The organism is Komarekiella delphini-convector SJRDD-AB1 (assembly GCF_014831675.1).
GTDB lineage: Bacteria > Cyanobacteriota > Cyanobacteriia > Cyanobacteriales > Nostocaceae > Komarekiella.
Genome location: NZ_VJXY01000031.1, coordinates 1 through 53,564 on the forward strand (window position 1 = coordinate 1; position 53,564 = coordinate 53,564).

45 protein-coding genes and 2 pseudogenes are annotated in these 53,564 nt (G+C 45.3%); 32 read left to right on the forward strand and 15 right to left on the reverse strand.

The window, feature by feature from the left end; translation table 11 throughout:
* From FNW02_RS38905 to FNW02_RS23795, 4 genes are all read left to right on the forward strand, one after another.
* Positions 1–193 (forward strand): hypothetical protein (locus FNW02_RS38905; RefSeq protein WP_225225863.1); only part of this gene is annotated, 193 nt, incomplete at its 5' end.
* 51 nt (positions 194–244) lie between these two features.
* Positions 245–529: a hypothetical protein gene (locus tag FNW02_RS23785; protein WP_191759960.1), complete on the forward strand. Its 285-nt coding sequence runs from the start codon at positions 245–247 to the stop codon at positions 527–529.
* 180 nt (positions 530–709) lie between these two features.
* Entirely contained in the window at positions 710–1,114 is a 405-nt protein-coding gene (psb27, locus tag FNW02_RS23790) for a photosystem II protein Psb27 (protein ID WP_191759961.1), read from the forward strand.
* 131 nt (positions 1,115–1,245) lie between these two features.
* Positions 1,246–2,814, forward strand: coding sequence for a GMC oxidoreductase (locus FNW02_RS23795; RefSeq protein WP_191759962.1), 1,569 nt, complete (start codon positions 1,246–1,248; stop codon positions 2,812–2,814).
* A 164-nt stretch (positions 2,815–2,978) separates the two neighbouring features.
* Here FNW02_RS23795 and pstB read toward each other — a convergent pair whose 3' ends face one another.
* From pstB to pstS, 4 genes are all read right to left on the reverse strand, one after another.
* Positions 2,979–3,758, reverse strand: coding sequence for a phosphate ABC transporter ATP-binding protein PstB (gene pstB / locus FNW02_RS23800; RefSeq protein WP_191759963.1), 780 nt, complete (start codon positions 3,756–3,758; stop codon positions 2,979–2,981).
* Between the two features lie 33 nt (positions 3,759–3,791).
* Positions 3,792–4,670 (reverse strand): phosphate ABC transporter permease PstA, encoded by an 879-nt coding sequence (pstA, locus tag FNW02_RS23805; RefSeq protein WP_191759964.1) that lies wholly within the window; start codon positions 4,668–4,670, stop codon positions 3,792–3,794.
* Positions 4,671–4,729: 59 nt separating this feature from the next.
* Positions 4,730–5,728 (reverse strand): phosphate ABC transporter permease subunit PstC, encoded by a 999-nt coding sequence (pstC, locus tag FNW02_RS23810; protein ID WP_191759965.1) that lies wholly within the window; start codon positions 5,726–5,728, stop codon positions 4,730–4,732.
* Between the two features lie 622 nt (positions 5,729–6,350).
* Positions 6,351–7,394: a phosphate ABC transporter substrate-binding protein PstS gene (gene pstS / locus FNW02_RS23815; protein WP_191759966.1), complete on the reverse strand. Its 1,044-nt coding sequence runs from the start codon at positions 7,392–7,394 to the stop codon at positions 6,351–6,353.
* Between the two features lie 786 nt (positions 7,395–8,180).
* Between pstS and FNW02_RS23820 the strand changes: the two genes are divergently transcribed.
* The 3 genes from FNW02_RS23820 (at position 8,181) to FNW02_RS40195 (ending at position 10,631) form a co-directional block, all read left to right on the forward strand.
* Entirely contained in the window at positions 8,181–9,689 is a 1,509-nt protein-coding gene (locus FNW02_RS23820; protein ID WP_191759967.1) for a UbiD family decarboxylase, read from the forward strand.
* A 262-nt stretch (positions 9,690–9,951) separates the two neighbouring features.
* On the forward strand, positions 9,952–10,488 hold the full coding sequence (locus tag FNW02_RS23825) for an SH3 domain-containing protein (protein WP_191759968.1): 537 nt from the start codon (positions 9,952–9,954) through the stop codon (positions 10,486–10,488).
* 68 nt (positions 10,489–10,556) lie between these two features.
* Positions 10,557–10,631 (forward strand): DUF4058 family protein, encoded by a 75-nt coding sequence (locus FNW02_RS40195; RefSeq protein WP_191760022.1) that lies wholly within the window; start codon positions 10,557–10,559, stop codon positions 10,629–10,631.
* Between the two features lie 306 nt (positions 10,632–10,937).
* Here FNW02_RS40195 and FNW02_RS23835 read toward each other — a convergent pair whose 3' ends face one another.
* Positions 10,938–11,888 carry an AraC family transcriptional regulator gene (locus FNW02_RS23835; protein ID WP_191759969.1) on the reverse strand — a complete coding sequence of 317 codons (951 nt, stop codon included), beginning with the start codon at positions 11,886–11,888 and terminating at the stop codon, positions 10,938–10,940.
* A 330-nt stretch (positions 11,889–12,218) separates the two neighbouring features.
* Here FNW02_RS23835 and FNW02_RS23840 point away from each other — a divergent pair.
* The 11 genes and pseudogenes from FNW02_RS23840 (at position 12,219) to FNW02_RS23890 (ending at position 21,362) form a co-directional block, all read left to right on the forward strand.
* A pseudogene (locus FNW02_RS23840) lies at positions 12,219–12,984 on the forward strand (SDR family oxidoreductase).
* Positions 12,985–13,051: 67 nt separating this feature from the next.
* On the forward strand, positions 13,052–14,146 hold the full coding sequence (locus FNW02_RS23845; RefSeq protein ID WP_191759970.1) for an alpha/beta hydrolase: 1,095 nt from the start codon (positions 13,052–13,054) through the stop codon (positions 14,144–14,146).
* A 281-nt stretch (positions 14,147–14,427) separates the two neighbouring features.
* The gene (locus tag FNW02_RS23850; RefSeq protein ID WP_191759971.1) at positions 14,428–14,823 is read left to right on the forward strand and encodes a putative quinol monooxygenase; all 396 of its coding nucleotides are present in this window, start codon (positions 14,428–14,430) and stop codon (positions 14,821–14,823) included.
* Between the two features lie 52 nt (positions 14,824–14,875).
* Positions 14,876–15,400, forward strand: a complete 525-nt coding sequence (locus tag FNW02_RS23855; RefSeq protein WP_225225864.1) for a (R)-mandelonitrile lyase — start codon at positions 14,876–14,878, stop codon at positions 15,398–15,400.
* A 13-nt stretch (positions 15,401–15,413) separates the two neighbouring features.
* The gene (locus FNW02_RS23860) at positions 15,414–16,133 is read left to right on the forward strand and encodes a carboxymuconolactone decarboxylase family protein (protein ID WP_191759972.1); all 720 of its coding nucleotides are present in this window, start codon (positions 15,414–15,416) and stop codon (positions 16,131–16,133) included.
* Between the two features lie 20 nt (positions 16,134–16,153).
* The gene (locus tag FNW02_RS23865) at positions 16,154–16,387 is read left to right on the forward strand and encodes a tautomerase family protein (RefSeq protein ID WP_191759973.1); all 234 of its coding nucleotides are present in this window, start codon (positions 16,154–16,156) and stop codon (positions 16,385–16,387) included.
* Positions 16,388–16,475: 88 nt separating this feature from the next.
* Positions 16,476–17,993 (forward strand): FAD:protein FMN transferase, encoded by a 1,518-nt coding sequence (locus FNW02_RS23870; RefSeq protein ID WP_191759974.1) that lies wholly within the window; start codon positions 16,476–16,478, stop codon positions 17,991–17,993.
* A gap of 166 nt (positions 17,994–18,159) precedes the next feature.
* A pseudogene (locus FNW02_RS23875) lies at positions 18,160–18,978 on the forward strand (aldo/keto reductase).
* Positions 18,979–19,076: 98 nt separating this feature from the next.
* A complete protein-coding gene (locus FNW02_RS23880; protein WP_191759975.1) occupies positions 19,077–20,243 on the forward strand; it encodes an aldo/keto reductase in 1,167 nt (388 codons plus the stop codon).
* A 30-nt stretch (positions 20,244–20,273) separates the two neighbouring features.
* Positions 20,274–20,420, forward strand: coding sequence for a hypothetical protein (locus FNW02_RS23885; protein ID WP_225225865.1), 147 nt, complete (start codon positions 20,274–20,276; stop codon positions 20,418–20,420).
* Positions 20,421–20,618: 198 nt separating this feature from the next.
* The gene (locus FNW02_RS23890) at positions 20,619–21,362 is read left to right on the forward strand and encodes an SDR family oxidoreductase (RefSeq protein ID WP_191759976.1); all 744 of its coding nucleotides are present in this window, start codon (positions 20,619–20,621) and stop codon (positions 21,360–21,362) included.
* 90 nt (positions 21,363–21,452) lie between these two features.
* Here the strand turns inward: FNW02_RS23890 and FNW02_RS23895 are convergent, their stop codons facing one another.
* Entirely contained in the window at positions 21,453–22,406 is a 954-nt protein-coding gene (locus FNW02_RS23895; RefSeq protein ID WP_191759977.1) for an AraC family transcriptional regulator, read from the reverse strand.
* A gap of 219 nt (positions 22,407–22,625) precedes the next feature.
* On the opposite strand from FNW02_RS23895, the gene FNW02_RS23900 reads away from it, so the two are divergent.
* The 6 genes from FNW02_RS23900 to FNW02_RS23925 all read left to right on the forward strand — a co-directional run bounded on the left by FNW02_RS23900 (position 22,626) and on the right by FNW02_RS23925 (position 30,785).
* Entirely contained in the window at positions 22,626–23,747 is a 1,122-nt protein-coding gene (locus FNW02_RS23900) for an alpha/beta hydrolase (RefSeq protein ID WP_191760024.1), read from the forward strand.
* A gap of 43 nt (positions 23,748–23,790) precedes the next feature.
* Positions 23,791–24,762 (forward strand): quinone oxidoreductase family protein, encoded by a 972-nt coding sequence (locus FNW02_RS23905; protein WP_191759978.1) that lies wholly within the window; start codon positions 23,791–23,793, stop codon positions 24,760–24,762.
* Between the two features lie 60 nt (positions 24,763–24,822).
* Positions 24,823–25,608 carry an SDR family oxidoreductase gene (locus FNW02_RS23910; RefSeq protein ID WP_191759979.1) on the forward strand — a complete coding sequence of 262 codons (786 nt, stop codon included), beginning with the start codon at positions 24,823–24,825 and terminating at the stop codon, positions 25,606–25,608.
* A 233-nt stretch (positions 25,609–25,841) separates the two neighbouring features.
* The gene (locus FNW02_RS23915) at positions 25,842–26,891 is read left to right on the forward strand and encodes an NAD(P)-dependent alcohol dehydrogenase (RefSeq protein ID WP_191759980.1); all 1,050 of its coding nucleotides are present in this window, start codon (positions 25,842–25,844) and stop codon (positions 26,889–26,891) included.
* Between the two features lie 17 nt (positions 26,892–26,908).
* Positions 26,909–27,916: an aldo/keto reductase gene (locus tag FNW02_RS23920; RefSeq protein ID WP_191759981.1), complete on the forward strand. Its 1,008-nt coding sequence runs from the start codon at positions 26,909–26,911 to the stop codon at positions 27,914–27,916.
* Between the two features lie 298 nt (positions 27,917–28,214).
* Complete coding sequence (locus FNW02_RS23925; RefSeq protein ID WP_191759982.1) at positions 28,215–30,785, forward strand: U32 family peptidase; 2,571 nt, start codon at positions 28,215–28,217, stop codon at positions 30,783–30,785.
* Here the strand turns inward: FNW02_RS23925 and FNW02_RS23930 are convergent.
* A complete protein-coding gene (locus tag FNW02_RS23930; RefSeq protein WP_191759983.1) occupies positions 30,780–31,403 on the reverse strand; it encodes a Uma2 family endonuclease in 624 nt (207 codons plus the stop codon). The two genes, FNW02_RS23925 and FNW02_RS23930, sit on opposite strands and share 6 nt — an antisense overlap.
* 424 nt (positions 31,404–31,827) lie before the next feature.
* Between FNW02_RS23930 and FNW02_RS23935 the strand changes: the two genes are divergently transcribed.
* The 4 genes from FNW02_RS23935 (at position 31,828) to FNW02_RS23950 (ending at position 38,294) form a co-directional block, all read left to right on the forward strand.
* Entirely contained in the window at positions 31,828–35,700 is a 3,873-nt protein-coding gene (locus FNW02_RS23935) for a CHAT domain-containing tetratricopeptide repeat protein (protein WP_191759984.1), read from the forward strand.
* A gap of 68 nt (positions 35,701–35,768) precedes the next feature.
* Entirely contained in the window at positions 35,769–36,680 is a 912-nt protein-coding gene (locus FNW02_RS23940) for a trypsin-like serine peptidase (RefSeq protein ID WP_191759985.1), read from the forward strand.
* A gap of 81 nt (positions 36,681–36,761) precedes the next feature.
* A complete protein-coding gene (locus tag FNW02_RS23945) occupies positions 36,762–37,538 on the forward strand; it encodes a class I SAM-dependent methyltransferase (protein ID WP_191759986.1) in 777 nt (258 codons plus the stop codon).
* A gap of 231 nt (positions 37,539–37,769) precedes the next feature.
* Positions 37,770–38,294 carry a hypothetical protein gene (locus FNW02_RS23950; protein WP_191759987.1) on the forward strand — a complete coding sequence of 175 codons (525 nt, stop codon included), beginning with the start codon at positions 37,770–37,772 and terminating at the stop codon, positions 38,292–38,294.
* A 388-nt stretch (positions 38,295–38,682) separates the two neighbouring features.
* On the opposite strand, the gene FNW02_RS23955 is transcribed toward FNW02_RS23950, so the two are convergent.
* The 4 genes from FNW02_RS23955 to FNW02_RS23970 all read right to left on the reverse strand — a co-directional run bounded on the left by FNW02_RS23955 (position 38,683) and on the right by FNW02_RS23970 (position 44,216).
* The gene (locus FNW02_RS23955; RefSeq protein ID WP_191759988.1) at positions 38,683–39,861 is read right to left on the reverse strand and encodes an extracellular solute-binding protein; all 1,179 of its coding nucleotides are present in this window, start codon (positions 39,859–39,861) and stop codon (positions 38,683–38,685) included.
* Between the two features lie 320 nt (positions 39,862–40,181).
* The gene (locus FNW02_RS23960; protein ID WP_191759989.1) at positions 40,182–41,363 is read right to left on the reverse strand and encodes a M20 family metallopeptidase; all 1,182 of its coding nucleotides are present in this window, start codon (positions 41,361–41,363) and stop codon (positions 40,182–40,184) included.
* Between the two features lie 255 nt (positions 41,364–41,618).
* Entirely contained in the window at positions 41,619–42,185 is a 567-nt protein-coding gene (locus FNW02_RS23965) for a pentapeptide repeat-containing protein (protein ID WP_191759990.1), read from the reverse strand.
* Between the two features lie 273 nt (positions 42,186–42,458).
* Positions 42,459–44,216 carry a protein kinase domain-containing protein gene (locus tag FNW02_RS23970; RefSeq protein ID WP_191759991.1) on the reverse strand — a complete coding sequence of 586 codons (1,758 nt, stop codon included), beginning with the start codon at positions 44,214–44,216 and terminating at the stop codon, positions 42,459–42,461.
* 77 nt (positions 44,217–44,293) lie between these two features.
* Between FNW02_RS23970 and FNW02_RS23975 the strand changes: the two genes are divergently transcribed.
* A complete protein-coding gene (locus tag FNW02_RS23975; RefSeq protein WP_191759992.1) occupies positions 44,294–44,485 on the forward strand; it encodes a hypothetical protein in 192 nt (63 codons plus the stop codon).
* Here the strand turns inward: FNW02_RS23975 and aqpZ are convergent.
* From aqpZ to FNW02_RS23990, 3 genes are all read right to left on the reverse strand, one after another.
* Positions 44,477–45,253 carry an aquaporin Z gene (gene aqpZ, locus FNW02_RS23980; RefSeq protein ID WP_191759993.1) on the reverse strand — a complete coding sequence of 259 codons (777 nt, stop codon included), beginning with the start codon at positions 45,251–45,253 and terminating at the stop codon, positions 44,477–44,479. The genes FNW02_RS23975 and aqpZ overlap by 9 nt on opposite strands.
* Before the next feature lie 531 nt (positions 45,254–45,784).
* Positions 45,785–46,063, reverse strand: coding sequence for a hypothetical protein (locus tag FNW02_RS23985; RefSeq protein ID WP_191759994.1), 279 nt, complete (start codon positions 46,061–46,063; stop codon positions 45,785–45,787).
* A gap of 34 nt (positions 46,064–46,097) precedes the next feature.
* Complete coding sequence (locus tag FNW02_RS23990) at positions 46,098–47,699, reverse strand: peptide ligase PGM1-related protein (RefSeq protein ID WP_191759995.1); 1,602 nt, start codon at positions 47,697–47,699, stop codon at positions 46,098–46,100.
* 848 nt (positions 47,700–48,547) lie between these two features.
* On the opposite strand from FNW02_RS23990, the gene FNW02_RS23995 reads away from it, so the two are divergent.
* Entirely contained in the window at positions 48,548–49,402 is an 855-nt protein-coding gene (locus tag FNW02_RS23995) for an SDR family oxidoreductase (RefSeq protein WP_191759996.1), read from the forward strand.
* 164 nt (positions 49,403–49,566) lie between these two features.
* A complete protein-coding gene (locus FNW02_RS24000) occupies positions 49,567–49,824 on the forward strand; it encodes a hypothetical protein (protein WP_191759997.1) in 258 nt (85 codons plus the stop codon).
* 62 nt (positions 49,825–49,886) lie between these two features.
* On the opposite strand, the gene mgtE is transcribed toward FNW02_RS24000, so the two are convergent.
* On the reverse strand, positions 49,887–51,287 hold the full coding sequence (mgtE, locus tag FNW02_RS24005) for a magnesium transporter (protein ID WP_191759998.1): 1,401 nt from the start codon (positions 51,285–51,287) through the stop codon (positions 49,887–49,889).
* A gap of 1,556 nt (positions 51,288–52,843) precedes the next feature.
* Between mgtE and FNW02_RS24010 the strand changes: the two genes are divergently transcribed.
* Positions 52,844–53,564: PA14 domain-containing protein (locus FNW02_RS24010; protein ID WP_225225866.1), on the forward strand; the 721-nt coding region annotated here is incomplete at its 3' end.

A 53,564-nucleotide genomic window follows, 5' to 3' on the forward strand; every position in this document is an offset into this window, starting at 1 on the left:
ACAAGTCTTGCCGGACTCTAGTTTTAACGCCTTCTCTCTATTTCCGGCTTTACCAACATGCTGTTGTCCCTTTTGTCTTTCGACTCCAGGTAAGTTGGTTGACTTAAAGACATTCTTCTTAGTCTTTCCCAACTTAGTTGGGGATACCGCGTTAACTGTCACGGCGCACGCATTGGGCAATGTCGGCATCTAAGACGTACTTAGATTTCTGAGCGATTGCCGTGAAAATTGCCTCGACCGCATCATGGGCGGAACGTCCGGGTCTAAAGCCATAAGAATTTGGCTTGTTCCTAATGACGAAGAGTTAAGCGCAGATTCGTTTTCCTACCCATACCTAACTGTGCTAGAAGGGATTTCCGATGTAGGCTATCAGATACCTCCATTCCATCCCGCTTCATCCTTTGAGAATCAGTCACCAGATGGGGATGTGCTTCACCTTGTCACCACAAGGGGTCAGAATTTCACTGACACGAACATTGATTTGTCAAGGTTCGACGGAACTTTCGTTCCTGTGGCTCCTTGCCGCTAATCCCCCAATCTATTGCTAGTATTGGTTTCTAGCGAACGAGTCGCACCTGTGACTTTAGTCCAGGCAGAGTCAACAGGAAGTTATGAGTCATAACTTCTAACTTTTCACTCAGCACTGAATTGATCCCCAAGATACCAATCCAGGATACTATTGACGTTGATTTGCGTAGTATTTCACTTAATGCATATGAAGCGCTATTGGTCGCGTCTGCTTGCACTGGTTTTGGTTTTAGCCATCGGCTTAATAGGGTGTTCTGGTAGTCCAGATAGTTTAACAGGGGATTATCGCCAAGACACCTTAGCTGTAGTCAATTCCATGAGGCAAGCCCTAGATTTATCAGAAGACTCACAAAACAAAGCAGCAATTCAAGCAGAAGCGCGTCAAAAAATTAATGACTTTTCAGCTCGCTACCAGCGGGTTAACTCTGTTTCTGGTCTTGGCTCTTTTACAACCATGCGAACAGCTCTCAACTCCCTAGCTGGACACTACAGTTCTTACCCAAATCGTCCTGTACCACAAAAGCTCAAGAATCGTTTAGAGAAGGAGTTACAGCAGGTAGAGACGGCACTGAAGCGTGGCGCTTAACTATTCGCCAACCTACCGTCAAAAAGTAAAAACTCCACCCACAAAGGGATGGAGTTTTTGAGCATTGGGCCCAGGGCATTATATTATACGAAAGAATTCTGTTAGACACTCTACGTAGATTGGAGGTCATAATGATCACCGATATTCTCGATATGGGTGAACAAACTAAGCTGCGGGGGCAGGTGGTTGTACTCGGCTCCGGGATTGCGGGTGCCGAAGTAGCAACGCACCTTGCACGTCATGGTCGAGAGGTGGTGCTTGTTGAAAGCGGGCGCGATCAATTCGATCCATCGATCCAGGCATTGAACGATGTGATCTTTCTTGGCAAACGCCATCGCGAACTAGATCCAGACTCTTACTACCATCGATACCTACCACCCGAACTACGCGGAGTCAGTCGTGTGCGTCAATTCGGTGGCACAAGTAACGTCTGGACAGGTAAGTGGAAATATCTACAGCCCTTGGATTTCGAGGGTAGACCTTGGATTGCTAATAGTCGTTGGCCAATACACTTTGCTGATCTCTTGGAGCACTACCGTTCGGCGGCAAAAGATTACGGTTTCGGTGATTTAGAGGCAGAAGCTATACGTCCTCAAATTACGTCTCTTCGCGCAAAGCTCGCCGCAGGCGGTTTGAAAATGAGCAGCTTCTACTGGGAGCAGACACCCACGCGCACGGCGGTACGCTTTGGTGAAGAGATGCGCCGCTCAAAAAACTTGCATGTCGTGCTTGGCACAACCGCAACTGAGTTAAGACTCGACGCTTCCTGTCAACATGTGACCGCAGTCGCTTGCCGCTCACTCGAAGGCCGAGAACTTATCGTTGAAGGCGAAGTAATTATCCTAGCGACCGGGGCGTTTGAAACCGCGCGCCTTCTACTAGCCTCCAACCGTCAACTCCCTGATGGAATCGGCAATGCACACGGCCTCGTCGGTCGTTTTTATACTGACCATCCTAAACACCATACCGGAACACTACAGCCAGGGCCTTTAGCTCAACAATTTGCCCACGAACTGCAATACGCCCCAAAGCCACGTTTCTGTGTGTGCTTTGCGCTTGACGACGCAACCCAGCGAGAGCAAGAACTGCTTGAGCATGTCTTGTACCTGAAGCCGATCTACGAGAAGTCAATAGATCGCTTGTGGCGAACCTTGCAGCGCCGTCCTGCCTGCCGGGACGGTAATGGTTCAATCGCCGCTTATCGAGTCAAATTTGTTACCGAGCAGGTTCCACATGAGGGCAGTCGCATTAAGCTTGGAACAGAATGCGACGCACTAGGCCAACGAAAGCTGGAGGTTGACTGGTGCTTCACCGACCAGGATCGGCGTTCGATGGTGAAGACCCTCCAACTCTTGACGCAGAGATTCGCAAAAATCGGAATCGGAACCTTTGACTTCGGGAACGATCCGCCGCGTTTGGAGACCATGACCGACGCAGCCCACCAAATGGGTACTACTCGTATGGCCAGTAGACCCGAAGAGGGTGTCGTTGATACGAATTGTCGAGTGTTCGGTATCGGCAATCTCTATGTCGCTAGTTCGGCAGTGTTTCCGACCGGCCCGTCGTACTCACCCACCTTCACAATCCTGGCACTCGCACGCCGCCTCGCTCAGCATCTACTCCAGGTAATACCAACATCGGCAACAAAACTTGCCTGTGTCAACAGTCAACAGTCAACAGTCAACAGTAATCAGTTCTGACGGAGGATGGTGGGGGATTTCAACCCGCCAGATAGCACCTGCCACTCATCGGCTTTGGGTTATTAGGATTGCTAATATAGTGGTTCTCCTTAAACCCAATTATCTTGTCTGAATAATTGTTTACTGTTTACTGTTTACTGTTTACTGTTTACTGTTTAAGTATTTTAACCGAAACGCCCTGAAATGTAGTCGCGGGTACGGGGATCGAGTGGATTGTTAAATATTTGCTCTGTAGCACCAAATTCAACCATTTGACCGATACGACTTTCATCGGTGCTGAAAAAAGCCGTGAAATCTGATATGCGAGCGGCTTGCTGCATATTGTGAGTAACGATCGCGATCGTTAATTGCGATCGCAAACTATGGAGAAGCTCCTCAACTTTCATCGTCGCAATCGGGTCAAGAGCCGAGCAAGGCTCATCCATTAAGAGAATTTTGGGTTTGACTGCTAAAGCACGAGCAATGCATAGTCGCTGTTGTTGACCGCCAGAAAGCCCCAAAGCGGATTTATTCAGTTTATCTTTCACCTCATCCCAAAGAGCAGCGTCTTTCAAGGCAGATTCGACAATCTCATCAAACTCTGCCTGGGGACGCCTCATGGCTATTTTCACACCGTAGGCAACATTTTCGTAAATGCTCATGGTGAAAGGATTTGGCTTTTGGAACACCATGCCAATTTGGCGGCGTAGCTTATTTGAGTTGATCCGAGGGTCATAAATATTCTGACCAAAAAATTCTACGCACCCTTCAACTTTCACAGGCCCTTCTAATTCACTAATGCGATTAAGGGTTTTGATGAACGTAGATTTACCACAACCACTCGGCCCAATAATTGCTGTTATGTGGTTTTGATAAATATCCATTGATATTGCTTCAATTGCTTTGGAAGTGCTGTAATAAAAGCTCAGGTTTTTAACTTTGATAGCTGGAATTAGGTTACTCATACTTAACCAAAGGTGTGAAACAAAAATTGAGTTTTACTTTGTCTCTCTCTTGCTAAGAACTAAACGAGAGGCAATACTGACACACAAAACTAAGCTGAGTAGAACTATGGAAGTAGTCCAGACCAATTGATTTTTTTGCGGGTCGGGGTCGTTGTAGAGGTTAAAAATCAAGACTGGTAAGGAAGCTGTTGGACTTAACAATCCTTCTGACCAATCTAGACTAAACAAAGCAGTAAAAATCAGAGGTGCTGTTTCACCAGCTGCACGAGCTACAGCCAATAAAATGCCTGTAGTAATCCCAGGGATTGCAGCAGTAAAAACTATACGAAAAGTAGTTTGTAAGCTAGTTCCTCCTAAAGCAGCGGAGGCGAGGCGTTGAGTAGTGGGAATGAGTTTTAAGGATTCTTCTGTTGTGAGTACGATAACGGGTAGCATAATGACGGCTAAAGCAAAGCCACCTGCGATCGCACTAAATCCTTTAGTTACTAAAACAATCACACCGTAGGCGAATATACCCACAACAATCGAAGGCACACCTGTAAAAATCTTAGTAATAAAACGAACAAAACCAATAGTTGGGTTAGTTTGATTAAATTCTGCCAAAAAAATTCCCGTCATTATCCCTGTGGGAATGCTTAATAATGCACCAATTAGCACCATTGTAATTGTACCAAGGATGGCATTAGCAAACCCATTATCAATTACTGTTTTGACAAACATTTCTGGATTGAGTCCAGATATTCCTCGCACAACGATTTCCCATAAAAGTGATAGCAAAGGAACAAGTGCTAGACCTGTAAAAACAAAGGCGATCGCATTCATTGCATAGGTAAACAATAGTCGCCTTGTTGGTAAAGGACTACATAATTCTGTTGCTATTTTTTTGCTTTCAGGCTGGATATAACCACTCATTTTTTTGAAATTTGATGATATTTAAGCTTCTTAATTGAGATATGATCTAGTTCAATGTCTTATTTATTTTTCCTAGCAAACCACTGCACTAATAACACTGCACCAATATTTACTGCTAGAGTTAACCCAAACAAAATTAATCCTAAATAACTTAAAGCGCCAATATGTAATCCTGGTTCGGCTTCTGCAAATTCATTGGCTAATACAGAGGGAATTGTATAAGCCGGATCAAGTAAAGATAGACTGATTTGAGCAGAGTTACCAATCACCATAGTCACAGCCATTGTTTCGCCCAAAGCACGTCCGAGAGCGAGCATTATTGCACTCATAATTCCAGAAAACCCAGATGGTAGCAAGACCCGAAAAATTGTTTCCCAGCGTGTACCACCCAAAGCCATAGATGCGCTGCGTAATTCTTTAGGTATAGCTAGCAATACTTCACGAGTAATTGCTGCCATTGTTGGCAAAATCATAATAGCTAGAATAATGCCAGCAGTTAACATATTTGTTCCAACAGGATCTACTGTATTAAATAGTGGTATCCATTTGAAAACGATCGCTAGCCACTTTTGCAGAGGTTCTAAAACCGGAATAAAGACAAAAATAGCCCATAAACCAATGATCACACTGGGAATTGCTGCAATTAATTCAACAACAAATGCTAAAGTTGTTCGTATCGATAAAGGTAAGAAATTTTCACTAGTGACTAAGGCGACGGCAATTCCCACTGGTACAGCAAATAAAATAGCGATCGCGCTACTTACTAAAGTTCCATAAATATAAGGTAAAGCACCAAAAATCTGATTACCTGTATCCCAATCTTGACCCCACAAAAACCCAAGTCCAAACTGCATAATGGCTGGCTGAGCTTCGCGTAAAATTACCCAACTCATTGCAAATAGCACCGCAACAGTAATTACGGTAAAAAGGTACACAAGCTGTTTAAAACCTTGGTCAAACCAGAAATCTGTTCTACTTGTGGCTGTCAAATCAAGATTTTCATCAGCTGAATTCTGTTGAATTGATAAATTATTTTTGGTTGGTTCTGATGATGTCATTACATTAGAAATATAGTCTTTTTGTATGCGAGTAGGGTGGAGAAATCTCACACCATATCAAGCCTTGCCATTACGCACATTTTTATAACAGTCAAAATATCATGCTGACTGTCATCCCGCCTTGGAATCAATTCCAAGGCAGAATAAACAACGAAGCCAGAGATTAAAAATCAGAACTTACGCACTCAGATCCCCCAACCCCCTTCAAAAGGGGGCTTTATAAATTCCCCCCTTTTGAAGGGGAGCCAGCGCGGTCTTCTCTACTTTGAGGCTGCGCCAAGGGGGTTTCCACGCCACTCCCCACAACGGATAGCGCAGCGTAAAGCCTTCTCTTCTCCTATCGGAGACACTTCGTGAACGAGAGGCTTCGCCTTAAGCGAAGCCATGCCGCAGGCTTTACGGCATGGCTTCTCTACTTTGAGGCTGCGCCAACGCTGAGAGCGAGTCTTGTCTGCGACACGCTGCGCGAACGAGCGTCGGCAACCTCCGCCTTGGGGTGGCTCCCCATGAGCGACTGGCGTGGGCTAGGGGGGATCTAGGTTTCAGCCTTCAGTGCGTAAGTCCTAAAAATATCTGGGTAATGGCAAGCCTTATTAATCAAGAAAATTAGTCAGATGACAAATTAAGGCTTAACAGTGCTATTTACTGTCTGAAGTACTCGGTTTGCCACATTAGATGGAATCTTAGTGTAGCTGAGGTCATCGTTATATTGTTGACCATCTGTCAGCACCCAATTAATCCATTTCTTGACAGCTTCAGCTTTAGAAGCATTAGCATACTGCTTGTAAATCATCATCCAAGTAAGACCTACGATAGGATAACCTTGTCCTGGATCTCCTACAAAAACGCGATAGTTATCTGGAAACGTCACAGCTGATAAAGCTGCGTTTGCAGATTCTAAAGAAGGAGCAACAAATTCTCCTTGCTTGTTTTGTATTAGCGCTGATTTCAATTTGTTTTGAGTAGCGTAGGCATATTCAACATAACCAATTGAGCCGGGAGTACGAGATACTAAGGCAGCTACGCCAGGATTACCTTTACCTTTGAGGACATTTGGTAATGTCCATTTAGGAGCAGTGTTAGCCCCAATTCTCCCTTTAAAATAAGAACTGATGGCACTCAAATGATTGGTGAAAATGAAAGTTGTACCGCTACTATCAGCACGAACAGCAAATTTAATTGGTTGATTTGGTAGATTTACACCAGGATTATCAGCTTTGATTTTGGCGTCATTCCAGTTAGTAATTTGACCAGAGTAAATTGCTGGAAGCGTGGCGCGAGACAATCTAAGACTGTTAACACCTGGAAGATTATAAACAACAGAAACAGCACCGCCTGCTGTGGGTACTAAGATTGCACCATTTTTGACTTTAGCAATTTCCTCATCTTTCATGGCGGCATCACTACCGCCAAAGTCAACAGTTCCAGCAATGACTTGACGAATACCGCCACCACTACCAATTGCTTGGTAATTAATTTTTAAGTCGGAATGTTTTTTCCTAACTTCACGAGCATACCGTTCGTAGAGCGGAGCCGGAAAAGTTGCTCCTGCACCATTCAATGTTTCAGCTTGAGCGATCGCAGTAAAAATCGGGCTAAGTGCAATAGCAGATGTCACTACTGAAGTAGTAACTACACGACTTAAAATGGCAGTTGAAAAAATCATATTACCTCGTATTAAAGAAAGATTTTACTGTTGTAATTACAGCCTTGAAATAAATTACATTTTCTATGGTTAAAGGCAATTTAACGGCAGGTAAACAAATAATTAAAATATTTTTAACTTTTAATTGTAACAAAGACATATATTATGCTTAAATTGATATCAAAGCATATTGAATATAAATAAATTATTCATTCAAAAACTAATATTTTCTGAATAAGTTTTAACTAAAGATTATAAAAATTATCAATACAATATAGTTTGCTATTTTGAGTTTTATATAATTTATTTTTTATAGTTAGAAACGAAAACACCAACTAGGCTTGGTTGGTTAATTACTTAAGCGATCGCACACTTCCAAAAATTTATAAAAAGCTAAAAAAACTGGCAGGAGCCACATAACAAGGCTGCCTGCCAGGAAGGTATAGTTTATTCTGGCCATGTTTGAGCAGGTTAGCGCTTATTTATCATAAATAATCTCTATCCCAGGTTAGGATAACCAAATTATTTGTAAAACATGGTTAAGAAAAATAAATAAATAGATTAAGTTGCAGTTAAAGCTAACAATTTCCCAGATTGTGAAGGAAGAGGGCAGGGAGAGCAGAGGAGCGTAGGGGCAGAGGGGATAAGAAGGACAAAAGGAATTAATACCGACTCTTGAACGCCACTTGCTTTAAGATGGAAAACCCGTCCAACGCAGTAGCTCCTCTAGACTCTTAACAAATGACAAATGACTAATAATATAAGAAAGCGCTTTACACTTCTTAAATATTCAATTTTTTTAGAACAATGGCAAGAGATTTGCGAGGATTCATCAAAATTCTAGAACAAAAAGGTCAATTACAGCGGATTTCAGCTTTAGTTGATCCAGATTTAGAAATTGCTGAGATTTCCAACCGGATGCTACAAAAAGGTGGCCCAGGGTTGTTGTTTGAAAATGTCAAAGGCGCTTCTTTCCCTGTGGCGGTGAATTTAATGGGAACCGTGGAAAGAATTTGCTGGGCGATGAATATGCAGCATCCAGAAGAGTTGGAAACTCTGGGTAAAAAGCTGAGTATGCTGCAACAACCGAAACCACCGAAGAAGATTTCCCAGGCAATAGATTTTGGTAAGGTGCTATTTGATGTAGTTAAGGCGAAACCAGGACGGGACTTTTTCCCCGCTTGTCAACAAGTGATAATTCAAGGTAATGATGTAGATTTGCATCAGCTGCCTTTAATACGCCCTTATATCGGTGATGCGGGCAAGATTATCACGCTGGGGTTAGTGATTACCAAAGATTGCGAGACAGGTACGCCAAATGTAGGTGTGTATCGCTTACAACTGCAATCACAGAATACAATGACGGTTCATTGGCTATCGGTGCGGGGTGGGGCAAGGCATTTGCGAAAAGCGGCCGAACGCGGGAAAAAATTAGAAGTAGCGATCGCACTCGGCGTTGATCCTCTAATTATCATGGCAGCTGCTACGCCCATACCTGTAGATTTATCAGAATGGCTATTTGCAGGACTTTACGGCGGTTCGGGTGTGCAGTTAGCGAAGTGCAAAACCGTAGATTTGGAAGTTCCCGCAGATTCGGAATTTGTTTTAGAAGGAACGATTACACCAGGGGAAGTTTTACCAGATGGGCCTTTTGGCGACCACATGGGTTATTACGGTGGTGTAGAAGATTCGCCATTGGTTCGCTTCCAATGTATGACGCATCGCAAAGATCCGATTTACTTAACAACATTTAGCGGTCGTCCACCCAAAGAAGAAGCGATGATGGCGATCGCGCTCAATCGCATCTATACCCCTATTCTGCGGCAACAAGTATCAGAAATTGTTGATTTTTTCTTACCAATGGAAGCTTTGAGTTACAAAGCTGCAATTATTTCCATTGATAAAGCATATCCCGGACAAGCGCGACGGGCGGCTTTAGCATTTTGGAGTGCTTTACCACAATTCACATACACGAAGTTTGTCATTGTTGTAGATAAAGACATAAATATTCGTGATCCGCGTCAGGTAGTGTGGGCGATTAGTTCCAAAGTTGACCCCACACGAGATGTGTTTATTTTGCCAAATACACCCTTTGATACTCTGGATTTTGCTAGTGAAAAGATTGGTTTAGGTGGACGGATGGGAATTGATGCTACCACAAAGATTCCCCCAGAAACAGAACATGAGTGGGGTGCGCCTTTAGAGTCAGATCCAAATGTAGCGGCGATGGTAGAGAGGCGATGGGCAGAATATGGTTTGGCTGACTTACAGTTAGGAGAAGTTGACCCAAATCTGTTTGGCTACGATATGAAGTAAAGTGTTGGATTGGAACCAATAAAAATCTCCACTAGCTATCAGTTTGGCTGATTTTCATTAGTCAAACTGACAAAATAATAAAATCTCAGAAAGAAAAATCTGAATAATCTAGTTTGATATAAATTTTTCTTTTATTATCAGAAAAAGCTCTGAAACAATGAAGCCTTTTTGTATTATCAATTAACTCTATTTTTTCAGGTATGATGTGAGGTACAAATAAGACCGCAGTCTTAGGTACTGATACCAGGAAAAGAAAGAGAATATGACGAAAAATGGGAAGCACTCACCATCAGAGCTAGCGATAGTATTAGGACTAAGTTGTATTAGCGTTATCAATACTGGTATAGCCAATCAAGTTGTTTTAGCAAAATTAACTAATGAAAATAAGTGCGATATTCTTGCCTACGTCACTGACACAGATCTACAAGGTTTAAATGTGCGGAGTGGTGCAAGTGCCAGAAACAGAATTCTGGGGCAAATACCTATTCATGGAACAGTTCAGATTGTTGCAGCCTTGGGGAAATGGGTACAGATTACTAACGCTAGCGATGGTTTTCAAGGAACTGGGTGGGTTTTTGTGCAAAACTTAGGCATATCATCGCGGGGCTATGCTACCAATGGCGTAGACATTTACGCTAATGCTAATCAGCAAAGCCGAAAAGTGGGAAAAATTCCCGCTGGTGTGAATATCAAATTGTTAGGCTGTCAGGGAGATTGGGCACGGGTAGAATATCAAGGTGTCAAGGGTTGGTTGGCAAGGGAAGATCAATGTGGTGCTGCCCTTACTAGTTGTTCTTAGAGTTACATCACCCACACCACAAAAAAAGAGAGTTAAGGAAATCAAAAATTTGGTTTTGAGGTATTTGTATGCCTTCCCCATTTCCAGGAATGAATCCATATTTAGAAGATCCTGAATTATGGCTCGGAATAAGACCAAAGTAAACCACAGATGAACAGATAAACATCGGTGTTCATCTGTGGTTTATCTGTAGTTAAATTTAACAAATCTCGACTTATGCAAGAGGTTTATTGATGTGAGCATGGCGAGCAAGCCAGATGTCCCATCATCATTTATAAATGGGACAGTTGATTCGCAAAACTGCTCTAAAAATCAGTATTTGTAAAGTCGAAACAAGAGATGCCAACCATCATAAATGGGACAGAACATTCAGCATACGGTTCGCTACACAGAGATGTCTCCACAATGTTTTAGCGATTTCTGGCAAGATGCTGGGCGTCTTGAAGAGATCATATTGAACTAGCGGTCTCCCTAGTAGCTTCTCGCAGCCGCTCCACATCGCGCATCGGTGGTGCACCAAACAGCCGCTTGTACTCCCGGTTGAAGTGCGAGGCATCGTCGTACCCCACACGGTAAGCAGCACTGGTAGCATCAAGGTTTTGCCCCAGCATCAGACGGCGAGCCTCCTGGAGCCGCAGTTGCTTCTGGAACTGCAAGGGACTCATTGCAGTTCCAGACTTGAAGTGATGGTGAAAGCCTGAGATACTCATTCCAAGCTCTCGTGCGATGCTTTCAATCTTTATCGGCTCCTTAAAGTTTTTACGAAGTCGCTCGACGGCAAGAGCGATGTGGTGGGTGTAGCCACCCAGAACTGCAATATGACGGAGCCGATTACCTTGCTCTCCCATCAGGAGTCGGTAAATGATTTCCCGCTTAATCATTGGTGCGAGAACATAAGCTTCAGTAGAGGAATCTAGAAGCCTGACGAGCCGCATCACAGCGTCCAACAGATTTGCATCCAACGGACTTACGTCAATCGCTTTCACATCAGCACGGCTGCGCGATGAGGGATGACCTGCCTCGACCATCACTGAGCTGACGAGGGTGGGGTCGAGATCGAGGCGAAGGCTAAGGTACGGTTGCTCCTTGGACGCTTCAAGAATTTGGCTGACAATCGGCAGTTCAACCGTAGCAAGTAGATAATGCATCGGGTCGTACTGATAGCGATCGCTGCCCAGAAGAACTTCTTTGCTGCCTTGAGCAATCACACAAAAGGCAGGAACAGAGACACCATAAACGCATTCCGCAGGCGAGGAGGAGCGATTGAAGTGCAATCCCTTCAGCGGCTCAATCGTCCCATCATGACGAATAGCCTGTGCAATACGCTCAGTCAGTTCATCTCTATTGGCTTGCGCTCTGTCTGCCTCGCGCTTTGCCTGCTGGTCGTTCATTAAATCCATATTGGACTTTTCACTCTTTTGGCAGCGTTTATTTCTAAGTTTGCAGGATTGTACAACAATCTTAGACGATCGTCATATTACTTGCCCTTCAGGATTCTTAAAATGAATTTAAAGCAATGAAAAATGATTTCGTCTTTTGTAAGCATTCTGGACTTTTATTTAAGAAAAAACTCAGTTTTGATTGGGCAACAGACTCGCCTACTGATAACCTTGCTTCTTAAAAAATCCATCCCTACCAATAGAGCAGGCGCTAAGTGCCCAATCTCTACGATGGGGACAGCCACCCTAATGGCATTAAGTGAAGGAATTGAAAGAAATGGACATTAAAAAATGACAACGAACGAGAATGGAAACTACACAGGAAAGGTCGCGTTTGTGACCGGAGCAGCGAGCGGCATCGGTCGAGCTACAGCGCTGGCGTTTGCCCGTGAGGGCGCTGATGTGGTGGTCGCCTTCCGAACAGGGCAATCAAGAAACGGCGCGTCTGATCGAAGAACTCGGCGATCGCGCGATCGCCGTCAAATGCGACGTGACGCGAACCGAGGACGTGAAGGCAGCTCTGGACAAGACCATCGAAACCTTCGGGCGGCTGGACTTTGCCTTTAACAACGCCGGTGTGGAGCAGAAGAATGCAGCAACAGCGGAAATCGAAGAGGAAGAGTGGGATCGGATCGTAGACACTGACCTGCGTAGCGTTTTTCTGTGCCTGAAGCACGAAATCCCGCTGATGCTCAAGCAAGGGGGCGGCGCGATCGTGAACACCTCTTCAAGTGCTGGGGTCAAAGGCTTCAAAAGTGAAGCTGCTTACGTAGCTGCAAAGCACGGCGTGGTCGGACTGACGAGGGCGACGGCTCTCGACTACGCCTCGCAGAACATCTGCATCAATGCCGTGTGCCCTGGAATCATCGACACCCCGATGATGGATCGCTTCAGCGGCGGTACTCCCGAAGGACGAGAACAGGTGATCTCGCAGGAGCCAATTGGCAGGATGGGGCAGCCCGAAGAGATTGCCAATGCTGTCGTCTGGCTGTGTTCGGATGCGTCCTCCTTCGCCATCGGGCACGCCCTAGTCGTCGATGGCGGTCAAACAGTGTAGAGATATTCGCCCGTCCAAGCTGGCGCGGGACGCAAACGCGATTCGAGCAGACAAGAAGTAAGTCATCATGAAACATATCAAAAACATTACTAAGCGGGCTAACTTGGGCATCAGTCGGCGGAACATCTTGTTGGTCGGCGTGAGTGCCGCAGTTCCGGGTCTGATGTCCACCTTTAATACCCCAACTTTCGGGCAGGGAGCATCCCCGAAACAAACTGCAGATTGGGACAAGACCTTCCCCAAGAGTAACCGGGTGGAGCACCAAAAGGTCTCTTTCTCCAACCGTCTGGGAATTACTCTAGTCGCAGACCTGTATATCCCGAAGAATCTTGATCGCTCTCATCGGCATCCTGCCCTCGTAGTCGGTCATCCGTACGGCGGAGTGAAGGAACAGACTTCCGGTCTCTATGCCCAGACGATGGCTGAACGCGGCTTCATCACCTTGGCTCACGACGCATCCTATAACGGTGAGAGCAGCGGTCAACCGCATTCTATCGCTTCTCCTGAAGCGTTCGTCGAGGACTTCAGCGCCGCCGTGGACTTCCTCGGCACTCGCCCTCAAGTGGATCGTAACCGCATTGGTGTCATCGGCGTTTGCGGCAGCGGTGGCTTTGGGTTGGCTGCTGCCGAAATCGACCCCCGCATCAAGGCGGTTGCCACGGTCAGTATGTACGATATCGGTCAAGGACAACGGCAGGGCTTGGCAGAGACCCTGGACAAAGCCGCGCTCAAAAAGTCCCTGGAGAAAATTGCGGCGCAACGCTGGGCTGAGGTCGATGGCGCAGAAAGGGCGATGGCTATTGGAACACCCAAAGCAATCACTGAGAGTTCATCGGCGATTGATAAAGAGTTCTACGGCTACTATCGCACGCCGAGAGGTCAGCATCCGCGATCGACAACGGCAATGTCACTCACAAGCGCTGCTCCTATGATGCTATTTTGGTCATTTGAGCATCTTGACTGGATCTCCCCGCGTCCAGTTCTGTTTATCACGGGAGACCATGCACATTCACGCATCTTCAGTGAGCACGCCTTCAAGAAAGCATCAGAACCGAAGGAACTCTATCTCGTTCCGGGCGCCGGGCACGTAGACCTGTACGATCGGGTGAACCTCATCCCCTGGGACAAGCTTCAGTCCTTCTTCAATCAGCATCTCGCATAAGCGAGCAAGCGAGTAACTGGCAAGTACAAGAGCAATTGGTATTCAGGAAATCGAAAACAACAAAGAAACGTGAAGAGCTAACAAGCTATCACTCAAATCGCCCAAATCAAAAGATTGTCGATGCAGAAAGGAACTGAAACAGTAAAGGGATTTGACCTATACACTTGAGGCGTGATCGTGTCTAAGCTGGAAACTACTCATTCATTGAAGTATAGCATTGGCACGGAGCCTCACCCAACAGCACTGCATATGCTTCTTCAACAACCGACCAGGAGGTCAACATGAAAGCTAGACGATTTCCAATCCTTGGTGCATTGGTGCTGATGTTATGTCTGTTATGCGCGTGCGGGCGTGCCCCTGCTGAACAGGCCCAAGGACGCATGGTACGGCTATCGGTAATTGAAATTGATCCAGCTCAGTTAGAAAACTATAAAGTTGAGCTTAGGGAGGAAATCGAGGCTTCCATTCGCCTGGAGCCGGGGGTGCTGACCTTATACGCCGTATCTCTAAAGGATAGCCCCACCAGCATCAGAATTCTTGAGACGTATGCTGATGTGGATGCGTACAAAGCGCACATCGAATCGCCTCATTTCAAAAAATACAAGACCAATACCCAGGAAATGGTCAAGTCCCTCGAACTTGTCGAGACCGATCCCGTTTTGCTCGGCGCGAAGTGAATTCGAGCTGAAGAGGTCAAAGAGTGAAAAACAAAATACGCAGGAAAAAACCATGAAAATCAAACTCTTCGCCGCTTCGGTAGTGATGCTTTCCTTGTTTGCCGTAGCATCCGCTCAGAAGACCCGTGAAGGAATTATCCCGGCTGCGATCGTGATCGTTCAGAATCGATCGCAGCAGATGACCATCACGCGAAGCGGTTCGCGGATGCCCAGCAGAGGATCGGAGGCGAATTTCACCGGCAACGTGAGCGTCGAGCCTCTGTTCCCCGTAAACTCTCCGTCGCGGACATCTGGCGGCAGCGTCACGTTTGAACCGGGCGCACGCTCCGCATGGCATACTCATCCGCTCGGTCAGACCCTGATCGTGACGGTCGGCACAGGCTGGGTGCAGCAAGAGGGCGGTGAAAAGCAGGAAATCAGGCAAGGGGATGTTGTATGGACACCGCCCGGTGTGAAGCACTGGCACGGTGCCACGACAACCAGCCGACTGACGCACATTGCCATTCAGGAGACGCTCGACGGTAAGAACGTTGAATGGATGGAGAAGGTCAGCGACGAGCAGTACAACGACAGATAAGGGGTTAAGCCTGATGAAAAAGCTCACTGTGTTCTTGGCACTGGTATCTGCAATGATAGTTAGCCTTTCATTTGTGTCGGAGGCGCAAACAATGAACAACGAGCAAAGCTTAAACGCACGGCAACAAAGCATTGTCACCATTGCCGCCTTTACCGCCAGCGGCGATATGGAGAATCTAGCTCCCGCTCTGAGCGGAGGGCTTAATGCTGGCTTGACCGTGAATGAGATCAAGGAGGTTTTGGTTCAACTGTATGCTTATGCAGGATTCCCGCGTAGTCTAAACGCGCTTAACGCTTACATGAGTGTGCTGAAAGAGCGCCAAGCAAGGGGGATTAAGGACGTAGTGGGCAGGGAAGCAAGCCCCCTTCCAACTAATAAAAGTTTGATCGAGCTTGGAACAGAGATTCAGACGCGCCTAATAAAAGGTCCAGTCACCGGGGAAGTTTATACGTTTGCTCCTGTCATTGATCAGTTTTTAAAGAGTCACTTGTTTGGGGATATTTTCGGGCGTGACACCCTGGACTTTCAAAGTAGGGAAATTGCAACGATCGCAGCGCTTGCCAGCCTCAAAGGGGTTAACGCTCAACTGCGATCGCATTTCAGAGTCGGCATGAATACCGGACTCACCGAGGCACAGATGAACAGTCTCGTCTCTGTTCTCAAGTCCAAAGTTGGCAAGCTTGAAGCCGATAATGCTGCTGAAGTATTGAATAAGGTTTTAAGCAATCAGTAAGGAACTGAAAGAGAAAAACGATGCCTCATATCAGCGTTAAGCTTTATCCCGGTCGGTCGGAACAACAGAAGGTTCAGCTTGCCGAGCGAATTGTAAAAGATGTTATTTCACTGCTCAATTGTGGAGAAGAATCGGTTTCGTTAGCGATCGAAGAAATCAAACCAGAGGACTGGGCAGAGCAGGTCTATGAACCCGACATTCTAAACAAGTCGGAGAAGCTGTACAAACAGCCAGGATATAACCCATTTCAATAGCAACGGACAACTCGATTATGGGTCATACCAAAGCTAATTGTGCAGGATAACGTTCCAACTTTTAACTAGAAGATAGGAGTTCAAACTCATGCAGGAGTGCAACCTTGAAAACAATTCAGCCGCCATAACCGCCCGTGACTATCGATCTCACGCAGCAAAGAACCGCGTCAGCAGGTTCGTGTTCGCGTTCGAGGCGATTGGAACCCAATGGCAGATTGAAACTCACGACCCGTTGAACTCTCAGTTGCAGCAGTGCATTCTCGATCGAATTCGCCAATTCGATGCGACGTACTCGCGGTTCCGACCGGACTCCCTCGTGTCCTGTGTCGCTGCCGCCCCTGACGGTGGCTGCTTCAACTTCCCCAACGACTCGATCACTCTCTTCGACCTCTACGATCGACTGCACAAAGCGACCGGAGGCGCAGTAGACCCACTCGTTGGATATGAACTCGAACTCCTTGGCTACGACCCGACATACTCGCTCACCCCCGCATCTGACATTGCTGAGATGCGCGATCGAGAGAGAGCAACTTGGTCGAAGGATATCCTTCGAGATGGCACGTCACTTGTCACGCAGCGTCCACATACGATCGATGTGGGAGCGGCGGGGAAAGGCTACCTCGTAGACATCATCTCCGAGATCCTGCACGAAACTGGTTTGACGCAGTTCATTGTAGACGGCAGCGGCGACCTCCGCTATAGGGGTGAGTTGAGCATCCAGGTCGGACTTGAACACCCATTTGACCCTCAAATGGTCATCGGTGTAGCCAACTTGCAGAACCGCTCCCTCTGTGCATCTGCGGTCAACAGGCGCACTTGGGGTAACGGTTTCCACCATATACTCGATGCCCGGACAAGTATCCCGGTTCAGGATGTGGTCGCGACGTGGGTTATTGCCGATGATGCTGCAACCGCTGATGGACTGGCGACTGCTCTGTTCTTCACGAGCGCGGATCGTCTAGCAGAGAGCTTCCAGTTCTCCTACGTGCGAATGTTTGCCGATGGTCGCACTGAGATCTCGCCGAACTTCGACGGCAAGCTCTTCTCGAAGACGCACCCCTCAGCAGAATGCACGCCTGTGAACAGAGCCGCTCAGGTTCTGACTGATCAATCTGCCCAACGCGCCAGGAAAGGAGCAGGGATGACAACCTTGAACAAGCGGATGAAAGTCGCGATCGCAGGGGTCGCTGTAAGTCTTCTGATCGGATGCTCAACCACGGGTACGGAAGTCGTGCGCCCGGTGTCCACCCCCAATGCTGATGTCAACCGTTCGCGATCGGCATCGAGTGAAAACTCCGCCTACACAGATGGTGTCTACACGGCGACTGGTCAATACGGGAGCCTTCCATCGTCCATCACTGTAACTGCCACTCTGGTGAACAATGTCGTCACCGCCGTTGAAGTCACTCCTCGTGCGACAGACCCGACATCACTCGACTACCAGCGTCGCTTCGCCGCTGCGGTTCCATCGATCGTCGTTGGGAAGCGGATCGACGAGGTGAACGTGGGTCGGCTTGCAGGCTCTAGCGGTACCCCCAACGGGTTCAACGCTGCGCTCCAGCGGATCGAGGAACAATCCCAAAGATCGCGAGCGACCTCTGAGTGATGCTTTCGCGGTCAGCACCTAGGGAGAGCCACAGTGCAGAAGTACGCGGCGACAGCAGTGGTAACAGCAGCAAAGTCGCTGTAACAAAATAATCAGGGAATCAGTCCTAAAAGGAGAACGATAAATGTCAGCTATACCATCGGTCACATTGAACAACGGGCTGAAAATGCCCATTTTGGGATTCGGTGTCTTTCAAGTGCCCGATCTCGAAGAGTGCGAGCGAAGCGTCTCGGACGCGATCAAAACTGGCTACCGACTACTGGATACAGCAGCTTCTTACGGCAACGAAGAGGCAGTGGGCAACGCTATCCAAAAAAGCGGTGTAGCGCGAGACGAGCTTTTTGTCACGACCAAGCTGTGGGTTCAAGATGCCAGTTACGAAGGCGCGAAGCAGGCTTTTCAACGATCGTTGGACAAGCTGAAGCTAGATTACCTCGACTTGTATTTGATCCATCAGCCTTACGGCGACGTTTACGGCGCGTGGCGGGCGATGCAAGAGTTGTATCAAGCTGGTCGCATCAAAGCGATCGGGGTCAGCAACTTCTATCCCGATCAGCTCATGGACTTCATCATTCACAACGAAGTCGTTCCAGCAGTCAACCAGATTGAGACGCACCCTTTCCACCAACAGATCGAAACCTAGAAGTTCCTTCAGGAAAACAACGTCCAGATCGAAGCTTGGGGACCGTTCGCCGAAGGCAAAAATAACATTTTCAGTAACGATGCGCTGCTGTCTATCGCTGAAAAGCAGGGCAAAAGCGTGGCTCAGGTCATCCTGCGCTGGCTGACGCAACGCGGCGTGGTCGCCATTCCTAAATCGGTTCGCAAAGAGCGTATGGCGGAAAACTTCAACATTTTCGACTTCGAGCTAAGTGCCGAAGACATGAACGCGATCGCAACGCTGGACATCAAGCAAAGTGCCTTCTTCGACCACCGCGATCCAGCGATGGTGAAGTCAATAGGTACCAGAAAAATCCACGACTGATTCAGTTTGAAGCCATCGAAGGAAAAAGATCAGTCAAAGGAGGTGCGTATGACCAATACACCTAAAACGCCGAAAGTAATACAATAGAGATCACTGAGATGAACAAACCAAAAAAAGAGTCTTCGTCAGAAAACGGTCCTGCCCTACCGGGTCGTCGTCAATTGTTTGGAGCCGGGATCGCACTAGCCGCAGTTTCAGCACTGCCTCGCACGATCGCCAGAGCGCAGGGTCAGAACACGCCACAACCCACGCCCAACCTTCGGCGTAAGCTCGGCACCTTGGAAGTCTCCGCCATCGGTCTTGGCGTTCAAAACATGAGCCGCACCTATCAAACGACGATCCCCACCCGATCCGAGATGTTCAACATCATTCGGACAGCCTTTGATCGTGGCATCACCTTTTACGACGCGGCGGAGGCTTATGGTCCGCACGAGGTCGAGCGCATCCTCGGCGAAGGCGTGGCTCCGTTCCGCGACAAGGTGACTATCGCGTCAAAGTTCGGCTGGAATATCGATCAGAAAACCGGCGTGCGGAGTCCGGGACTGAACAGCCGCCCGGAACAGATCAAACTTGTGGTTGAGGGGATGCTCAAGCGTCTTCGGACTGATCGCATCGATCTCCTCTACCAGCACCGGGTTGACCCGCTGGTGCCGATTGAAGATGTCGCCGGTGCAGTCAAAGAACTGATGGCGCAAGGCAAGGTTCTACACTGGGGTCTGTCCGAGATGGGACCGAACACGTTGCGCCGCGCTCATGCCGCGCTACCCGTCAGCGCCGTTCAGAATGAGTACTCGATGCTGTGGCGCGGACCGGAAGAGGTAATTATTCCGCTTTGCCAGGAACTGGGCATCGGCTTCGTCCCGTGGAGTCCGCTTGGCGTGGGTTTCCTAACCGATGCCATTGATGCCAACACGCGGTTCGCTCCCGGTGACATTCGCGGCGTTGAGTCCCGGTTCTCGCCGGAGAATCTGCCCCACAACCTGGCGCTCGTGGAGTTGGTGAAGAGATGGTCTGTGCGGAAACAAGCCACTCCCGCCCAAATCGCGCTGGCGTGGCTGATGGCACAGAAGCCGTGGATCGTGCCCATCCCCGGCACGACACAGATGCCGCATATGATCGAGAACACCAGCGCGACAACCGTTCGATTCACGCCTGACGAACTCGCCGAACTGAACCGGTCTGTTTCGGCAATCCAGATTCGTGGGCAGCGACTCCCAGACGCAGTGTTGGTCTTTTCGGGCGTAGAAGCGCCGCCGAAGAACTGAACCAGTAAAACAGTAATAGGAGTTCCAGCAATGACCAGTACAGCCGACACCCCAAAGGATTATAAGCAGAACCTGTTCACCTTGGTTTATGACGGGGCGATCGCGAAGAATGAGCCGGGCAAGGTCAATATTCACCCTGGGTTCCCAAATATGTGGACGCTGCAATGGGCAAGTTGACACCGTTTTTTGCCCGAACCTTGTAAGATCCGGCACCCAAAGGCAGCGCCTGCCACAGGTTTTCAAGATGTCTCGCGTCAATTACTGGCATTTGTCCAGTTATCGAATCTCCCGAAAAATTTATTCGGGAAAACCTGAGCGTAAATAAACCAAACTCTTAATGTCGAAGCAGAGAAAATACCGAATGAAGAAGATTTTATGAGCAATAATATCGATGGAAAAGTTGTCGTCATCACGGGCGCGAGCAGTGGGTTGGGCGAGGCGACCGCTCGGCATCTCTCTGCCAAAGGTGCGATCGTGGTGTTGGGGGCAAGGCGTGTCGATCGCATTCAATCATTAGCAGACGAGTTGACTAGCAACGGCAGCAAGGCACTTGCCATCACAACGGATGTCACCGACTGCGATCAAGTAAAGAAACTAGTCGATGCTGCCGTGGAGAAATACGGGCGGATCGACGCGATCGTCAATAACGCTGGGCTGATGCCGCAGGCACCCCTTGAGCGCCTCAAAATTGACGAATGGAACCGAACAATCGACGTGAACATCAAGGGTGTGCTATATGGCATTGCTGCGGTATTGCCGTATATGAAAGAGCAGAAAGCTGGACATATCATCAATGTCTCCTCGGTGGCGGGTCATAAGGTCAATCCTGGCGGTGCGGTCTATTCGGCAACGAAGCACGCGGTGCGAGTTCTCTCTGAGGGACTGCGCCAGGAAGTGAAGCCCTACAACATCCGCACAACGGTAATCTCGCCGGGTGCAGTTGCCACGGAACTGCCAAACAGCACAACTGACCCAGAAACCGCCGAGAGAATCCGCAAAGTCTATGAGAGCGCGATTCCTGCTGATTCGTTTGCGCGGGCAGTTGCCTTTGCTATGAGTCAACCGGAGGACGTGGATGTGAACGAAATCCTGTTTCGACCCACAGGACAGATGATGTAAGCTCTCCTGCCTCTACAGTTAAAGGAGTGGTTCATGACGAAGTTGAGCGATCGGAGCGAAAGGGGCTGACAACCATGGGATCAGAGGAGATTAGGTTGAACTATCAGTCTCCCTAGCCAACTCCTGAAGTCGTTCCACGTCCCGCATCGGCGGCACACCGAAGAGGCGCTTGTAATCGCGGTTGAAATGTGAGGTGTCATCATAGCCAACGCGAAAGCCCGCAGTCGTCGCATCCAAAGCTTCGCCGATCATCAAGCGCCTTGCTTCCTGAAGCCGCAACTGTTTCTGGAACTGCAACGGACTCAAGGCGGTAACTTGCTTGAAGTGATGGTGGAAGCCCGACACGCTCATGCTGATTCCCCGCGCCAACTCCTCAACGTGCATCGGCTTGTTGAACTCACGGCAAATCTTCTCCACAGCCTGAGAAATGCGATGGGTATGCCCTCCCAGCACCGTCATCTGACGGAGACGATGCCCTTGTTCACCGGATAAAAGCCGATAGATGATTTCACGCGAGATCAGTGGTAAGAGAAGCCGCGCATCGTCCGGAGAATCGAGCAAGCGAGACAGCCTCACCACGACATCCAGCAGGGTGGCATCTAGAGGACTGACTTCGATGGCTCGCACTGGCGACTGACTGCGCGGCGGAAGTTGACCCATCTCTACCATGACCGACGCAACTACCGCAGGGTCGATGATTATGTATACCCCTAGATACGGCTGCTCCTTAGAGGGTGCCAGAATCCGGCTCACGATGGGAAGTTCCGCTGTCGAGAGGAGGTAATTGTAGGGGTCGTATTGGTAACGATACTCGCCGAGAAACACTTCTTTGCTGCCTTGGGCGGTGATGCAGAAGATAGATTCCGACACGCCATACAGTGGCTCCCCAGGTTGGGAGAAACGAGCAAGGCGAAGCCCCTTGATTGGCTCAACTATCCCATCTTCGGAAATGGCTCGTGCGATCCGCTCCACCAGTTCTTCGCGGTTGCTTTGCTCCCTTTGCGTCTCGCGTTCTCTTTCGCGCTCTATATGCTTCTGGTTCATGAGATTCAGCTTAACTCCTGCACAGGTCTGTTGTTCAGGTATTTCTAAAACTTTGGAGAATCGTTCAAACGAGTTGCAGGATCGTCATATCGCTCTTCGTTCCCAGTGTACACAATGAATGAATGGTGTTAGAGGAAGTCTCTACTGGCTGCTCAAAGTACTTTGAGCGCACAAGAGATAAGCTTTACGACCAACACCTGAACAGTGATTAACTTCCAAATGAAACAAATCAACAACATGACTAAGCGAACCAACTTGGGCATCAGTCGGCGGAACATCTTGTTAGTCGGCGTGACCGCTGCATCTATGGGTGTGATGTCCAACTTCAATACCCCAACTTTCGGGCAGGAAGCACCCCCAAAACCAACCGCAGCTTGGGACAAGATCTTCCCCAAAAGTAACCGAGTGGATCACCAAAAAGTCTCTTTCTCCAACCGTCTGGGAATTACTTTGGTCGCGGATCTATATATGCCAAAGAATCTTGATCGCGCTCGTCGGTATCCTGCCCTCGTGGTCGGTCATCCCTACGGCGGAGTGAAGGAACAGACTTCCGGTCTTTATGCTCAGACGATGGCTGAGCGCGGCTTCATCACCCTGGCTCACGACGCATCTTATAACGGCGAGAGCGGCGGTCAACCGCATTTTACTGCTTCTCCTGAAGCGTTCGTCGAGGACTTCAGTGCCGCCGTAGACTTCCTGGGTACTCGTCCTCAAGTCGATCGTAACCGCATTGGAGTCCTCGGCATTTGCGGCGGCGGTGGCTTTGGGTTGGCGGCTGCCGAAATCGATCCCCGCATCAAGGCGATCGCGACGGTCAGTATGTACGATATCGGTCAAGGACAACGGCAGGGATTGGCAGAAACCCTAGACAAAGCCGCACTCAAAACGTCTCTAGAGAAAATTTCGGCGCAACGCTGGGCTGAGGTTGATGGCGCAGAAAGGGCGATGGCTAGTGGAACACCCGAAGTACTCACGAACAGTTCATCGGCGGTTGAAAGAGAGTTCTACGACTACTATCGCACGCCGAGAGGGCAGCATCCGCGATCGACCACGACGATGGCGCTCACAGGCGCTGCTGCGATGTCGCTATTTTGGTCATTCGAGCATCTCGACTGGATCTCCCCGCGTCCCGTTCTGTTTATCATGGGCGACCGCGCACATTCCCGCGTCTTCAGTGAGCAAGCCTTCAAGAGAGCATCAGAACCGAAGGAACTCTATATCGTCCCCGGTGCGGGTCATGTGGATCTGTACGACAAGGTAAATCTGATTCCCTGGGACAAGCTTCAGTCCTTCTTCACAGCGCATCTCCCAGAAACGAGAGCCAGCCAGTCCAAGTCATGAACGCATTCTAAATTTTTATTTAGGCGAAAACGTAGGACGAGAAATGAAAGCAATCCATATTCATAGTCACGGCGATCCAGATGTACTCATCTTTGAGGATGTTAGTATCCGCCAACCTAACGCTGGCGAGATCCTGGTGCGGAACCGGGCGATCGGTGTCAACTTTGTCGATACCTACTTGCGAAGCGGTGCCTTTGCACCGCCGTGTATGCCATTTATTCCTGGCAAGGAGGGTGCTGGCGAAGTCCTGGCGATCGGCGAGGGTGTTCATGGCTTTGCTCCTGGCGATCGCGTGGCTTATGTCGAGACGCTAGGGGCTTATGCAGAGGAGTGTGTCGTTCCCATGCACTTTCTGGTGCATCTGCCCGATACCATTGACTACGAAACCGCCGCTGCAGTGATGCTGAAGGGTCTGACGGCACAATATCTGCTGCGCCGGACATTTCGCGTTGAGGCGGGTCAGATGGTCTTGGTGCAGGCTGCTGCCGGAGGTGTCGGCATCATCCTGACGCAATGGGCGAAGCACCTTGGCGCGACCGTTATTGGTACGGTCGGTTCGCCAGAAAAGGCAGAGATTGCCCGCCAGAACGGCTGCGATCACGTTATCGACTACCGCAAGGAGGATTTTGCCGCGCGGGTGAAGGAGATTACTGCGGGTGAAGGGTGCCACGTCGTCTATGACGGGGTGGGCAAGGCGACCTTCCCCGGCTCCCTCGATTGCCTCCGACCCTTCGGCTACTTCGTCAGCTTCGGTTCTGCATCGGGAACGATCCCGCCGTTCGACATCATGCTTCTGCTGGAAAAAGGTTCGCTCTTTGCCACATATCCAGGGCTGACGATGCACTTGGCTCGACGCGAGGATGTTCTCACGATGAGTCAAGAACTGTTCGACGCGATCGCGAGTGGCGCTGTGAAAATTCCACCTCCTACGCGACTGCCGCTAGCCGAGGCAGCGGAGGCGCATCGCAGGCTCGAAGCACGACAGACAATTGGAGCGACTGTGCTTCTACCGTAAAACAAGGCGATTACCACCCAGTTCAATTAATCAGTTTATTAACCTCAAAAGGACAAATTTATGACATCCAATCAAACTCAACGTTTCGCAGGGAAAGTTGCCTTTGTCACTGGCGCAACCAGCGGCATCGGTCGAGCGACCGCGATCGCGTTTGCACAAGAAGGCGCAAATGTCGTCGTCGCAGACATTGCTGAAAAGGGCGTGCAGGAAACAGCCCGCCTCATAGAGGAACACGGCAGTAAAGCCCTAGCCGTCAGTTGCGATGTGGCGAAGGCTGATGATATAAAAGCCGCTGTAGAACAAGCTGTTACAACCTTTGGTCGCATCGATGTCGCCTTTAACAATGCAGGAGTAGAGCAGCCGTATGGTGCCATTGCCGATGTCACGGAAGACGACTGGGATCGCATCGTTGCCATCAACCTGCGCGGCGTTTTTCTTTGCATGAAGTACCTGGTGCCCATCATGCTCAAGCAGGGCGGCGGTGCGATTGTTAACACTTCTTCAAGCGCTGGGGTGATTGGTATTAGTGGGCAAGCGGCTTATGCGGCTACAAAGTTTGGTGTTATCGGTCTGACAAAATGTGCGGCGCTCGATTATGCAAAATCGAACATTCGCGTGAACGCCATCTGTCCAGGAATCATTGACACGCCGATGATTCAACGGGTTGCCGCAGGAGCGCCCGACGGGTATGACAGCATGATTGCTCAAGAGCCGATCGGACGCTTGGGCAAGCCTGAGGAGATTGCGTCAGCGGTCTTGTGGCTAAGTTCGACCGATGGTGCTTTTGCAACTGGACATGCGATGGTGGTCGATGGCGGACAGACCGTTGGCATCGGCGTAGGGTAAGCTTTCAAGTCAGAAGTATAAGGTTCGCAGCTAGTTGCAACTCAGTGCTATGTGGCTTTTGTCACACCCAGTTCCGATGCATTGATCGACAACCTAGACGGCAGCCAGACTAACCTTGCTGCTTCAAAAATTCATATCCCTACCGATAGAGCAAGTGATGAGTGCCGAATCTCTACGATTGGGGGCAACCCAAACCGCATCTCAAAGATTTTGTATTCTTAGGAGCATCATTCATGCCCAACGCCAAAGCCTACTCTGCTGCCAGTGCAACCTCACCGCTAACTTCCGACACGATCGAGCGGCGCGATCTGATCGAACACGATGTCGAGATCGAAATTCTCTTCTGCGGCATCTGCCACTCCGACCTCCATGCCGTGCGAAACGAGTGGAGCAACACGGTCTACCCGATCGTTCCCGGTCATGAGATTGTCGGTCGTGTTACTCAAGTCGGCTCGGCAGTGACCCAATTCAAACCTGGCGATCTGGTGGGAGTCGGCTGCATGGTCGATTCAGATAGCACCTGTCCCCAGTGTAAAGCGGGTCTTGAGCAGTTCTGCCCAAACGTGATCTTCACCTACAATTCCCCAGACAAGCACCTCGGCGGGGTCACTTATGGCGGCTATTCCGATGGCGTCGTCGTCGATCAACGCTTCGTGCTGCGAGTTCCGTCCAACCTCGATCTGGCTGGTGTTGCACCGCTGCTCTGTGCTGGCATCACCACCTACTCGCCCCTGCGCTACCACAGCGTGACTAAAGGACAGAAAGTAGGCGTAGTCGGTCTTGGCGGACTGGGACATATGGGTGTGAAGTTTGCTCATGCGTTTGGTGCCCACGTTGTCGTTTTTACTACGTCACCCGATAAGAAGGAAGACGCGCTTCGTCTCGGTGCGGATGAAGTCGTTGTCTCCCGTAATGCCGACGAGATGCAGAAACACACGGGTAGCTTTGACTTCATCCTCGATACCGTTTCCGCTGATCACGACATCAACACCTATCTCAACTTGCTTCGTCCTGACGGCAACCTCACCCTGGTTGGCGCACCCCCGAAGCCTCTAGAAATTGCGGCATTCAGTCTGATTATGGGTCGCCATAGTCTCTCTGGCTCGAACATTGGCGGGATTGCCGAAACTCAAGAAATGCTCGACTTTTGCGGGGAACATAACATTACCGCCGATGTCGAAGTCATTCCGATTCAGAAGGTCAACGAAGCTTACGATCGATTGCTCAAATCCGATGTGAAATACCGCTTCTCGATCGATATGGCATCCCTGAAATCCGAATAACCTCATCAGGAGTCACAATGCAAACGCGCAAACTTGGAAATAGTAATCTGGAAGTCTCAGCGATCGGACTTGGCTGCATGGGAATGAGCTTTGGCTATGGTCTGCCCAAAGACACGCAGGAGATGATCTCACTGATTCGGGCTGCCGTCGAACGCGGCGTTACATTCTTTGACACCGCCGAGGTCTACGGCCCGTTCACCAACGAAGAACTTGTGGGCGAAGCCCTCGCTCCCTTCCGTGGGCAAGTGGTCATCGCCACCAAATTCGGGTTCGACCTGAGTCCTAATTTCGATCCCCGGGGAATGAAAGGTTCACCAGGACTGAATAGCCGACCGGAGCACATCAAGGAAGCCGTGGAGGGTTCACTCAAGCGACTCAAGGTCGAGGCAATCGACCTGCTCTATCAGCACCGGGTTGACCCGAACGTGCTGATCGAAGACGTGGCAGGAGCGGTGAAGGAACTGATTCAGGCAGGGAAGGTTAAGCACTTTGGACTCTCTGAAGCAGGTGTACAAACGATTCGTCGCGCGCACGCGGTTCAGCCCGTGACGGCACTCCAGAGCGAATATTCGCTGTGGACGAGAACTCCTGAGAAGGAAGTGATACCAACCCTTGAGGAACTCGGAATCGGCTTTGTCCCGTACAGCCCGCTGGGCAAGGGCTTTCTCACTGGCAAGATTGACGAAAACGCGACCTTCGACAGCTCCGACTTCCGCAGCACCCTGCCTCGTTTCACGCCCCTAGCTCTCAAGGCGAATCAAGCCCTGATTAATCTGCTCGGCAGTATCGCAGAACAGAAGAAGGCGACACCTGCTCAGGTTGCGATCGCTTGGCTGCTGGCCCAGAAGCCGTGGATTGTTCCGATCCCAGGCACTACGAAGCTGCATCGCTTGGACGAAAACATCGGGGCAGTCTCAGTCGAACTTACGCCCGACGATCTGCATGACATCGATGACACCGCCTCCAAGATCACGGTGCAAGGGGCTAGATACCCCGAAAAGCTGGAGCAAATGACCGGTCGCTGAACGGCAAAAAATGTTTTCTCTGGTTGCATTCTGTAGCTCACTGAGTAAGGTAACACGTGCAAGACAGATGCTAGCAACGAAAGGCGAGGGAAAGTAGCATACGAATTTGCATTCTGGATTCGACGGGGTTGATGGGCGGCAAGTTCAGCACGTTCTTCGCCCGTACCGGGCATGAGGTGATTTAGGGATTGCCGCTGAGCTGATCCGCTCATGTCAAGGAGAGCGATCGCCCCCCTTCCCTCACCATCTCCCACCAACTTCGATAAAATCACTATGGTGCTACTTAACCCTGAGACTGATGAAAAGCGATCGCTCCTCTTCCCAACTCTCCCTTCAACGTCCTGAACTACTTGCACCAGCAGGTAATTGGGACTGTGCTAAAGCTGCTGTGGAAAATGGAGCAGATGCGATTTACTTCGGCTTAGATCGTTTTAATGCCCGAATGCGGGCACAAAATTTTACTGAGGCGGACTTACCCCAATTGATGGCATTTCTGCACCTCCGGGGCGTCAAGGGCTACGTTACGCTCAATACACTAATTTTTCCCAAAGAACTAGCAGCAGCACAACAATATCTCCGCACAATTATTGCCGCAGGTGTTGATGCGGTAATTGTCCAGGACGTGGGTATATGTCGGCTTATTCGTCACATCTCGCCCGATTTTCCCATCCATGCCTCAACCCAGATGACTATCACTAGTGCGGCTGGCGTAGAATTTGCTAAGTCTCTTGGCTGTCAGTTGGTGGTGCTGGCGCGTGAATGTTCTCTAAAGGAAATCAATAAAATCCAGCAGCAGATTGCCCAACAGGATACTTCGCTGCCTTTAGAGGTCTTTGTTCATGGTGCTTTGTGCGTTGCTTATTCTGGTCAGTGTTTAACTAGTGAAGCTTTAGGCGGACGTTCTGCTAACAGAGGTGAATGTGCTCAAGCTTGCCGAATGCCCTACGAGTTAATTACTGATGGGGAAACTGTAAATTTAGCGGAACGCAAATACTTACTTAGTCCTCAAGACCTAGCAGGCTTAGAAGTTCTGCCATATTTAGTTAAGTCAGGAGTTACTTGTCTCAAGATTGAGGGTCGTCTAAAAGCCCCAGAGTATGTTGCCAATGTTACTCGTGTTTATCGAGAAGCCCTTGATTGTGTGATGGTGCAATTGGCAAAAGGCAAGGGTATGCCAACAACAAAGCTTCCCCATTTGCCCATCTCCCCCTCAACTTCCCAGGAACGATATAATTTAGAAATGGCATTTTCTCGCGGACTATACACAGGCTGGTTTGGCGGGATTAATAATCAAGAACTGGTTCATGCCCGTTTTGGCAAAAAGCGCGGGGTTTACTTGGGTGAAGTCACCCGCATCCACAACGAACAAGTGACACTCAAGCTGGAAGCGCCAGTTAAGCCAGGAGATGGAATTGTTTTTGATTGCGGTCATCCAGAAGCGAAGGAAGAAGGTGGTCGGGTTTACGCGGTGGTGCAGAAGGGTAAAGAAGTTGTCCTGACCTTTGGTCGGCACGATTTGAACCTGCGTCGGGTGCATTTGGGCGATAAGGTTTGGAAAACCAATGACCCAGAACTTGATAAGCAATTACGCCAGAGTTTTGCTGGAGAAAATCCGCAATTTCAGCGTCCCATTTACATAGAGGTTTATGGAGAAGTCGGTCAACCGTTGATTGCGATCGCCCGTGATGAACTCGGTAATATTGTACAGGTAGAGTCTGCAATTTCACTAGTTGAGGCGCACACTAAACCCCTAACTAAAGACCGTTTACAAGAACAGTTGGGTCGTCTTGGTAACACCCCCTTCTGTTTGGGAACCTTAAGCAATCATCTTAACGGTACTGTTATGCTGCCCGTGAGTGAGTTGAACCGAATGCGGCGGGAAATCGTGACGCAATTAGAAGAGTTGCGAAGTCAACCCAAACGCTGGCAATTATCTTTAAATGCTTCCCTCGCAGATTTACTCCCCTCCCTCACTCCTCCACTCTTCCACTCCCCCCCTCTTCCTCTTTCCCCCTCACTCATTGTCCTAGTCAGAAATCTCCAGCAACTCCAAGCCGCCCTCCAAACAGGAATCCAAACGCTGTATTGTGAATTTGAAGACCCCCGCGCTTACACAAAGGCTGTGCAGATGGTACGCGAGGGTCAAACTATTGCTAATCAAACTATCTGGGTTGCGCCTCCCCGGATTACCAAACCTGGAGAAAACTGGATTTTGCAACAAGTACGTGCCTCAGAAGCAGATGGCTATTTGGTACGAAACTATGACCAACTGCAATTCTTTGCAACAGACCGTTGTATTGGAGATTTTTCGCTCAATGTTGCCAACTCCTTAACGGCGGACTACTTTCAGCATCACTTTGGCTTAGAACGGCTAACGGCTTCCTATGATTTAAATATCACCCAACTCGAAGACTTACTTACCAGTTGCTCACCCCAGTGGTTTGAGGTGACAATTCATCAGCATATGCCAATGTTTCACATGGAGCATTGTGTTTTTTGTGCCTTTCTATCGACTGGTACAGATTACACCAACTGTGGACGACCTTGTGAAAAGCATGAAGTGAAATTAAAAGACCGCGTCGGTAGTGAACACGTCCTCAAGGCAGATATAGGTTGCCGGAATACTGTATTTAATGGCACTGCTCAAACGGGAGCCGAGTACGTACAACGTCTCATAGATTTAGGATTAGGTCACTTTCGCATTGAGTTTGTGAATGAGACTCCAGACCAAGTTGCTAAAACGATACATTGCTACCATCAATTACTCCAAGGCGAGATTACAGGTTCCCAACTTTGGCGAGAATTGAAGCTACAAAATCAGTTGGGCGTAACTCGCGGCCCTATGGGAGTGTCTGCGTTGCAGTCATAACTCATTTTCTAACCGCCCAGCTTGAAAAATCTGTTCAGCGGTCAGATTCAGTTCTGGGAATGTAGGTGATACGATGCGATCGCTACCTCGAAATAGGTTAACTTGATACTCACCGTCCACCAAATAGTAAACGGAAGTAGTAGGTTGTTTAGGATTCCCTATGTACCGCCTACCGCCCAAAGCTAAATAGTCAACAATCCAATATTCAGGAACACCAAAAGTTTCGTAGTCAACCAGCTTGGATGCATAATCATCCCTCCAATTAGTGCTGACAACTTCAATAACTAGGGGAACCGAGGCAGATTGAGTAACTGTTGAGGACTTTTTCCACATCGGTTCTAATGAAAGATTCTTTTGATTTATCACTATAACATCAGGCGAATAACCTGATTCTTTATCGGGAATCTTAACTAGTGCTTGCTTGGGTATGAGGTATGGGAGTTTTAATCGTTTGAACTCTAAAGTTACTTCGCCAGCTAAAAAACCATTAATCTCTTCATGATCTCCTACTGGCTGCATTTCAACAATTACCCCATCGTGTAGTTCATAACATCCACCGTCTGGCTTCCAATTGAGGAATTCTTCAAAAGTGATCGTTTTTGGTAAGGCTTGAAACATCACACTTACTCCTGATGATGATTCAAAGTTTAGCAAATTACTTGTTATTGCTCACTTAACCCTCAGATCCCCGACTTCTTAAAGAAGTCGGGGATCTAAATCGACATAAAACCTCGCTAGATAAAGCTAAAACGAGTAATCAGGAAGATTTTACAAAATTTTGTATCTATTTTGGTAACAACGTCAATTCAGGTGAATGAACGTTATAAACTCAACCTTGGAATCAGAAAGAGATTCCTTAAACCAGTGAACATTGAACAGTTATCAGGCGTATGGTAGGGGATTTAAACCCACTACCAAAGCATTTCACTTTCTTTTTGGGGGACTTGAACCCAAAGAACAAAATTGAGAACTAAGTAAGTGTTAAATAATTCAGCCATAAATATCTAAAACAAAGTAACTAATAGGTTATCAAGGCTTCAGCATGAACAAAAACACTAAGTTTCAGCGCAATTTTTGCTGCTCATTTTCTCGTGTTTCTCGTTATAGTTTAATTGGATTGCTTGGTGTAGTTTTGTTATCTGATGCGGTGGGTGCAAAAGTTGGTGGTTTACAGAACTACTCACCAAAGACATCGCCAGAAATTCTATTAGATAAATATCGAGATAATTTCCCATCTTTAGAAGCTGGCGATAAGCAACTCTTGCTAAAAAGCTATCATAATCAACAGCAAATATACATTGCACAGCAGCCAGCGTCTACCCCATCAATTCCTTTGAATCCAGAGCAACAAAAGTTATACCAACAGGGAGTCAAGCTATTTCAAGAAGCAGAAGAGTTAAAGAAAAAAGGGAATAGAGAAGGATACGTTCAGGCTATAAATAAATATCAACAAGCGTTGAAAATTGTCCAGAGTATAGGACTGCGCCAAGAGGAAGCTGAGATAAATCAAAATATTGGTGTAGTTTACTTTTTAGTTTCCGACTATAAAAATGCGCTTGAGTTCCACAATAAAGCACTTTCAATCTGGCAAGAACTAAATCAGCCTTTGCAGCAAGCATCTGCACTCAGTTTAATTGGTAATGTCTATGCCGGGATAGGTGAATATGAAAAAGCAATCCAATATTTTAATCAAGCACAGTCAAGTTTTCAGGCACAGAAACAATTTCGTTTGATAGCTATAACTTTAAACTCTACCGCTAGTGCCTACATGAGATTAGGTAAGATGAACAATGCTCTTAGCTCCCTCAATCAAGCAGTGGAGATTTATCGTACTACATTTAAAGACTCAGATAAAGAAGCTTATATTCTTGATAATATTGCTTTTATTTATTCACAAATAGGTGAATCTGATACAGCTTTACAATACTACAATCAAGCCCTAGATATTCAACGTAAAAGACTAGATTTACCTGCACAAGCGGTAATTATGAGAAACATTGGTTCTTTGCACCTTAAATTGGGCAAATATCAACAGGCTTTAGACTTTTTAAATAAAGCACTGGAAATACAACAGTCAAAAGGTACATTAGTAGACCAAGGTTTAACCATTCACGATATTGCTGGTGTCCATGATTCATTAGGAAAATATGAGCAAGCAATTGAACACTACAAAAAAGCAAAGTTGCTTTTTCATCAAGCTGGTCGGATAACCTTAGAGCACCAGAGTATTGGACACATTGTTAGTATTTATAGAAATTTTCTGGGTGATAACCAAGAAGCATTGAAATATACAGATGAAGCACTTCAGCTTCAGCGTCAAGCTGGCGATAAGGAAGACGAAGCCTATACTCTTAACCAGCAAGCTGATATCTACCTTTTACAGGGAGATTATCAACTGGCATTAGACGGTTATAATCAAGCTTTGACAATTGAGCGCTCCATAACAAAAAATCCTAGACAAGAAGCTCGGACTCTCGCTAATATTGCATTCCTTTACAATTTATTAGGCGATACTGACTCAAGCATTAAAACTTACACTCAGGCATTAGATATATATAAGAAGCTGGATTATCAGGTTGGACAAGCAAAAATTTTTAGATCAATTGGCAGTGTTTACCAACTAAATAGAAGGGACAAAGAGGCTCTCGAATCTTATAACCAAGCACTATCCTTACATCGAAAACAAAATGATAATAGATCAGAAATTGCTACACTTTGGGGCATAGCAAAAACCCATAGGTCTCGGAAAGATTATGATAAAGCATTCGATACTGCTAACCAAGCATTGGCATTATCGCAACAGTATGAATATTCTTTTAACATAACAGCTTCTCTCGGCATTATCGGTAGCATATACTTTGCCAAAAGCGACTATCAAAATGCGTTAAATAGCTATAAAAATATTTTGGTAGATTATCGCAAAGTTGGATTGCGAATTAAGGAAGCTGAAACCTTAAATACAATGAGCATGGCTTATGAGTTCCAGAAGCAGCATCAACAAGCAATAGATAAGCTCAATCAAGAACTGAAACTGCGACGAGAATTAAAAGATAGCACAGGAGAAGCACAGGCACTTTACCAAATCGCCATTAACCAACGCAATCTCGGAAACCTCAAAACCGCACTTTCTAATATCCAAACTACAATCAACATTGTTGAAAGCATACGCGGTAAAGTCCAAAGTGATGAACTGCGTACCTCATACTTCGCTACAGTGCAGAATTACTATAAATTCTACATCGACTTGTTGATGCAACTGCACAAACAAGACCCCACAAAAGTATGCGAATTCAACATTCAAGACCTCAAAATCAAAGATAGATGCGATGCTGTTGCACTGCACATCAGCGAACGTTCCCGCGCTAGAAGTTTGGTAGAACTTTTAACCGAAGCCAATGCCAAAATTCGTAAAGGTGCAAACCCAGAACTAATACAACAGGAACGTGATTTATTACAAAAATTGGATACCAAACAGAAACTCTTGCAAAATTTAGAAGCAAGTAGTCAAAAAGATCCCATTGCTCAAGCGTCTATTAAAAGATGCCAACAAGACATTGAAAATCTTCTTAGCCAATACCGCGAGTTGCAAACTAAAATTCGCACGACTAGCCCGAAATATGCTGCTCTGAAGTATCCCGAGCCTTTGAAATTAGACCAAATTCAACAACAACTCGATAAAGATACCATACTCTTGCAGTATTCTTTGGGTGAACAACGCAGCTATGTTTGGGTGGTGACACCAAATTCTCTGCACAGCTACGAACTCCCTAAACGTAAACTGATAGAAACAGCCGCACTCGATTTAAAAGCGCGCTTACAAGATATTGGAAACCACGGAACTTCTCCAGACAATATTCCCCTAGCTGGCAAAAAAATCAGTATTACTCAAGCTGCTAATCAACTAAGTGAATCTATTCTTGCACCCGTTACAAAGCATTTAGGTCAAAAACGTTTAGTTGTTGTCCCTGATGGCGTCTTGCAATACATTCCTTTTGCCGCACTGACAATACCACAATCATCTATTAGTCAAAAGAATTATCAACCATTGTTACTAAACCATGAAATCGTCAACTTACCATCAGCATCAACAATTGACATTCTCAGGAAAGAAATCAAAGAACGTAAAGCACCTAAAACCCTTGCTGTTCTTGCTGACCCGGTATTTAGTAAACAAGATGAACGGCTTGCAAACAATTGCCAAAATCCTCAGCCTTTCCTTAGTAACAACAATCAACAATTAGCCATAAATCCTCAAAATAGCTCTTATAATATTGAATTTGATTTAGAAAAGTCTGCCTTAATACGAGCTACAAGAGATATAAATTTAGGCAATATTACGCGGCTTAAAAAGACGCGGACAGAGGCTCTAGAAATTATGAAATTTGTGGATGATTCAGAGCAAATACACGCTTTTGATTGTGATGCGAACTATGCCTGGGTAAGCAACCCAGAACTTAGTCAATATCGCTATCTGCTATTTGCGACTCACGGCATACTCAACGATATTAATCCAGAATTATCAGGGATAGTCCTATCTCTGGTAGACAAAAACGGCAATCCTACTCAAAAACCGTTCCTGCAATTGTCCGATTTATTCAATCTCGATTATCCAGCAGAATTAATCGTACTAAGTGCTTGTGAAACAGGGCTGGGTAAAGAGGTGAGTGGAGAAGGATTGGTAGGGTTGACAAGAGGATTAATGTATGCGGGAGCAGCGCGAGTAGCTGTCTCTTTGTGGAGTGTGGAGGAAGAAGCAACCTCGAAGTTGATGCGCGAATTTTACAGAGAAATTTTGCAGAATGGCAAAACTCCAGCAGCTGCATTAAGAGCCGCACAATTAGAAATGTGGCGACAGCAAGAGTGGCGCAATCCCTATTCCTGGGCAGGTTTTACGTTATTGGGAGAATGGCGCTAACAAAAAATACTTGTGAAAGCTATTCTGCATCTACAAAATTGAAAATTTTGAAATTAGGAGAATCATAAATGAAACGGCAATTTATCTTTCTTGGTGTATCAGGTTTTTTGGGTTTAATGATTTTGGGTATTTGGGCATCCGTGGAAGCAGAGTCTCAACCAGTGCCGCCAAAGTTCAGCATCATTAAAAATGTTGCAGAATTTAATCTCGTAATTGACAAAAAACCCATTTCAGCAAGTGATGTCAAAGCCATTGATGAACTACCAGACCCAAGACGAATTATTCTTGGTGGAGATGACCGTATCCCCATGACTAGCAGAAAAAATCCTTGGTCAGCTGTGGGTAAGATTGAAATGTTAGACGCTAACGGTAATGGTTATAGTTGCACAGGTACACTGATATCTGAAAATGAAGTATTAACTAATGCTCACTGCATAGTGAATCCAGAAACTCGTAAAGCCTATCAGAGAATCACGTTTCTACCTAATTTAATTAACGGTGTTTTACGCGATCAAAATGACATCGCTTACGGAACCCATGTTGCTATTGGTACAAATTTTCCAACTGAAACGTTAAAAGATTTTGTAGATGACTGGGCTGTTGTCAAACTCAATAAACCTCTTGGTAAAAAATACGGTCATCTAAAATTGAAATCTATACCATCTTTTGACCTGGTAGGAGATACTGAGCAATTTGCTTTAGTTGGTTACTCTGGTGATTTTCCTAATCCCAAGAAAGAAGGATTTGAAAAATTGACTGCTGGAGAAAGTATGACTGCTGGCGTTCACTTAGGATGTAGTATTCTCAGACAAAAGGATAACTTGCTGTATCACAACTGCGATACCACAAAAGGTGCTTCTGGTGGTGCAATTATCGGTCAGATTGGCAGTGATTATTATGTTTTTGGTTTGCATTCTGGCTCGAATAAAGTTAACGGACTACTATTAAACCGTGCTGTTAACATATCACGCATAAGATAAGCTTTGCCAAAATTACTTGGTCATCAATCTAAGTTACATGGTTGATGACTAGCAAGCCAACAATCTGTAATTTTAGAGTTTATGAATAATATTTTGCCAAGCAATAATTGGAATACTACCCTTTACGAAGATAAACACTCTTTTGTCTGGCAGTATGGCGAAAACTTGCTGCAATTACTCAACCCTCAGCCGGGAGAATTGATTTTGGATCTCGGCTGTGGTACTGGGCAACTTACAGAAAAAATTGCCTTGGCTGGGGCTGAGGTTATGGGAATTGACCATGCACCTGCAATGATTGAGAAGGCAAGACAAAACTATCCTCATCTGCGCTTTGATGTTGCTGACGCTAGTAACTTTCACGTAGACCAGCCATTGGATGCTGTATTTTCCAACGCTGTCTTACATTGGGTGAAAGAAGCAGATCAGGCGATCGCCTCCATACATCAAGCACTAAAACCAGGTGGGCGTTTTGTCGCTGAGTTTGGTGGTCAGGGAAATGTAGAGGCGATCGCCAAAGCTTTATATGGTGCTTTGGAGGCGATCGGTATTCCCAAAGCACAAATAGTAAATCCTTGGTATTTCCCCAGCATTGGCGAATATGCTACACAGTTGGAACAACAAGGCTTTGATGTCATCTATGCTACTTTGTTTACTCGTCCAACTCCTTTAGCAGAAGGAGCAGCAGGTATCGCGAACTGGATTCAAATGTTTGCCAGCACTCTGTTAGCAGGACTGTCTGCTGAGCAACAAATGCACATAATTCACGTCGTAGAGCAGTATCTCAAGCCGACAATGTATCAACAAGGTACTTGGACGGCAGACTATCGACGAATTCGCATCGTTGCAATCAAAGTTTAGATTGTGTCGCTCATGACCCAATAAAAACGGTAATTATTTTATACCGATTCAATTAATGATTGCAACAAATCCTTTGGTAGAGAGGTTACAGTCCAACTTCTCTACATGGTCTATCTGTCACATTCTTTTTTAAATTGGTATTAGATAGATTATTAATAATGGGTAAAATCTATCACCCATTACTCACGAGCGAATTGGAGATTCATCCACCATCAAAAATGGTATTAGCTTATGCCTAAACACAAACTACCTGGTCAAAAGACATCGCTATCACTACTATTAACTCTTATTACAACTTTATTAGTCTCACCCTCGCTAGCGCAAAAGGCCCCAGTACCGCCACCTTCTGATGCGCCTCTACAACTAGACTTATTAACTAAGCCAAAAGACTATGTGATTACAGCTAACACCATTAACCTAGAAAAAATAGCTACTCCTAGTTTATGGTGGGCACAAGAGAACTCTGAGAACAAGCTACTAGATAACTGGATAGCATATCCTGCTGCCGCCAAAGAACCTGCACGAGCAGACCTGATAGTAAATCAGCAAATTTGGAGCTTACTAGACTATCTGGAGCGCTACGACTTTGTAAATCGCTTGGGTAGCGTTGCTCGGAAGGACGGTTATAACGTTCGGGTTTTCAATTATCAGCAAGAACTTTTAGCAACCTACACCTGTAACTTTAATACAAGTCCAGCGTTATGTAGTATCCAAATGAACGCTCAGAATAGGTTAGGGTTGCTGCGTTCTTTATAAGGGATTGGGGACACTTAAGAGGGGGAAAAGGTTAAAGGTCAAAGGGGAAGGCATTAGTGTCAACTTAACGTGAAGCCCCTATAATCATCTGATATTAAGTTTACTCACCTCCCATCACGATCTGCATCACCCCACCCTGGTTTTGTCTAAGAGGATGTTTGAAAAGTCCTTAGTGATGTATCAAATATTTTGAGATCCCCCTAAATCCACGCCACTTGCTACAAGTCGGGAAATCCGACGACAGTCGCCTCAAGTCGGGAAACCCGCCCACGGCGCTGTCTCCCCAACACAGTGGCTCGCCTTGATAAGGGGGACTTTATAAAGCCCCCTTTTTAAGGGGGTTGGGGGATCTGAGTGCGTAAGTTCTGACTTAATGCCCAATGTCCAATTAAGCCTTAATTTTGATGAATAAAGACTCGTACTGTTTTGCTGCTGCTGGAGATAAGGGAAGCAAAAATTCACTTTTGTCAAAAACTTCGCGTAGGCGTAGCCCGTCGTAGACATCGCTTCCTAACAGACTGCGTAATGGCTTCTGAATGTCGGAGGCGACAATATTTGTAGAAATTGGTGAATTACTTTTAGTCAGCAGAGAAATTTGCCTAGCGATGTCTGATTGCCAACAAAAATCAATCCATTGGGATGATAAACCATCCTGAGCAACACCTGTGGGACGTACCCACAAGTCTGCCCAGATTGCTGTTCCTGACTGGGGAATAACTGCGGTGAATTGTGGATAACGTCCAAGAATTGGCAGCACGTCACTTGACCAACCAACTGCTAGCCAAGTGTCTCCAATGATTAAGGGTTCTAGGTAGTTATTGGAACTGTAGAACTTTACTTGTTGATTTAATGTCTGTAATTCTTTTTCCAAGTCTGGTACTTGGTCAAGATTCTCTGTATTGTAGGATTTTCCTAGTTTTTTTAAGACCAGCCCAATTACTTCTCTAGGTTGATTTAGTAAGGAAATGCGATCGCGCAATCCATCCCGCCACAAATCACTCCAATCTTTCGGTGTCCATCCTAAGTCTCGAAACTTATCACGGTTATAAACAATTACCGTACTACCCCAACGGTAGGGAGCAGCCCAAACTTTTCCCTGAGCATCCAAGTTGCCTTGATCATTGCGCGTTACCAGTTTCTTCCACTTTTCATCTAAAACAGACCACTGTTTTAATTGATTTTTCTGCACTTCATCTAGTGGTTGAATGAGTTTTTGCTCAATTGCTGCTTTTAGCCAGTAATCTCCTAATGTTACTAAGTCAGCTTCATCTATTTTTTGACTTTGCCTAAATGGTACAAAGCGTCTCCATATCTCTTCATCAGTAGCTTTTGATTTCTGCTGCAAATTTTGTAATTGCTTAAATAACTCCCCTATCTGCTCGACTGGAGCAAACTTTAACTGTACCTGTTGTTGTAAACTCTTTTGAAATTGATTAACTACCTGACCAGGTATAGAACCCTTTAATAACTGTACTTTTAGTTTTGCCTGGTTACTTCCACTACAGCTAAAAAGCAGTTGTGAAAGTGCCAGTGTACTTGTATTTAGTAAAAAAGATCGTCGATCCATCGATTTTGGATTTGAGATTTTGGATAATACTTATATTAGTGTCGAGTACCAAATTCTTGGTTGCAAGTAGAAAAAACTCTGTAATCTTTGCCAAGTAATTATTTCAAGCCTTTTTAAACAAAACTTTTTTCCCAAAGTAGCTTACTTAGCGGATAGTTCTGTAGTGGCAATACGCTCGGTGTTAAAGGCTTAACACTAAGCGTATGAGTTATATGGTGTCCAGTTAAATTAGCCGTGAAAAAAGACCTGTAAGAGGTTTTACTACCGTAGGAGTCCTAAATCACTTGTAAGCAATAACAAATGATAAATGACAAAAATGTTTACTCTTGTTGCCAATATTTATAAGCAGCATACGCCATAGTTACAACCCCGGTGATAATTGCAGATTCATCAACTTCAAATTCGGGATGGTGTAATGGGTAATTAATAATTCTATCTTTGTAGCCTACACCTAAGCGAAACATAGAACCGGGGGCATGTTCCAAATAAACAGAAAAATCTTCAGCACCTAGAGATGGTTCAGGTAAGACTTGGACGCGATCGCTACTCCAAGCTTCTTCGGCAGATGATTGTAAAAGTTGTGTAAGAGCATAATCATTTTGCACGCTAGGTACGCCTTGGCGATAATTAACCTGATAACTTGCCCCGTATGTATGGCAGACATTAGCCACAATGTTTTCAATCCAGTTAGGGAGATGAGCACGGGTTTCAGGATGGAGCGATCGCACGGTTCCCAACAATCGTACTTTATCAGCAATTACGTTCGGTGCTCTACCACCACTTATCTGCCCGATGCTCAATACTACAGGACGCAAAGGATTCTGTGTCCGGCTGATGGCTTGTTGCAGCATTGTAATTACTTGCGAAGCAATCCAAATTGCATCAATCGCCTCATGGGGACGTGCTCCATGCCCCGATTCTCCAATAATGATAATCTCTAAATCATCAGCCGCCGCCGTCAATGCCCCGTAACGCACGCCAATAGACCCTGCGGGTATTGAAGGGAAAACATGAATTCCTAATAAAGCTGAAACATTTTCCATCGCTCCATCTTTTACCATCCAGCTTGCGCCTTGAGCAATTTCCTCTGCTGGCTGAAATAAAAATCGCACTTTACCACCCAACTCATCTGCTACTTGGGACAGCACCATTGCTGTTCCCAAGCCTACTGTGGTGTGGACATCGTGACCACAAGCGTGCATGATGCCTTCTGCACGAGAGGTATATTCTAAACGGGTACGTTCTTGAATTGGTAACGCATCCATATCAGTACGAATCGCTAACAAACGGTGATCTTGGTTAGTACCTTGTAGTTCTCCGATGACACCTGTTTTACCAATTCCCTCTTGCACATGCAGACCACTGGAAGATAAAACACCAGCCACAAAGGCTGCTGTTTGGTATTCCTGACCGCTGAGTTCTGGATGAGAGTGAATATGGCGGCGAATTTCAATTAAGCGGGGTGCTAGTTTTGCTGCTAAGTCTTTAATACGGGTAAGCATCGATCAATTTTACATTACAGGCTTTTTTCCCATGATAAAGAACTGTCAATAAACAAAATGCTTTTACAGTAAACAGTAAACGGTAAACAGTAAACAGTAAACAGTTATTAAGGGGTATGGTGGGGGATTTAAACCCGCCAGGTAGCGCCAGTTTTCAGCTTGTTTGCGATCGCCCCCTTAGCGATTCTTCTTAAACCCAATTATTTTGACTGTTGACTGTTGATTGTTAACTGTTTACCGTTTACTGTTGACTGTTTACTGTCTGGTGTAGCAGGTTGTACCTCTAGCATTCTCGGCTTTAAATTTGTTGCATTCTGTGGGAATTGTACGCTCTAACGACCACCAATAGGGTTTGTCAGAGGTGACGATACCGTTACCTAGGGTTGTCAGTCGAAAGTTTACCCCCCGGAAATTCGTAAACTGCACTCTTGCGCCTTTGAGGTTGGCTGCTTCTAAATTGGCGCTAATGAAACCTGCAAAAGACAGATCTGCATTTTCTAGGGATGCTGATTTCAAATTTGCACCTGTCAAGGAAGCGCCACTGAGATTTGCTGAATTCAAAATCGCAGCTTCCAAATTCGCACCAGTCAGGTCGGCATTCGTCAGATTAACTTGAGATAATGTTGCACCGCTCAAGTTAGCTCCACGCAAATTTGCTCCAGTTAGGTTCAGTTGAGTTAGATCAGCACCGCTCAAATCGCATCGGGGACAGGCACTCGCAGCCTTCAACTGATCCAAATCTTGTTGGTTTAATGCCAAGGCTTGCTCTGCAAAGCTCAAACAACCTAACAGGGCGACGGTAGCCAAAATCTGAAGTTTCATAGTTTTACAGATATCTACAAGGATGACTAGTTACACATGTTGCCTATTGTCATCCTTACATATACGAGTTTTCTAGCAAACAATAGGCATGAAGCATTCATTAAGAAGCTATGAAAATAGTATAAATTCTGATGATAAGACTACTCAAAACCAAATGTTAGGCTTTAGAATCAGAGCATAGCCAGTTATACCGAACTCTTTATAGACTACCACATATGTGATCCCCCTAGCTTGTAAAAAACGACTAGGGGGATCTTGTTTTTAGATATATGATTAACGCCATCCCAAAAGACGCAACCCAGGAATAATTAAGTAGTAACTTACCCCCAACCAAAAGCTCAGGAAGACGCCTACAAGACCAAAAAAAGCTAGAGGTAGCCATAACTCAGACCAACCAGGCTGAGTAGAAAAATGCCAGATAGGCGGTGTCAACTTTAAAATAATTGAAATTGCAAAGGCGATCGCCGTGCCAAAGGAAGCGACCACAGCGTAAACTATGTGATGGCTGCGAAGACCTAAACTCAAAGTTAGTAGACAAACAGCCACTAAAATAAATGCCACCAAGCCCTCACCGCTATCTTTTGGTGTGATTAATTGAAAAACCAACCACCCGAAGCCATAGCTAATCACAGCTATCAGCGACGCCACCAAGAACCGCCGCCGTTGCCCAAAACACCCCGACAGCGTTAGTCCCCAAGCCGTTCCTACCCCTGCTGCGACGAAAACCAGAATATCAGCTCCCAAGTCAGGTTGAGTATTGGGAACTAATTGATTTAGCTGATAAACCATAAATCCCACAACTTGATTGCCCAAGTTTGTCCGATACGCCAAAATAAAACCAGCGATCGCACCTAAACAAGCACCGAGACTAGTCAGCATCATCGCCCAAATTGTTGCTAAACAGGCTTGTAAAACTTTAAAAATCGTCTTCACTACAAAACGAGTAGTTTTACCAACAGCTCGATTAAAATTGGCGAAAGCTTGCTCAACAGCTTGTATTATCAGTGCAAATTTTTGGGATGCTTGCGTTGAGGTTTGTTTAACAGTGTCTCGCAATTGGGAAAACAACCCTTGCTGTGGTGATGCTCTGAAAATTTTCGCTAAACGTTTTTGAATAATAGCTGCATTTGCTGGACGCGATCGCACATCATCTCGTACCATCTCATCTAGTAAATCTGCTAGTTGCGGTTTGACATTCACCCCAGTACGCCAGCGCAACTCCCCAGTTTGTGGATCTTCCAACTGCGGCGGATATTTGCCCGTTAGTAATTCAATCATCGTTCGACCAAGGGCATAAAAATCAGCACTTGGGCCCACATTTCCCCCAGTCACTTGTTCCGGTGGACTGTAGCCAGAAGAAAATAGCCGAGTGGAACTAGACTCTCGACGCAGCATTGCTGTACTAAATTGTTTTGCGCCGCCAAAATCAATTAGTACTAAGCGATCGCCACTTGTTCTTTGAACTATGGGTAAATTTGGCGAAGTAGTACCCAGCATTAAATTAGAAGGTTTGATGTCACGGTGAATAATCTGGCGTTTGTGCAATACCTGTAAAATCTTCACAGCTTGGGTGAACCAGTTTAACACCAAATCTTCAGGACACCCTTGAGGATAACTTTTTAATATCTCCTCTAAAGTCTGCCCATTGATTTTTTCCATCACCAAACAAGCTAGTCGGCGCTGTTTGGGACTGAACAAATTTATTTGAAAATACCCATCAGCATCAACTTGGGGGACACCCGGATGTTGCAAACTACTTAAAACCGCTGCTTCTTGGGTAAACAATTCCTGTGCTTTTAGTGAATCTTCCACTAGCACTTTCAGCACTTTCTCTGTTTGAGTTTTTTCATCCCAAACCGTGTAAATTTGAGCAAATCCTCCTGAACCTAAAGGCTGAAATGGGATATAACGGTCTAACAGCTGTAGCGGTGCGCCACAGCTGTTACAAAATTTGTTTCCCCAAGGTTGAGGATAAGGACGTTGACAGTCAGGATTTATGCAGTGAACCGCACTCTGAGTGATGTGGGACACAACCGCTACAATACAAAGGCTGACTTGATTTTAGCGTTTCTCTGCTTTTAAATATTTTATGTTGAGCGTCAAATCGTTTGACGCCCAATAATTACGACAATTCGGTATACTTCATACTGAGTTTCTGGCGGGATGCTCGAATTTCCTTAGATGTCATAGGAGCATTAGCGATCGCAGCCTCATTGCAACTTAACTACGAATTACGAATTAGCAATTACGAATTAGTCATAGGAGCATTAGCGATCGCAGCCTCATTGCAACTAGACTAACTCCTTCTTGAGTTGCTGCGGTTCTTCTACTGTCGATTCACTAAATACAGCTAAGTAAAACCATCCTGCTAAAATAGCTCCAAAGATAGGAGCTATCCAGAATAGCCATACTTGGGAAAAAAGTTCCGTCCCTGCAAACAGAGCAACTCCAGTACTGCGGGCAGGATTTACCGAGGTATTAGTTACAGGAATACTAATTAGGTGAATCAAGGTTAGTCCAAAACCAATTGCAAGTGGCGCAAGTCCTTGGGGAGCACGGCGATCAGTCACACCTAAAATAATTAGCAGAAACATAAAAGTCATCACAACTTCAGTGATCAGGCAAGCAAACAGCGTATAACCACCTGGAGAATGAGCACCATAGCCGTTAGTGGCAAGTGGATTAGAGCCACTAAGGACAAATCCAGTTTTACCGCTAGCAATTAGATAGATAATCCCAGCACCAACAAATACACCGAGCACTTGAGAGGCAATGTAAGGTAGTAGATCTGACCCCGGAAAGCGCTTTCCTGCCCACAGTCCAAAAGACACAGCTGGGTTGAAATGACCACCAGAAATATGACCAAGTGCATAAGCCCCTGTAAGGACAGTAAGCCCAAATGCTAGAGATACGCCCACTAATCCAATACCCAATGGAAAAGAAGTACTCTCGCTGATTTTTGCGGCATCTGCCGTGTATGCGGCAGCTAAAACAGCACTACCACAGCCACCCAAAACAAGCCAAAAAGTGCCGATAAATTCGGCTAAACAACGTTTTACAAGAGGCATATTTAGAACAATCCTTAGATTCAACTACAGATGAGAAAGTAAATACCTTAAACTTGTAGCCATGCTGAACAGTGCTTGAGTTGTTCCTATTTTTAGGAAGCTATCAAGTCGCTTAGTTATGATAAATCCACAAAATAGGAAACTTAGAGTAATTTCGCACAAAAATTTCACCAAGCAATGTAAACTTCAAGTCACCTCATAAAAAGACTGACTTAGGAAGTTTTAATTACTTTTTGCTATGTCTCGATACTTTTAGAAGTACTTTGAATATCGTAGTGATAAAGTAAAAGATACCAAAAAAAATCAAATAATCAAAAAACACACAAATGTTTTAAGGATTTTGATATTTTAACTTTTTTGGCTTGTTTGTTAAAAAATATAAAGTAAATAAATTCATGTCTTTGTTTAATTATTTTTTTAGACAAACTGTTCTTGAGCGGAGGTACTAGGGGAGATAAAGAAATAAGCGTATCTAAGGTTATTAAAATAGTAAGAGTTTATTAATAATTACTTGTTACTCTCCTGGCTTCCTTAGTTCAATAACAGCTTATCTTCGTGACATTCGGGCACAGGCTGCCGCCCTAATTTTCGGGCTGCGGTGGTGTATGCAAGTCGAATTAGTGTTGATATTTTGGTATATGCTTCTCCTATTTGAGCCTTGTCATTACCCAGATTTTTGTCACATATCCAAGTATGGCTTCTAGCAATATCCCGCCTAGAAATAACTAGAAATAAATTTTTAGGCGGGACTTGTGTACGCCACAGTAGAACTTTGAGGGGAGTCCCTTGTCTTTGTAGTAGCTCCCCCATTCCCCAAACTCCACCCCCTTATAGGTGGAGTCTTTTATTCATATCCATCCCAACTAACGGGAAAAGCGTAATCGGAAAACAAGGGTAAATCCCTATTGTTGCTGCGAGTTTCTTCATCCAAAACTTTGACGACTTTGTTATAAATTTCTTCTGCTTGTTGTGGGGAATCACCGATACTAGTTAATCCCAATTTGCCAAACTGAGAAAGACAACCCATGAGATGAAAGACTGTTCCTGTCTCAGTCCCACTGTCAAAATGCAGTCTGTGGTGAGCGATAATATCCATCAAATCATTAGGTAATAATCCGCGATAACGGTCTTTTTGCAGGTTGTCGGTGGCAATGTAGTATTTGGGACGACCTTGCTGACTATAAAATAAGCCTGTGGAGAGGTCATAGCGACCATTAGTTAATAATTTCAGGGTCATGAAAGGATGAGTAGTACCGCCTTTTCGCAGGTTGATTTCGATCGCCTGAATATCCCACCCTTGCTTACCTTGATCAACAGTGATAAAGTCTACTCCAAATCGCTCTAAAGCGCCTTTTTCTGCAAGCTTTCTGCCAACTTTTAACCCCAATTGCTGTAATTGCAACCGATAGCTTTCATCAGCAGGGAATCGACAACCAAGATAAATCTGACCGTCTGGCCCGCCGAGAATTTGGTCGTGGGTTGAAAGGATTTCCACTTCGCCAGTGGGTGTGATTCGTCCTTGAACGCTAGGCGAGCGCTTAATTTCCCCTTCTACAAATGCCTCAACAATTGCGCCTAGCTCAGGAATCCGTCCCGAAAAATTCTCCCAAGTCTCTTGTTTAGCTTGAAAGCGCAGAGTTGAAAAGCGATCGCTAATTGTTGCTACCCTTTCGGCATGAGAACTTTGCTCTGGTGCTACACTTGCAATTGGTCTTAGATCTAGCAACGCATTCCCTTCTCCAGAAATGCCTTCGTTGAGTTTTACTACTATCCGTTGTAATGTCGGTTGACGTTCCCACAACTCAGCAGCAACTTCTGCTAAATCTGCGGAATTCCAAACCTTTTTACTGCCATCTGGATGTGGTACTCCACTTTCAGCAAAAATCTGCCGACTCCCACTTTTACTACCCCAAATCTGCAAATCTGGTGCAGCTGCGTAAAGTGGTACACCCAATTTTACAGACAATTCGCCTTCCCATGACGCTGAGTTATAACAGATCATAAATGATTTTTCCAGCCTCAAAGCTTGACGAATTCGCTCTAGTAAACGTGGACGTTCCAAAATCTTTTGACTTAAGGGTTTAAGAGAGGAATCATAAGTAGAAAGTAGCAGCAAGCGATTACGAGCGTGAGAAAAGGGTATTCCAGGTAAAAGTTGTAAATAGTATTCAATAATACTGGGATGCAGTGGTACTGACGTGACATAAATCAGCCTAGTTCGGGGATTCCGTAAGCGCATTAAAGAAAATAGTAATCGTTCCTCATAATGTTCACAGCCTGAAATTTTTTGGAGTTCGCGCTGGTCGATACTCAAGGAGGGAACAACTAAAATATCTGCCTCGCTATTGTCAAATAACTCGATAGTTTTCCAGCGTTCGCGCAAAGTTAATTGCAAATGACGAAACTGATCACACTGCTCTAATTCTGAAAGATTAATTGTTGTCATAACCCTTTTCCCATCCTAATTCCAACACTGCTTTACTACTGTGCTATATCTCAAACCCCAATTTGGAAGTGCTAATATTCAACACTGAAAGTGTATCTTTTTGTAAAATTTGTCTCTGCTTCTAAACAAAAGACAAAACTATAGATTTAGCGATCGCTTAAACAGTCCCAAACGTTGAATATCAAATAATGGAAATTCCCTTAAGTCCAGAATACTAGTATGCGAATTTACCAATTAAATACACTTATGCCTAACACTAAATTTGTTGATGTCGGTATTCTAGAGAATCTTGGCGGCAATGTGCTGTAAGCTTCTCAGAATATATAGACCTAAATTAATCTTAACGAAAATAGCATAATTCAGCTATTTTTGAACCTATAACTGGGAAGGTTAAAGTATATATTGCTGATCACCTAAAACTAGACTTACATATAAAGATAAAAAACATACTTTATATTTCAAATGACATAATTTTTCTTAATTTATTTTACATCTTAAGGTTGACTAAATTTGAGCATGGATTACCTCTAGAGAGCGATAAAATTCAGCAGTATTTACAGCTAACTTAAAAATAGATGAAAAGGATAAATCCTTCATCGTTCAGAAAGTTGTGTACTTGTTTTCGTGGTCAGAGTAAAAATGGGTGTCTGGAGTGAGGATAAATAACCAAAGTTACGTACAGTTTGCAGTAATTAGTACGTTTGGTAGGTATTTGGGGTGGAAACACCTAAAGTTGCAAATGGCAAGTGGGAGCCAAAGCAAAAAGTAAACCTTGGGTTGAATCAACCCAAGGTTTACTTTTGGGAATTTGTCAATTATCGGTTCTTTTTTACTATTGGAATAGTTTTATGGCAGAACAAACATTACAACCACCACAAAGTCAAGAATTACCAGGCGTTGAGTCAGAAATGACGCCAAAACCTAAAGCCGAAGATTCTCAGTATCGGGGAAGTGACAAATTAAAAGGCAAAGTAGCATTGATTACGGGTGGAGATAGTGGTATTGGTCGTGCCGTAGCGATCGCATTTGCTAAAGAAGGTGCAGATGTAGCCATTATGTATCTTAACGAACATGATGATGCTAAAGAAACAAAAAATTTGGTAGAAAAACAAGGACGTCGTGCAATACTCATAGCAGGTGATATTGGCGATGAAAGCTTTTGTCAGCAAGCTGTACAACAAACAGTGGATGAGTTTGGCAAACTCGATATTCTCATCAACAATGCCGCCGAACAGCATCCGCAAGAAAGTATTGAAGATATCAGCGAAAAGCAGTTAGAGCGAACTTTCCGCACTAATATTTTCTCTATGTTTTTCTTAACCAAAGCTGCACTCAAGCACTTGCAAGAAGGCAGTTCTATCATCAATACAACATCGGTAACAGCTTATAAAGGCAGTCCGCAACTACTTGATTATTCTTCGACAAAAGGTGCGATCGTTGGTTTTACTCGTTCCCTTTCTCAGAATTTAATTGAAAAGGGTATTCGCGTCAATGCTGTGGCTCCTGGGCCGATTTGGACACCTTTAATTCCTGCAACTTTTCCTGAAGAAAAAGTTGCAAACTTTGGTAAACAAGTACCAATGCAAAGAGCTGGACAACCTGAAGAAGTAGCTCCCAGTTATGTATTTTTAGCTTCTGATGACGCTTCTTATATGTCTGGTCAGGTATTACATCCTAATGGTGGAGAAGTAGTCAACGGTTAAGCAAAAAAATAATAATTAAGAGTGAGGAACTACAAAATTTGCATTTTGAATTCCTCACTTTTACTCTTAATGATATGTCCATTTTCATCCATTGGAGAGATGAATTCATACATAAAGACTGGTAAGCTGTCTAACAGCAAACACAAGAAATAACAACTACGTCTATGGCATCTCCTACACCATTGCATGGCACAGAACTAGTAGATTGTGCTAGAGCAAATGCTAAGCAGGGAATTGAAACAGCTGCCTATCAATGTGGCTATGGTGATGATCTCAACAAGTTTGCAAGAGAACTCAGACAAGCTTGTGAAGAAATGAATTTGCAAGTAAAAGAACTCAGCGAACTGATTACCGACCAAGACTTGATACTACAATTGGGTACTGGCGAAATCGTTGCTCCAGATACACCTTCAGAATTGTAAAAATTAGTCATTTATCCTTTGTAGTTTTTTCTTCACTAATGATCAATGACTAATGACTATTTTCATAATTTCAAAATTACCCGCGCTAAATTGAAGTAAATCAAAACGCCCACTACATCAACTGCTGTAGTAATAAATGGTGCTGACATTAATGCAGGATCTAGGCGGAGGAAGCGGAATAAAAACGGCAGTGCAGAACCAGAAATAGAAGCTAAAAGAGAAATAGCTACTAGACTGGAGCCTACAGCGATCGCTACCTCTAACTGTCCTTGTAAAAAGTAAGCCCAGACAGTAGCGATCGTACCTAACATAACTCCCAGCAACGCCCCGGCGATCGCTTCCCTTCCAATCACCTGTAACGCTCCAAGCGATCGGATTTCATCAGTATTCATCCCACGAATTACTACTGTAGAGGACTGAGCACCTACGTTACCGCCAGTACCAGTCAGTAAAGGGATGAATGCAGTCAATACTACTACTTTTGCCAAAAGATCTTCTTGTGACTTAATAATTGTGCCTGTAATGGTATTAGTTATTAATAATACTAATAACCACACAACTCGTTTGCGAGCAACTTCCAGTAAATTCATTTGAAAGTAGTTGTCACCGCCCGACTGCACACCTCCACCCAAGGCATAGATATCCTCGGTGGTTTCTTGCTGCAAAATATCAATAACATCATCCACAGTGACGATACCCACTAGACGATTTTCTCGGTCTACCACAGGCACAGCTAAAAAATCATATCTCTGAATTAATCTTGCAACTTCTTCTTGATCTGTATCAGTGTGGATAAACACCACATCACGCGTCATAATTTCGCCAATAGTTTGCTCCGGTTGAGCCGTCACCAACTCACGCAGTGATAAAATCCCTGTTAAATGCCTTGCCGCATCAGTAATGTAAAGGTAGTAAATCATTTCACTGGCATTAGCTAAGTTGCGAATCCGCTCTAGTGCTTGAGATGCCGTAAAATTTTCTTTTAGTGACATTACTTCTGGCGTCATGATTCGCCCAGCTGTATCAGCTTCATAACCCAATAGTTGGGCCGTAGCTTGGCGTTCTGCTGGACTCAGTTGTTCTAGCAAGCGATTAACGACTTTTGCCGGTAATTCATCAAATAACCTAGCTCGGTCATCCGGCGACATTTTATCTACAATGTCACGCACATCCTGACTTCTGAGTTCTTCAATTAGCCGTTCTTGGACGCTGTAGTCAAGATGTTCATAAACTTCAATTGCTTCATCCTTAGAAAGCAAGCGAAAAGCCAAAGCGTGCATTGCTTCTGGCAAACCCTCAATCGCCTCGGCAATATCCGCAGGTTGGACAGGTACTAGAATCGCTTTTGCTCCCTGCAAATCCTCCACTTCCAGCAGCATTTGCAGCTGAGTTCGCACTAAATCTCGCAATTCCCTGCGTGAGACATTTTGGAGGGACAAGGTTAAATTGTTTGTCTCAGTCAAAGTTTACTTTCCTCAGCCAGTTTGAACAAAGTTGCTGCCCTTAGTCTAGGGGAAAGTGGGAATGTACAACGTCAAACTTGTGATTTTTCCTACGTTATTTTCGTGAAATGGTATGACAGCACCAATCTCAATTAGTACCTTCAACCGCCTAAAAATCGAAGTTTCTCTGTTAAAGGATAGTTTAACAGGGTTTTTGTTTCATGCTGTTAGGGTACACAGCGATCGCTCCTAGGGTTCCTGAAGGGTAGTATCCACTCCTGAAAGACAAGCAAGCCACAAAGCAGCGTCTTACTCCAGAAGCACTCAGTATGTACCCAAAACCCTAGATTCTTCCTTGCGTTTTGCTCCACACCTTGCGGGTTCGCCCTTAGCTTTTTCGTAGAGTAGCCGCACAAGCGTCTACAGAAGGACTTTTAAAATATCCTCTAAGTCCAAAAATTACAAAATTATTCAATATATAGGCACAATTAAACGTTAATGGAAAATAAACAATTAAAAGTAAAAGGCTTATTTTTTATAAACTTTAAGCTTTAGTACAGTGATTTGATCATAATTATGTTTATTTGTACCCAGCTACTTAAAAGCACATAATATAGTCGTATAATATTGAACTATAAAAATTATTGAGATGTAGCTGAAATGGCATGGTGCTCAACCAACCGAATAATAACAGTGTTTTTTTAATCTTCAAATATCAACAGTTTTCTTCATAAAATTTTTATATACTTATTATATTTGTTATCCAAAAGACAGGTAATTATCCCGTATTTTGGTTATTTTCATTCAATGCTGCGAAAAACTTTGATATAGCTTTAAAAACTAGATATATATATGAATATTTAAACAATGCTTCTAAAAAAAATAGACATAGTACTGGCATGTAGTGTCAAATATGTAATGAATTAGTTAAAACCTAGTAATTACTGAATTTACATGAAGATAGCAAAATCTGAGATTTCATGCATCTAAGTATTTATTCGTTCTTGTCAAGCACTACTTTTCCTATGCCTTTATCACTTAAATGTTAGTTTGATTATGGGTTCTCAAAAATAGTGATTATATAGTAGTGTTAACCCTATTATTTAGTTATTTTCAGTAAGTTAGTGCGTAGAAATAGCTTCTGCTTTTTTAGCCAGAAGTATATTTTGATTATATAGTCACGTCATATTTTGGATAATTAATGTAAATAAATAGTTGAGAATTTAACTAGATTAAATTCATCAAGCTAATTTTTGACGTGCCAAAGATTGTAAATTATTAATAAATTAAAAGTGGGCACTGAATGGAAAATTTTAGAGTCATTAAGATAACAGGCTAATCAAAATTCTTGTGTAGTTCTAGATGATGCGTCAAACGCTATTTTTTCTTTGTTGGTGTGCTTGCATTACCCTCCTATAAACTGCTGCGCGTCTCCTAAAAAAGCATTTTTATAACTCAAATCTAGAATTACAACACTATAGATTGGCGTTTATTTTTACAAAGAAATCAATTTAAAACTCACCCTAAAGTATTCATTTGGGTGTCAGTTTTAATGTAGCTATGAGGCATATATCTCAATGAATAATCTTGTAAGTCCTAACTCTAATACTCTATTAGACCCTAATGCAACTAGCTCGGTAGTTGCTACTCAATCGCCTTTAGATACAACTGAACAAAAATCAGTCGTAACCGCTAGAGCTAGCGATAGCGCGCTCTCTAGTGGAAATGGACTAAAAGGAGAATATTACGACAACAAAGACTTCACCAACCTGAAGCTAACTCGTACAGATGCAGCGGTGAACTTTGATTGGGGTAGCGGTTCTCCTGCTGCGTCCGTAGGTGCAGATACCTTCTCAGTGCGATGGACAGGTCAGGTAGAAGCCAAGTACAGCGAAACCTACACCTTCTACACCACTGCTGATGATGGTGTGCGACTGTCGGTGAATGGTCAACAAATTATCAACAACTTTGTTAACCAACGCCCGACAGAATCTAGCGGCACAATCACATTGGTTGCAGGTCAGAAGTACGACATTAAGATGGAGTACTACGAAGATAGATATGAAGGAGTTGCTAAACTCGCTTGGTCAAGTTCTTCTCAGACCAAGGAAATTATTCCCCAGTCACAACTTTATAGTGCACCTCCCACAGCCCCGGTAGGTACAGGTAAAGGACTAAAAGGAGAATATTACGACAACAAAGACTTCACCAACCTGAAGCTAACTCGTACAGATGCAGCGGTGAACTTTGATTGGGGTAGCGGTTCTCCTGCTGCGTCCGTAGGTGCAGATACCTTCT

Bases quoted from the DNA above. Each gene is read 5' to 3' on its own strand.
- FNW02_RS23785 (WP_191759960.1), top strand. From the start codon at position 245: ATGGGCGGAACGTCCGGGTCTAAAGCCATAAGAATTTGGCTTGTTCCT.
- psb27 (WP_191759961.1), top strand. From the start codon at position 710: ATGCATATGAAGCGCTATTGGTCGCGTCTGCTTGCACTGGTTTTGGTT.
- FNW02_RS23795 (WP_191759962.1), top strand. From the start codon at position 1,246: ATGATCACCGATATTCTCGATATGGGTGAACAAACTAAGCTGCGGGGG.
- pstB (WP_191759963.1), bottom strand. From the start codon at position 3,758: ATGAGTAACCTAATTCCAGCTATCAAAGTTAAAAACCTGAGCTTTTAT.
- pstA (WP_191759964.1), bottom strand. From the start codon at position 4,670: ATGAGTGGTTATATCCAGCCTGAAAGCAAAAAAATAGCAACAGAATTA.
- pstC (WP_191759965.1), bottom strand. From the start codon at position 5,728: ATGACATCATCAGAACCAACCAAAAATAATTTATCAATTCAACAGAAT.
- pstS (WP_191759966.1), bottom strand. From the start codon at position 7,394: ATGATTTTTTCAACTGCCATTTTAAGTCGTGTAGTTACTACTTCAGTA.
- FNW02_RS23820 (WP_191759967.1), top strand. From the start codon at position 8,181: ATGGCAAGAGATTTGCGAGGATTCATCAAAATTCTAGAACAAAAAGGT.
- FNW02_RS23825 (WP_191759968.1), top strand. From the start codon at position 9,952: ATGACGAAAAATGGGAAGCACTCACCATCAGAGCTAGCGATAGTATTA.
- FNW02_RS23835 (WP_191759969.1), bottom strand. From the start codon at position 11,888: ATGGATTTAATGAACGACCAGCAGGCAAAGCGCGAGGCAGACAGAGCG.
- FNW02_RS23845 (WP_191759970.1), top strand. From the start codon at position 13,052: ATGAAACATATCAAAAACATTACTAAGCGGGCTAACTTGGGCATCAGT.
- FNW02_RS23850 (WP_191759971.1), top strand. From the start codon at position 14,428: ATGAAAGCTAGACGATTTCCAATCCTTGGTGCATTGGTGCTGATGTTA.
- FNW02_RS23855 (WP_225225864.1), top strand. From the start codon at position 14,876: ATGAAAATCAAACTCTTCGCCGCTTCGGTAGTGATGCTTTCCTTGTTT.
- FNW02_RS23860 (WP_191759972.1), top strand. From the start codon at position 15,414: ATGAAAAAGCTCACTGTGTTCTTGGCACTGGTATCTGCAATGATAGTT.
- FNW02_RS23865 (WP_191759973.1), top strand. From the start codon at position 16,154: ATGCCTCATATCAGCGTTAAGCTTTATCCCGGTCGGTCGGAACAACAG.
- FNW02_RS23870 (WP_191759974.1), top strand. From the start codon at position 16,476: ATGCAGGAGTGCAACCTTGAAAACAATTCAGCCGCCATAACCGCCCGT.
- FNW02_RS23880 (WP_191759975.1), top strand. From the start codon at position 19,077: ATGAACAAACCAAAAAAAGAGTCTTCGTCAGAAAACGGTCCTGCCCTA.
- FNW02_RS23885 (WP_225225865.1), top strand. From the start codon at position 20,274: ATGACCAGTACAGCCGACACCCCAAAGGATTATAAGCAGAACCTGTTC.
- FNW02_RS23890 (WP_191759976.1), top strand. From the start codon at position 20,619: ATGAGCAATAATATCGATGGAAAAGTTGTCGTCATCACGGGCGCGAGC.
- FNW02_RS23895 (WP_191759977.1), bottom strand. From the start codon at position 22,406: ATGAACCAGAAGCATATAGAGCGCGAAAGAGAACGCGAGACGCAAAGG.
- FNW02_RS23900 (WP_191760024.1), top strand. From the start codon at position 22,626: ATGAAACAAATCAACAACATGACTAAGCGAACCAACTTGGGCATCAGT.
- FNW02_RS23905 (WP_191759978.1), top strand. From the start codon at position 23,791: ATGAAAGCAATCCATATTCATAGTCACGGCGATCCAGATGTACTCATC.
- FNW02_RS23910 (WP_191759979.1), top strand. From the start codon at position 24,823: ATGACATCCAATCAAACTCAACGTTTCGCAGGGAAAGTTGCCTTTGTC.
- FNW02_RS23915 (WP_191759980.1), top strand. From the start codon at position 25,842: ATGCCCAACGCCAAAGCCTACTCTGCTGCCAGTGCAACCTCACCGCTA.
- FNW02_RS23920 (WP_191759981.1), top strand. From the start codon at position 26,909: ATGCAAACGCGCAAACTTGGAAATAGTAATCTGGAAGTCTCAGCGATC.
- FNW02_RS23925 (WP_191759982.1), top strand. From the start codon at position 28,215: ATGAAAAGCGATCGCTCCTCTTCCCAACTCTCCCTTCAACGTCCTGAA.
- FNW02_RS23930 (WP_191759983.1), bottom strand. From the start codon at position 31,403: ATGTTTCAAGCCTTACCAAAAACGATCACTTTTGAAGAATTCCTCAAT.
- FNW02_RS23935 (WP_191759984.1), top strand. From the start codon at position 31,828: ATGAACAAAAACACTAAGTTTCAGCGCAATTTTTGCTGCTCATTTTCT.
- FNW02_RS23940 (WP_191759985.1), top strand. From the start codon at position 35,769: ATGAAACGGCAATTTATCTTTCTTGGTGTATCAGGTTTTTTGGGTTTA.
- FNW02_RS23945 (WP_191759986.1), top strand. From the start codon at position 36,762: ATGAATAATATTTTGCCAAGCAATAATTGGAATACTACCCTTTACGAA.
- FNW02_RS23950 (WP_191759987.1), top strand. From the start codon at position 37,770: ATGCCTAAACACAAACTACCTGGTCAAAAGACATCGCTATCACTACTA.
- FNW02_RS23955 (WP_191759988.1), bottom strand. From the start codon at position 39,861: ATGGATCGACGATCTTTTTTACTAAATACAAGTACACTGGCACTTTCA.
- FNW02_RS23960 (WP_191759989.1), bottom strand. From the start codon at position 41,363: ATGCTTACCCGTATTAAAGACTTAGCAGCAAAACTAGCACCCCGCTTA.
- FNW02_RS23965 (WP_191759990.1), bottom strand. From the start codon at position 42,185: ATGAAACTTCAGATTTTGGCTACCGTCGCCCTGTTAGGTTGTTTGAGC.
- aqpZ (WP_191759993.1), bottom strand. From the start codon at position 45,253: ATGCCTCTTGTAAAACGTTGTTTAGCCGAATTTATCGGCACTTTTTGG.
- FNW02_RS23985 (WP_191759994.1), bottom strand. From the start codon at position 46,063: ATGGGGGAGCTACTACAAAGACAAGGGACTCCCCTCAAAGTTCTACTG.
- FNW02_RS23990 (WP_191759995.1), bottom strand. From the start codon at position 47,699: ATGACAACAATTAATCTTTCAGAATTAGAGCAGTGTGATCAGTTTCGT.
- FNW02_RS23995 (WP_191759996.1), top strand. From the start codon at position 48,548: ATGGCAGAACAAACATTACAACCACCACAAAGTCAAGAATTACCAGGC.
- FNW02_RS24000 (WP_191759997.1), top strand. From the start codon at position 49,567: ATGGCATCTCCTACACCATTGCATGGCACAGAACTAGTAGATTGTGCT.